The organism is Rhizobium sp. SYY.PMSO (assembly GCF_046840415.1).
Classification (GTDB): domain Bacteria; phylum Pseudomonadota; class Alphaproteobacteria; order Rhizobiales; family Rhizobiaceae; genus Rhizobium.
Genome location: NZ_CP177350.1, coordinates 570,859 through 627,289, shown reverse-complemented (window position 1 = coordinate 627,289; position 56,431 = coordinate 570,859). Strand labels below are relative to the sequence as shown.

General features: G+C 60.9%; 55 protein-coding genes (2 of these 55 running past the window's edge). 15 read left to right on the top strand and 40 right to left on the bottom strand.

What is annotated here, in order from left to right:
• A protein-coding gene (locus ACJJVH_RS21305; RefSeq protein ID WP_113370129.1) for a TadE/TadG family type IV pilus assembly protein crosses the window boundary here: on the top strand, window positions 1-20 show its end. The gene continues 937 nt to the left of window position 1, outside the view; 20 of the gene's 957 nt are visible here — the last part of the coding sequence; its start codon lies off the left edge, out of view; the stop codon is at window positions 18-20.
• Between the two features lie 142 nt (window positions 21-162).
• Here the strand turns inward: ACJJVH_RS21305 and ACJJVH_RS21300 are convergent, their stop codons facing one another.
• The 3 genes from ACJJVH_RS21300 to ACJJVH_RS21290 form a co-directional block, all read right to left on the bottom strand.
• Complete coding sequence (locus ACJJVH_RS21300) at window positions 163-999, bottom strand: bifunctional allantoicase/(S)-ureidoglycine aminohydrolase (RefSeq protein WP_113434147.1); 837 nt, start codon at window positions 997-999, stop codon at window positions 163-165.
• Window positions 1,000-1,084: 85 nt separating this feature from the next.
• Window positions 1,085-1,381 (bottom strand): hypothetical protein, encoded by a 297-nt coding sequence (locus ACJJVH_RS21295; RefSeq protein WP_412066069.1) that lies wholly within the window; start codon window positions 1,379-1,381, stop codon window positions 1,085-1,087.
• Between the two features lie 193 nt (window positions 1,382-1,574).
• Window positions 1,575-2,516, bottom strand: a complete 942-nt coding sequence (locus ACJJVH_RS21290; protein ID WP_412066068.1) for a LysR substrate-binding domain-containing protein — start codon at window positions 2,514-2,516, stop codon at window positions 1,575-1,577.
• Window positions 2,517-2,683: 167 nt separating this feature from the next.
• Between ACJJVH_RS21290 and ACJJVH_RS21285 the strand changes: the two genes are divergently transcribed.
• The 3 genes from ACJJVH_RS21285 to catA all read left to right on the top strand — a co-directional run bounded on the left by ACJJVH_RS21285 (window position 2,684) and on the right by catA (window position 5,189).
• Window positions 2,684-3,865 carry a muconate/chloromuconate family cycloisomerase gene (locus tag ACJJVH_RS21285; protein WP_412066067.1) on the top strand — a complete coding sequence of 394 codons (1,182 nt, stop codon included), beginning with the start codon at window positions 2,684-2,686 and terminating at the stop codon, window positions 3,863-3,865.
• 12 nt (window positions 3,866-3,877) lie between these two features.
• On the top strand, window positions 3,878-4,168 hold the full coding sequence (gene catC, locus ACJJVH_RS21280) for a muconolactone Delta-isomerase (RefSeq protein ID WP_112799370.1): 291 nt from the start codon (window positions 3,878-3,880) through the stop codon (window positions 4,166-4,168).
• An 82-nt stretch (window positions 4,169-4,250) separates the two neighbouring features.
• Window positions 4,251-5,189: a catechol 1,2-dioxygenase gene (catA, locus tag ACJJVH_RS21275; protein ID WP_113357054.1), complete on the top strand. Its 939-nt coding sequence runs from the start codon at window positions 4,251-4,253 to the stop codon at window positions 5,187-5,189.
• Between the two features lie 71 nt (window positions 5,190-5,260).
• Here catA and ACJJVH_RS21270 read toward each other — a convergent pair whose 3' ends face one another.
• From ACJJVH_RS21270 to ACJJVH_RS21235, 8 genes are all read right to left on the bottom strand, one after another.
• Window positions 5,261-6,601, bottom strand: a complete 1,341-nt coding sequence (locus ACJJVH_RS21270; protein ID WP_112799367.1) for an SAM-dependent methyltransferase — start codon at window positions 6,599-6,601, stop codon at window positions 5,261-5,263.
• A gap of 216 nt (window positions 6,602-6,817) precedes the next feature.
• Entirely contained in the window at window positions 6,818-7,522 is a 705-nt protein-coding gene (locus ACJJVH_RS21265) for an ABC transporter ATP-binding protein (protein ID WP_412066066.1), read from the bottom strand.
• Window positions 7,519-8,343, bottom strand: coding sequence for an ABC transporter ATP-binding protein (locus ACJJVH_RS21260; RefSeq protein WP_112799363.1), 825 nt, complete (start codon window positions 8,341-8,343; stop codon window positions 7,519-7,521). Before ACJJVH_RS21260 ends, ACJJVH_RS21265 begins: the two co-directional genes overlap by 4 nt.
• Window positions 8,336-9,193, bottom strand: coding sequence for an ABC transporter permease (locus ACJJVH_RS21255; RefSeq protein WP_412066065.1), 858 nt, complete (start codon window positions 9,191-9,193; stop codon window positions 8,336-8,338). Before ACJJVH_RS21255 ends, ACJJVH_RS21260 begins: the two co-directional genes overlap by 8 nt.
• Window positions 9,190-10,239 (bottom strand): ABC transporter permease, encoded by a 1,050-nt coding sequence (locus tag ACJJVH_RS21250; protein ID WP_412066196.1) that lies wholly within the window; start codon window positions 10,237-10,239, stop codon window positions 9,190-9,192. The genes ACJJVH_RS21255 and ACJJVH_RS21250 overlap by 4 nt, the downstream gene beginning before the upstream one ends.
• Window positions 10,240-10,272: 33 nt before the next feature.
• The gene (locus tag ACJJVH_RS21245) at window positions 10,273-11,859 is read right to left on the bottom strand and encodes an ABC transporter substrate-binding protein (RefSeq protein WP_412066064.1); all 1,587 of its coding nucleotides are present in this window, start codon (window positions 11,857-11,859) and stop codon (window positions 10,273-10,275) included.
• 201 nt (window positions 11,860-12,060) lie between these two features.
• Window positions 12,061-12,540, bottom strand: a complete 480-nt coding sequence (locus tag ACJJVH_RS21240) for an MEKHLA domain-containing protein (protein WP_412066063.1) — start codon at window positions 12,538-12,540, stop codon at window positions 12,061-12,063.
• A gap of 61 nt (window positions 12,541-12,601) precedes the next feature.
• Entirely contained in the window at window positions 12,602-12,895 is a 294-nt protein-coding gene (locus tag ACJJVH_RS21235; protein WP_412066062.1) for a hypothetical protein, read from the bottom strand.
• 642 nt (window positions 12,896-13,537) lie between these two features.
• Between ACJJVH_RS21235 and ACJJVH_RS21230 the strand changes: the two genes are divergently transcribed.
• A protein-coding gene (locus ACJJVH_RS21230; RefSeq protein ID WP_412064054.1) for an IS630 family transposase occupies window positions 13,538-14,486 on the top strand; the annotation gives its coding sequence in 2 pieces (ribosomal slippage) (window positions 13,538-13,873 and window positions 13,875-14,486; 948 coding nt in all).
• A gap of 135 nt (window positions 14,487-14,621) precedes the next feature.
• On the opposite strand, the gene ACJJVH_RS21225 is transcribed toward ACJJVH_RS21230, so the two are convergent.
• The 9 genes from ACJJVH_RS21225 to ACJJVH_RS21185 all read right to left on the bottom strand — a co-directional run bounded on the left by ACJJVH_RS21225 (window position 14,622) and on the right by ACJJVH_RS21185 (window position 24,535).
• Entirely contained in the window at window positions 14,622-15,845 is a 1,224-nt protein-coding gene (locus ACJJVH_RS21225; protein WP_412066061.1) for an ROK family protein, read from the bottom strand.
• A 146-nt stretch (window positions 15,846-15,991) separates the two neighbouring features.
• A complete protein-coding gene (locus tag ACJJVH_RS21220) occupies window positions 15,992-17,566 on the bottom strand; it encodes an FGGY-family carbohydrate kinase (protein ID WP_412066059.1) in 1,575 nt (524 codons plus the stop codon).
• A 61-nt stretch (window positions 17,567-17,627) separates the two neighbouring features.
• Window positions 17,628-18,719: a sn-glycerol-3-phosphate ABC transporter ATP-binding protein UgpC gene (locus ACJJVH_RS21215; protein WP_113434155.1), complete on the bottom strand. Its 1,092-nt coding sequence runs from the start codon at window positions 18,717-18,719 to the stop codon at window positions 17,628-17,630.
• 35 nt (window positions 18,720-18,754) lie between these two features.
• Entirely contained in the window at window positions 18,755-20,248 is a 1,494-nt protein-coding gene (locus ACJJVH_RS21210; protein ID WP_412066058.1) for a glycoside hydrolase family 32 protein, read from the bottom strand.
• Window positions 20,249-20,266: 18 nt separating this feature from the next.
• On the bottom strand, window positions 20,267-21,139 hold the full coding sequence (locus ACJJVH_RS21205; protein ID WP_412066057.1) for a carbohydrate ABC transporter permease: 873 nt from the start codon (window positions 21,137-21,139) through the stop codon (window positions 20,267-20,269).
• Window positions 21,140-21,143: 4 nt separating this feature from the next.
• Window positions 21,144-22,037, bottom strand: a complete 894-nt coding sequence (locus ACJJVH_RS21200) for a carbohydrate ABC transporter permease (protein ID WP_113434379.1) — start codon at window positions 22,035-22,037, stop codon at window positions 21,144-21,146.
• Window positions 22,038-22,147: 110 nt separating this feature from the next.
• On the bottom strand, window positions 22,148-23,461 hold the full coding sequence (locus ACJJVH_RS21195; protein WP_113370143.1) for an ABC transporter substrate-binding protein: 1,314 nt from the start codon (window positions 23,459-23,461) through the stop codon (window positions 22,148-22,150).
• A 138-nt stretch (window positions 23,462-23,599) separates the two neighbouring features.
• Complete coding sequence (locus tag ACJJVH_RS21190; RefSeq protein ID WP_412066056.1) at window positions 23,600-24,256, bottom strand: hypothetical protein; 657 nt, start codon at window positions 24,254-24,256, stop codon at window positions 23,600-23,602.
• Window positions 24,257-24,535, bottom strand: a complete 279-nt coding sequence (locus ACJJVH_RS21185; protein ID WP_412066055.1) for a helicase HerA domain-containing protein — start codon at window positions 24,533-24,535, stop codon at window positions 24,257-24,259.
• Window positions 24,536-25,010: 475 nt separating this feature from the next.
• On the opposite strand from ACJJVH_RS21185, the gene ACJJVH_RS21180 reads away from it, so the two are divergent.
• On the top strand, window positions 25,011-25,466 hold the full coding sequence (locus tag ACJJVH_RS21180) for a hypothetical protein (protein WP_412066054.1): 456 nt from the start codon (window positions 25,011-25,013) through the stop codon (window positions 25,464-25,466).
• Window positions 25,467-25,669: 203 nt separating this feature from the next.
• On the opposite strand, the gene ACJJVH_RS21175 is transcribed toward ACJJVH_RS21180, so the two are convergent.
• The 3 genes from ACJJVH_RS21175 to ACJJVH_RS21165 are packed head-to-tail and all read right to left on the bottom strand — an operon-like array spanning window position 25,670 to window position 27,151.
• On the bottom strand, window positions 25,670-26,269 hold the full coding sequence (locus ACJJVH_RS21175; protein ID WP_412066053.1) for a TetR/AcrR family transcriptional regulator: 600 nt from the start codon (window positions 26,267-26,269) through the stop codon (window positions 25,670-25,672).
• 13 nt (window positions 26,270-26,282) lie between these two features.
• Window positions 26,283-26,708 carry a hypothetical protein gene (locus ACJJVH_RS21170; RefSeq protein ID WP_113434159.1) on the bottom strand — a complete coding sequence of 142 codons (426 nt, stop codon included), beginning with the start codon at window positions 26,706-26,708 and terminating at the stop codon, window positions 26,283-26,285.
• Window positions 26,708-27,151 (bottom strand): hypothetical protein, encoded by a 444-nt coding sequence (locus tag ACJJVH_RS21165; RefSeq protein WP_162760912.1) that lies wholly within the window; start codon window positions 27,149-27,151, stop codon window positions 26,708-26,710. Before ACJJVH_RS21165 ends, ACJJVH_RS21170 begins: the two co-directional genes overlap by 1 nt.
• Before the next feature lie 762 nt (window positions 27,152-27,913).
• On the opposite strand from ACJJVH_RS21165, the gene ACJJVH_RS21160 reads away from it, so the two are divergent.
• Window positions 27,914-28,615 carry a helix-turn-helix transcriptional regulator gene (locus ACJJVH_RS21160; protein WP_412066052.1) on the top strand — a complete coding sequence of 234 codons (702 nt, stop codon included), beginning with the start codon at window positions 27,914-27,916 and terminating at the stop codon, window positions 28,613-28,615.
• Here ACJJVH_RS21160 and ACJJVH_RS21155 read toward each other — a convergent pair.
• The 3 genes from ACJJVH_RS21155 to paaN all read right to left on the bottom strand — a co-directional run bounded on the left by ACJJVH_RS21155 (window position 28,605) and on the right by paaN (window position 33,182).
• The gene (locus tag ACJJVH_RS21155; protein WP_412066051.1) at window positions 28,605-29,261 is read right to left on the bottom strand and encodes an acyl-homoserine-lactone synthase; all 657 of its coding nucleotides are present in this window, start codon (window positions 29,259-29,261) and stop codon (window positions 28,605-28,607) included. The genes ACJJVH_RS21160 and ACJJVH_RS21155 overlap by 11 nt on opposite strands.
• Window positions 29,262-29,389: 128 nt before the next feature.
• Complete coding sequence (locus tag ACJJVH_RS21150) at window positions 29,390-31,453, bottom strand: 3-hydroxyacyl-CoA dehydrogenase NAD-binding domain-containing protein (RefSeq protein ID WP_412066050.1); 2,064 nt, start codon at window positions 31,451-31,453, stop codon at window positions 29,390-29,392.
• Window positions 31,454-31,520: 67 nt separating this feature from the next.
• On the bottom strand, window positions 31,521-33,182 hold the full coding sequence (paaN, locus tag ACJJVH_RS21145; RefSeq protein ID WP_412066049.1) for a phenylacetic acid degradation protein PaaN: 1,662 nt from the start codon (window positions 33,180-33,182) through the stop codon (window positions 31,521-31,523).
• Window positions 33,183-33,281: 99 nt separating this feature from the next.
• On the opposite strand from paaN, the gene paaG reads away from it, so the two are divergent.
• The 4 genes from paaG to ACJJVH_RS21125 all read left to right on the top strand — a co-directional run bounded on the left by paaG (window position 33,282) and on the right by ACJJVH_RS21125 (window position 36,561).
• Window positions 33,282-34,070, top strand: coding sequence for a 2-(1,2-epoxy-1,2-dihydrophenyl)acetyl-CoA isomerase PaaG (gene paaG / locus ACJJVH_RS21140; RefSeq protein WP_113357061.1), 789 nt, complete (start codon window positions 33,282-33,284; stop codon window positions 34,068-34,070).
• Window positions 34,067-34,516, top strand: a complete 450-nt coding sequence (gene paaI, locus ACJJVH_RS21135; protein ID WP_412066048.1) for a hydroxyphenylacetyl-CoA thioesterase PaaI — start codon at window positions 34,067-34,069, stop codon at window positions 34,514-34,516. The genes paaG and paaI overlap by 4 nt, the downstream gene beginning before the upstream one ends.
• 33 nt (window positions 34,517-34,549) lie before the next feature.
• A complete protein-coding gene (paaK, locus tag ACJJVH_RS21130) occupies window positions 34,550-35,860 on the top strand; it encodes a phenylacetate--CoA ligase PaaK (RefSeq protein ID WP_113434164.1) in 1,311 nt (436 codons plus the stop codon).
• 104 nt (window positions 35,861-35,964) lie between these two features.
• Entirely contained in the window at window positions 35,965-36,561 is a 597-nt protein-coding gene (locus ACJJVH_RS21125; protein WP_113370152.1) for a TetR/AcrR family transcriptional regulator, read from the top strand.
• A gap of 9 nt (window positions 36,562-36,570) precedes the next feature.
• On the opposite strand, the gene ACJJVH_RS21120 is transcribed toward ACJJVH_RS21125, so the two are convergent.
• The 11 genes from ACJJVH_RS21120 to ACJJVH_RS21070 all read right to left on the bottom strand — a co-directional run bounded on the left by ACJJVH_RS21120 (window position 36,571) and on the right by ACJJVH_RS21070 (window position 46,130).
• Window positions 36,571-37,185: a transferase hexapeptide repeat family protein gene (locus ACJJVH_RS21120; protein WP_113451621.1), complete on the bottom strand. Its 615-nt coding sequence runs from the start codon at window positions 37,183-37,185 to the stop codon at window positions 36,571-36,573.
• The gene (locus tag ACJJVH_RS21115; RefSeq protein ID WP_113357066.1) at window positions 37,186-37,704 is read right to left on the bottom strand and encodes an acyl-CoA thioesterase; all 519 of its coding nucleotides are present in this window, start codon (window positions 37,702-37,704) and stop codon (window positions 37,186-37,188) included.
• Between the two features lie 4 nt (window positions 37,705-37,708).
• Complete coding sequence (gene paaZ, locus ACJJVH_RS21110) at window positions 37,709-39,766, bottom strand: phenylacetic acid degradation bifunctional protein PaaZ (protein ID WP_412066047.1); 2,058 nt, start codon at window positions 39,764-39,766, stop codon at window positions 37,709-37,711.
• A gap of 68 nt (window positions 39,767-39,834) precedes the next feature.
• On the bottom strand, window positions 39,835-40,590 hold the full coding sequence (locus ACJJVH_RS21105; RefSeq protein WP_412066046.1) for a Phenylacetic acid catabolic protein: 756 nt from the start codon (window positions 40,588-40,590) through the stop codon (window positions 39,835-39,837).
• A gap of 39 nt (window positions 40,591-40,629) precedes the next feature.
• Window positions 40,630-41,706 (bottom strand): 1,2-phenylacetyl-CoA epoxidase subunit PaaE, encoded by a 1,077-nt coding sequence (gene paaE / locus ACJJVH_RS21100; RefSeq protein ID WP_112799335.1) that lies wholly within the window; start codon window positions 41,704-41,706, stop codon window positions 40,630-40,632.
• A 24-nt stretch (window positions 41,707-41,730) separates the two neighbouring features.
• A complete protein-coding gene (gene paaD / locus ACJJVH_RS21095; protein WP_113370155.1) occupies window positions 41,731-42,255 on the bottom strand; it encodes a 1,2-phenylacetyl-CoA epoxidase subunit PaaD in 525 nt (174 codons plus the stop codon).
• A gap of 9 nt (window positions 42,256-42,264) precedes the next feature.
• The gene (paaC, locus tag ACJJVH_RS21090; RefSeq protein WP_412066045.1) at window positions 42,265-43,047 is read right to left on the bottom strand and encodes a 1,2-phenylacetyl-CoA epoxidase subunit PaaC; all 783 of its coding nucleotides are present in this window, start codon (window positions 43,045-43,047) and stop codon (window positions 42,265-42,267) included.
• Window positions 43,047-43,331, bottom strand: a complete 285-nt coding sequence (paaB, locus tag ACJJVH_RS21085) for a 1,2-phenylacetyl-CoA epoxidase subunit PaaB (RefSeq protein ID WP_412066044.1) — start codon at window positions 43,329-43,331, stop codon at window positions 43,047-43,049. Before paaB ends, paaC begins: the two co-directional genes overlap by 1 nt.
• 29 nt (window positions 43,332-43,360) lie before the next feature.
• Window positions 43,361-44,365 (bottom strand): 1,2-phenylacetyl-CoA epoxidase subunit PaaA, encoded by a 1,005-nt coding sequence (paaA, locus tag ACJJVH_RS21080; protein ID WP_412066043.1) that lies wholly within the window; start codon window positions 44,363-44,365, stop codon window positions 43,361-43,363.
• A gap of 298 nt (window positions 44,366-44,663) precedes the next feature.
• A complete protein-coding gene (gene paaX, locus ACJJVH_RS21075) occupies window positions 44,664-45,554 on the bottom strand; it encodes a phenylacetic acid degradation operon negative regulatory protein PaaX (RefSeq protein WP_113400587.1) in 891 nt (296 codons plus the stop codon).
• 96 nt (window positions 45,555-45,650) lie between these two features.
• Window positions 45,651-46,130, bottom strand: a complete 480-nt coding sequence (locus tag ACJJVH_RS21070) for an Lrp/AsnC family transcriptional regulator (protein ID WP_113357072.1) — start codon at window positions 46,128-46,130, stop codon at window positions 45,651-45,653.
• A 118-nt stretch (window positions 46,131-46,248) separates the two neighbouring features.
• Here ACJJVH_RS21070 and ACJJVH_RS21065 point away from each other — a divergent pair, with 118 nt between their 5' ends.
• The 4 genes from ACJJVH_RS21065 to ACJJVH_RS21050 all read left to right on the top strand — a co-directional run bounded on the left by ACJJVH_RS21065 (window position 46,249) and on the right by ACJJVH_RS21050 (window position 52,850).
• Window positions 46,249-48,327, top strand: coding sequence for a transketolase C-terminal domain-containing protein (locus ACJJVH_RS21065; RefSeq protein WP_412066042.1), 2,079 nt, complete (start codon window positions 46,249-46,251; stop codon window positions 48,325-48,327).
• Window positions 48,328-48,329: 2 nt separating this feature from the next.
• Complete coding sequence (locus ACJJVH_RS21060) at window positions 48,330-49,544, top strand: dihydrolipoamide acetyltransferase family protein (protein ID WP_412066041.1); 1,215 nt, start codon at window positions 48,330-48,332, stop codon at window positions 49,542-49,544.
• A 192-nt stretch (window positions 49,545-49,736) separates the two neighbouring features.
• Window positions 49,737-50,927, top strand: coding sequence for an aromatic amino acid transaminase (locus ACJJVH_RS21055; RefSeq protein WP_412066040.1), 1,191 nt, complete (start codon window positions 49,737-49,739; stop codon window positions 50,925-50,927).
• A 597-nt stretch (window positions 50,928-51,524) separates the two neighbouring features.
• Window positions 51,525-52,850, top strand: coding sequence for an MFS transporter (locus ACJJVH_RS21050; protein ID WP_412066039.1), 1,326 nt, complete (start codon window positions 51,525-51,527; stop codon window positions 52,848-52,850).
• A 119-nt stretch (window positions 52,851-52,969) separates the two neighbouring features.
• Here ACJJVH_RS21050 and ACJJVH_RS21045 read toward each other — a convergent pair whose 3' ends face one another.
• The 3 genes from ACJJVH_RS21045 to ACJJVH_RS21035 form a co-directional block, all read right to left on the bottom strand.
• Complete coding sequence (locus tag ACJJVH_RS21045; RefSeq protein ID WP_412066038.1) at window positions 52,970-54,334, bottom strand: amidase; 1,365 nt, start codon at window positions 54,332-54,334, stop codon at window positions 52,970-52,972.
• 258 nt (window positions 54,335-54,592) lie between these two features.
• Window positions 54,593-56,326, bottom strand: coding sequence for a pilus assembly protein TadG-related protein (locus tag ACJJVH_RS21040; protein WP_412066037.1), 1,734 nt, complete (start codon window positions 56,324-56,326; stop codon window positions 54,593-54,595).
• Window positions 56,326-56,431: the final stretch of a TadE/TadG family type IV pilus assembly protein gene (locus ACJJVH_RS21035; RefSeq protein WP_112799318.1), read on the bottom strand. It continues 317 nt past the right edge of the window; the window shows 106 of its 423 coding nt (coding positions 318-423); its start codon lies off the right edge, out of view; the stop codon is at window positions 56,326-56,328. Before ACJJVH_RS21035 ends, ACJJVH_RS21040 begins: the two co-directional genes overlap by 1 nt.

Below are 56,431 nucleotides of genomic sequence, written 5' to 3'. Positions count from 1 at the left end.
CCGTGCGCCTTACGAACTGATACGGAGGTCGACGGTCAGCCGCGCGGAAGCGGCTGTCTGCAACTCGAAACCCTGTGACGCGCGTCGGCCGGCGCCTGGCCAGCCGACGACCGCAAGCGGAACCCGCGCAAAGGCTACGCGGATTCCAGCCACGGCTCGGGCCTAACGGCGCGAACCGAAGGGACGAAGCGCCATATGGCGGTTGACATCCTTGTAGAGCAGGTAGCGGAAGGGGCCGGGGCCGCCGGCATAGCACGCCTGCGGGCAGAAGGCGCGCAGCCACATGAAGTCGCCGGCTTCCACCTCCACCCAATCCTGGTTCAGACGATAGACGGCCTTGCCTTCCAGCACATAGAGACCGTGTTCCATGACATGGGTCTCGGCGAAAGGGATGACGGCGCCGGGCTGGAGCGTAACGATCGTCACATGCATATCGTGCCGTAGATCGGACGGATCCACGAAGCGCGTGGTCGCCCAGCGTCCTTCAGTGCCCGGCATTGCGGCCGGCGTGATATCCTTTTCGTTGAGAACGAGCGGCTCGGGATGAGCCAGGCCCTCCACGGCCTCGTAGGCCTTGCGCAGCCAATGGAAGCGGGCATGCGCGCCCGCGCGGTTGTGAAGGGACCATTTCAGGCCCGGCGGCAGGAAGGCATAGCCGCCCGGTTGAAGAACATTCTTGCCGGAAGGCAGCGTCAGCTCGACTTCGCCATCGACCACGAAGAGCACGCCTTCAGCCTCGGGGTCCAGCTCCGGCCTGTCGCTGCCGCCGCCCGGCGCCACTTCCATGATATATTGCGAAAAGGTCTCTGCGAAGCCGGAAAGCGGCCGGGCGATTACCCAGCAGCGCGTATCGTTCCAGAAGGGCAGATAGCTGGTGACGATATCCTGCATGACCCCCTTCGGGATGACCGCATAGGCTTCCGTGAACACGGCCCGCCCCGTCAGAAGATCGCTTTGCGGCGAATGGCCACCAAGGGAGGAATAGTAATTTCGTTGCATGTCTGAACCCTTCATTCTCATAGATTCGAGAGGCTAAACCGTTCGCCCCCTGATAACTGGATAGCGCCAAAGTCGGAATGCCGCGTTACGTCGCCCCTGCTTCCCCCCATAAACTCACGATCCCGCCGCAGCCGGTATTGGCATGTGGCAACGGTGCCTTGCCCACATGATCAGCAGGATCGACATTCGCGGCAATCCCGATCGGCGCCCGCGCCGCCATGGCATTGCTGTCAGGCAACTCGACGAGCCGTCCGCGGACGGCCGTCACGTCGTCTTCGACAACCGCATTGCATGGTCGAAAACCCATGGTTTCGCCGTGGGCAAGGAAAAGGGTGCAGACAGCTGCCAGGAAAAGCCAGGCCGACAGCGAAAATCTCAACATGCCCCATCCCATCGATGTATCCCCTTCGAATCTAGCAGGGAACTCCGCCTGGGAAAATCAAATATCCGGCTGCGGACCGCCGGGAAAAAGAAAAACACTTTCAGAATTTTGCATGGCAATGCCCGTGCAGCGCATGGCGCCATTTTCCGGCCTGGCGATCGGCACATGCTTTGCCCGATTGTCCGGGCACCGGCTAATCGCCTTGGGGGCGGTTGGGCAGGACATTATGCTCCACGTCCAGCCACGGTGGATTTTCCTGGTACATCTCCTTAATCAGCCGCTTGATGAGGTCGATATAAACCGAGTTGTCGCCGATGCGATGGTTGAGGATCACCGGAGACGTCATCGCCTCCTCCTCTATCAGCCGGTAGTGGACGTCGGATCGCATCTGCCGCGCGGACGAAGGGATGACGCAGACCCCGGCATCGGCCGCCACAAGCCCGAGGGCGGTCTGGATCTCCCGCACTTCATGCACTTCCGCGGGACGGACGTCGTGGCTCTGCAAAAGCCCCAGCACCTGATCGGCGTAGCCGGGCCGCGGCTCCTTCGGGTAGACGATCAGCTTCTGCCCGTGGAGACTTTTGACCGGCAAGGGTGCGGAATCCCCGGCAAGCGCCGTCCCCATGGGCACGGCCGCCACGAGACGCTCCTCGCGCAGGACGGTCCCGACGACATTGGGATCGCTATGACGCAGCCGGCCGAAGCCGACGTCGATGCGACCCTCCTTGAGCGCGGGGATCTGCTGGACCGACACCAGTTCCAGCAGCTGGATATCGAGTTCCGGCGCATGCTGGCGCATCTTGCGGACCAGCGAGGGAATGTCGCCGTAGAGCGTGGATGCGACAAAGCCGATGGAGAAGACGCTGTTCTGGTTGAGGCCGACACGGCGCGTCGCATCCCGCATCTGCTCGACGCGGCCGAGGATCTGCAGAGCCTGCTCGTAGAACAGCCGGCCGGCATCGGTCAGGCGTACGGGACGGCTCTTGCGGATGAGCAGCGAGACTCCGAGCTCCTCCTCCAGAAGCTGGATCTGCCGGCTCAGCGGCGGCTGCGCGATATGCAGCAACTCGGCGGCGCGCGTAAAATTGCGCTCCCGGGCGACGGCGGCGAAATAGCGAAGCTGACGAAGATCCATCTTGCAAATCCCATCGGTAGGCAAACCGCTTGACATCATTCCATGATATATTGCGTTGCACCAAGTCCATAGCCGTTATCATTTTTCTGCCGATCATACCATAAAGGTATCGTTTGAGATGCAAATGGTGTTAGACATGCGTCCCTCGCCCGTCGCACAGTTCAGCCATGAACACGACCTTCGCACCCATTGCGCCGAATACCGCGACCACCCCCGTCATCGACCGGGTTGAAACCCTGCTCGTGGATTTGCCGACCATCCGGCCACACAAGCTCTCCGTCGCGACGATGAACGGCCAGACCCTGATGCTGGTCAAAATTCACTGCAGCGACGGCATTGTCGGCATCGGCGAGGCAACGACGATCGGTGGGCTCTCCTATGGCGGAGAAAGCCCGGAGGGCATGAAGCTCGCGATAGACACCTATTTCCAGCCGGCGATGATCGGGCAGGACGCAACCCGCATCCAGCTCCTGATGGCGCGCATCGGCAAGAGGATCAAGGAAAACCGCTTCGCCAAATGCGCCGTGGAGACGGCGTTGCTCGATGCGCAGGGCAAGCGCCTTGGCCTTCCCGTCAGCGAACTTCTGGGCGGACGTGTGCGCGGCCGGCTGGCGGTGGCGTGGACGCTGGCCTCCGGCGATACGGCGACGGATATCGCCGAGGCGGAGAAGATGCTCGATCTTCGTCGCCACAGGATCTTCAAGCTGAAAATCGGCGCCAGGACGCCGCGTGAGGACGTGGCGCACGTCGCCGCGATCAAACGCGCGCTCGGCGAACGCGGCGCGGTTCGCGTTGACGTCAACATGGCCTGGAGCGAAACCGAAGCGGCCTACGGCATGGCTGCGCTTGCCGATGCGGGCTGTGAGCTGGTGGAACAGCCCGTCGCGTCGGCGGCCGCGCTGACGCGGCTCGTGCGTCGCTTCCCCATCGCCCTCATGGCCGATGAATCCTTGCACGGTCCGGAAACCGCCTTCGAGCTTGCGAAGGTCAGCGGCGCGGATGTCTTCGCAATCAAGATCGAGCAGAGCGGCGGCCTCTTCAATGCCCAGCGCGTCGCGGCGATCGCCGATGCCGCCGGCATCGAACTCTATGGCGGCACCATGCTCGAAGGCGCCGTCGGCACCGCCGCATCGGCCCATGCCTTTTCCACCTTCGCCAACCTGCAATGGGGAACGGAACTCTTCGGGCCGCTGCTGCTGACCGAGGAAATTCTCGCGAACCCGCTGACGTACGACGACTTCGAGCTGAGCGTTCCCGATGGACCGGGCCTCGGCATCGCGCTGGACGACGACCGGGTGAAATTCTTCCTGCGCGACGGACCGCGCAAAACCGTGAGCGTCGCCAGGTAGAGGAGCACGACCATGCTTTTTCACGTTCGAATGGACGTCAGCATCCCCCGCGATCTGCCGCAGGCGGAAGCAAGCGAGATCATCGCCCGGGAAAAGGCCTATTCGCAGGAGCTGCAGCGCAGCGGAAAATGGCGGCACATATGGAGACTTGCCGGTGAATACGCGAATTACAGCATTTTCGATGTGAAGGACAACGAAGAGCTGCACGCGATCCTGACGGGGCTGCCGCTGTTCAAATTCATGACCATCAAAGTCACGCCGCTTTTGCGGCACCCGTCGTCGATACGCGACGACGACACCTGAGGCGACGGCACGCAAGAACCCTTGCTAAGGGCGAGGTTTTCGAAGCGGCTTTCGCAACGATCGGAAAGAGGAGGAGTAAGATATGAGCGTGAGGATTTTTGACAGACCCGACGTGCAGGATTTCCTGAAGGTTCTCAGCGGCCTGACCAATGACGGCGGCAATCCGCGCGTCAAGCAGGTCATCCACCGGCTGATGTCCGACCTGTTCAAGGCCATAGACGATCTCGACGTCACCCCCGACGAATATTGGACCGCTATCGCGTGGCTCAACGAACTCGGCACCGCCGGACAGGCGGGCCTCATCTCGCCCGGCCTCGGGCTCGACCATTTCCTCGACGAGCGGCTCGACGCCATCGACGAGGCGCTTGGCATCAAGAGCGAGACACCGCGCACGATCGAAGGCCCGCTCTATGTGGCCGGAGCGCCGGTGTCACACGGCTTTGCCCGCCTCGACGACGGCACCGATGCCAACGGCCATACGCTCATCATGCACGGCACCGTCTACGGCGCCGACGGCAAGCCGCTGCCCGGCGCATCCGTCGAGGTCTGGCACTGTGATACGCGCGGGTTTTATTCCCATTTCGACCCCACTGGAAAACAGGCGCCGTTCAACATGCGTCGCACGATCATTGCCGACGCCGACGGCTGTTACAAGTTCCAGAGCATCGTGCCGCACGGCTACGGCGTTCCTCCGGGCAGCCCCACCGAAAAGCTCCTGTCGGCCCTTGGGCGTCACGGCCAGCGACCCGCGCATATCCACTTCTTTATCGGTGCGGACAATCATCGCAAGCTGACGACCCAGATCAATATCGCCGGCGATCCGCTCGTGAACGACGATTTCGCCTATGCCACCCGGGATGGTCTCGTTCCGGCCGTCACGGAACGAAGTGACGAGGCGAGCATCAAGGCAAACAATCTCAGCGGCCCGTTTGCGGAGATCGAGTTCGATTTCCATCTGACCGCCCTTGTCAACGGCGTCGACAATCAGGTCAACGAGCAGCGCAAGCGCGCCGCGGCGTAACGGATTGACGCGGTGGCCCGAAGGGGCCGCCGCCTTGCTTCTATTTACAAGGCGGCAGCGGCAGGCAGTCTTCAGAGATTTCTCGAAGACTCGGCGCCGGATTGATTTTGCTGACGGGGCTTGCGCTCGTCATGCAAGGTCAGATCGCGCCTCGCACGCGCGCTCGCGGCCTCGATGGGCTGCGCTTTCCCTTGTTCGGCGACAGCAGCCCGCGCCCGCTCTATATCGACCATGTAGTCGCGCGCCAGCGGAAGAGCGGAGACATCCTTCGTCAGTTGCAGCTGCCAGTTCATGTGGCCCATGCGACGAAACGCGAGTTCGGATCCGATCAGATAGAACTCGAACATCCGGCAGAACCGCTCGTCATAGAGCGTGGCCAACGTGCTTCTGTTCTTCATGAAGCGATCCCGCCACTGCTCGAGCGTCTTGGCATAGTGGAGCCGCAGGATCTCGATGTCGGTCGTCCAAAGGCCGGACTTTTCAACCACGGACATGACCTCGGAGACGGCCGGCGAATAACCGCCGGGGAAGATATATTTCGCAATCCACGGATTGGTGCTGCCCGGCCCGTCGGCCCGGCCGATCGCGTGGATCAGCGCAACGCCATCCTCCTTGAGCACGGCGCGAATCTTGTCGAAGAAGGTCTTGTAGTGGTTGATGCCCACATGTTCGAACATGCCGACCGAGACGATGCGATCGACCGGGCGCGTCCAGGAGCGGTAGTCCAGCAGCTCGAACGTCACCATATGCTCCAGACCCGCGTCCTTCGCACGGGCCTTCGCGGCCAGCAGCTGCTCTTCCGAAAGGGTCAGGCCCGTCACCCGCGCTCCGAATTCCCTGGCCAGATAGAGAGCCATCCCGCCCCATCCGCAGCCGATATCCAGAACCTCCAGGCCGGGGCGATCGAGCATCAGCTTCGATGCGATATGCCGCTTCTTCTTGACCTGCGCCTCTTCGAGCGTCTCGTCGCCGACGGGGAAATAGGCGCAGGAATACTGCCGGTCCTCATCCAGCATCAGCGAATAGAGCCGGGCATCGAGATCGTAGTGATGGGCAACGTTGCGCTTCGAGCGCCCGGCAAAATTCAGCTGATCGAAATTCCGGCGCAGCCAGCGGACCTTGTCCATCAGCTTCTCGAAAGGATGGTGCCCGCCCTCCATCAGGTTCAGGACGAGAAAGTCCATCATTTGAAAGAGATCGCCGGAGGCCGGTTCGACGTCGCCGTCCATATAGGCTTCGCCAAGCGCCAGAGCCGGGTTGAGAAAGAGGCGGCGTTTCGCGCGCTCGGTTTTTATTTTCATCGTCGCCCGCGGCTCCGACCCCGTACCGAAGTCGCGTGTGGAACCATCGGGAAAAGTGACCGTGAGCGTTCCGATTTTGATCAGGCGGGACAAAGCTGCTTCTAGGAACATGACGACTACCTGTTTATCGTTTCCTTGCGGGGGGATCCGCGGCCCGACGGCGACCGGGCATCCCGCGCCGGTATCTTGATATGAAAAGCGTACTACTTAATTCGATAGAATATCCAGATCATTTGCGACATCAAGGTTGCGGCGGCTTGGTGACGACGATACCCGATTCGGTTGCATCGTCATCTCCAAAACCGCTCGACGGCGGAGCTTTGCGCCTTAGCCGTCCTTCGATAAGTCGGCACGATCCATGATCCGCGTAATGACGCCGCCGCCCATGATCGCGGCGCGATCGCACATATGGGCGACGACGCCGGGATCATGGCTCACAAGCACGAACGTCATTCCATGCGCCGCCTTCAAGTCGTTGAGAAGGTTGAGAATCCCCGCCTGCACCGAAACATCGAGGGCCGAGGTCGGCTCGTCGAGCAGCAGCAGCTTCGGGCGCAGCAGCAGCGCGCGCGCAATGGCCACGCGCTGCCGCTGCCCGCCGGAGAGCTGATGCGGATAACGCTGGCTTGTTGCCGCCGGCAGACCGACCTGATCGAGAGCCGTCCACACCTGCGCTTCAACGTCCTTCGCGCCGCGCAAGGACAGGGGCTCGCCGAGAATGCGGGCGATCGTGTGACGCGGATGCAGCGAGGAATAGGGATCCTGAAACACCATCTGGATATTGTCGCGCAGCCGGCCTGAAATCTTCCTGCCCGGCTGGAGCGGCTCGTTGAAAACGGAAATGCCGCCCTGCCAATGGACGTTCAGCCCGCCGATGGCGCGCAGCACCGTGGTCTTGCCGCAGCCGGAAGGGCCGATGAGACCGAATGTCTCGCCGCCCGCCACATCGAAGCTGACGCCGCGCACGGCCGTAAATGTCTTCCTGGCGCCGGAAAAGGTAATGGAGAGATCGGAAACCGAAAGCGCGCTCATGTATCGGCTCCATAAACCGGCAAACGGGTGCCGTAGGTCTTCGCCGACGGCCTTGCCGCCCACAGGGCACGCGTATAGGCGGATTGCGCACCGGCAAGATCGGCCGAAGCCAGCTCCTCCTCGATCCGGCCGCCACGCATGACGATCGCCCGATCGGCAAATTGTGCCATCTGCTGCAAATCGTGGCTGATGAGCAGCAGACCCATGCCGAACTCCTCCGTCAGCGAGCGCAACAACGTCAAGATCTGGCTCTGAAGCTCCCGGTCGAGCGCGGATGTCGGCTCATCGGCAATCAGAAGCTTCGGACGGTTGATCAGCATCGCCGCGATCATCACGCGCTGTCCCATGCCGCCCGACAGTGTGGCAGGATAGCTCGAATAGACCCGCTTGGGATCGGGAAGGCCGACCCTGTGAAGCATGTCGAGCGCGCGCTCGCGCCGCTCGGCGGCCGAAAGGCGCGTATGCAGCAGCAATGTCTCCTCGACCTGCCGCCCGACCTTGTGTGCGGGATTGAGCGAATATTTCGGATCCTGCAGGACGAGGCCGATATCGTTGCCCCGAAGCCTGTTCCAGCCGGAGGATGGCAGGGAGAGAAGGTCTTGGCCTTCGAAGGACAGACGCGCCGCCCGCACCTGCGCATGACGCGGCAGCAATCCCATGATCGCCCGCCCGGTCATCGACTTGCCGGAACCGGATTCGCCGACGAGCGCGACGATCTCGCGATCGACCGAAAAGCCGATGCCGTCGACGACGCGCACCATGTCCGCTGCGGAGGGAAAGGAAACCGACAGGTCCTGAACGGATAGCAGCGGCTCAGCCATGACGCGGGTCCAGTATGTCGCGCAGGCCGTCAGCCAGAAGGTTGAAGGCGAGCGAAGTGATGAGAATGGCAAAGCCGGGCACGGCCGCCACCCACCATTGATCGAAGATGACCTGCGTGCCTTCCGAGACCATAGCCCCCCATTCGGCGGTCGGCGGGCGAACGCCGAGGCCGAGAAAGCCAAGCCCTGCCGCGGCAAGAATGATGCCCGAGAGATCGAGCGCCAGGCGAATGATCGCCGATGGAAGCACCAGGGGCAGCACATGCCCGTAAAGCAGCCGGACACCCCTGATGCCGACCATTTCGGCAGCGGCCAGATAATCGCTCCGGCGCAGCGCTGCCGTCTCCACACGCGCCTGGCGCGCATAGGCGGGCCAGCTCGTCAGGGAGAGCGCCAGCGCGCCGTTGACCAACCCGGGCCCCATGATCGCGACGAAGGCAAAGGCCAGCAGCAGCCTCGGGAAGGACATGACGACATCGGTGACGCGCATCAGGACGCGCTCGGTGAACCCGCCGAAAAAGCCGGCGAGAATGCCGACGACGATACCGAGCGGAGCCATGAGGAGAACGACGAACAGCAACAGGAGCAGGGTCGGGCGCGCGCCGTAGATCATGCGCGACAGCAGATCGCGGCCGAAGCCGTCCGTGCCGAACCAGTGGGCGCCGCTCGGCGGCATCAGCCGGTTGGCCGTCTCCTGCAGATTGGGATCGTATGGCGCAATCAACGGCGCAAGCAGCGCGACGGCAAGGATGAATACGACGACCGCGCTGCCGATGGCCGCGGAGGGAGAGCGCAGGAGACGCCGCAGGAAAGACGCTCCGTCGAGCGGATGCTGAACGATGGCGCTCACCGCTTCCTCCCCGCCTCAAGCCGCGCGACGCCGAGATCGGTCAAGGCATTCAGGAGCACGAAGGATGCGCCGACCACAAGGGTCGCTCCGAGGATCGCCGGCGTGTCGCCGGCAAACATCGCCGTCGTCAGATAGCGGCCGATGCCGGGCCAGGCGAATACGGTTTCGGTGAGCACGGCGCCTTCGAGCAGGCTGGCATAGGAAAGGGCGATCACGATCAGAAGCGTCCCGGATATGTTCGGCATGATATGCGTAAAGACGATGCGGGACAGGCTGGCTCCCTTGGCCCGGGCGGTCGTCACGTATTCCTGACCGAGTTCCGTCAGGATCGAAGCCCGCGTAAGCCGCGAGATGGCCGCGAGCGCGTAAAAGGCAAGCACGGCCGCCGGGAGCGCCAGATGCGCCAGCGCGTCGCGAAACGCCCCTTGCTTGCCGGAGAGCCACGCATCGATCAGCGCAAAGCCGGTAACGGACTTGACGGTATATTGAAAGACCACATCCGCGCGTCCCGGTCCCGGTGCCCAATGCAGCCGCGCATAGAAGAAGAGCAGCATCAGCAGGCCGAGCCAGAAGATCGGCACGGAATAGCCGAAAAGCGAGACAAGCCGCGCTGCGCCGTCGAGCCATGTCCCCTGCCGCATGGCGGCGGCAATGCCCAGCGCCAATCCGATGACGGAGCCCATGATGATCGCCGCCGTCGCAAGCTCGATCGTCGCTGGAAACGTGCGCGCGATATCCTTGGCCACCGGCTGGCCGGTCGAGGTCGACTGGCCGAAGTTCCCCGAGGCGGCTGTTTCGATATAGCGAAGGAACTGCATCGGCAGAGGCTGATCGAGCCCGAGCTCGGCGCGGGCCTGCTCATAAGTCGATTGGCTGGCGTGGTCTCCGACCATCTGCAGCGCGGGGTCGATCGGCGACAGGCGCGTCAGCGCGAAAGTCACCAGCGCCAGCCCGAAGAGCGTCAGCGCAAAAGACCACGCCCACGAAAGAAAAGACCTTACGAAAGACAACTCCCGCCAGGCTGTCTTCTGGCGGGAGTTGGTCATCTCGGCATCGGATTGGCTTGCCGCTTGCGGCACTTACTTCTCCACCTTGTCATAATAGACCTGGTCTGCATTCAGGCCCTGGGCATAGTTCTTCACCTTGTCGCTTAGCACGACCTGATCGTTGCCTTGAAGCATAAAGATGAAGGGAGAGCTTGCCTGGATCTTCTTTTGCAGATCCTGATAGAGGGCGACGCGCTTGGCGGCATCCTGTTCCTTGACGGCGGCGAGCGTCTCGTCGGTGAGCTCGGGGATCACCCAGCCGGCATATTTCGCAGCCGTGTTGGCGGAGTTGTCCTTGTTGATGGCAAAGGCGCTGGCATTGGAGTGAGGATCGAAATAATCCGGGATCCAGTAGCGCAGCGTCATCTCGAACTTGCCGGAGCGGCCGCGGGCATAGATGTCGCTTGCCACGCCCGGCTGAATATCCAGCGTGATGCCGGCCTGCGCAAAGGTCGATTGCAGCGACTGCGCGATCGACAGGAAAGGCTGGTCGTTGAAGACGATGAATTCGACCTTGAACGGCGTCTTGATGCCGGCATCGGCGAGAATCTTCTTCGCCTTCTCGACATCGAGCTTGAAGGGCGTATCCGTCAGCGCGCCGGGGAAGCCGACCGGCAGGAAGGCCTGGTGCACCGTGCTCTGGCCGCGCAGCAGGTTCTTGGCGATGCCGTCATAGTCGACGAGATAGCGGGCCGCCTCCCAGAAGGCCGGATTGCCGAGCGTCGGATTGGCCTTGGTGTTGAGCAGGATATAGTCGGTGCGCGCGGACGGCACCGAGAGAACCTTGACGCCGCTCTTGGTCTTCAGCGCCTCGATCTGGTCGGCCGAAAGGCCGCGTGCGATATCCGCATCGCCCTGCTCGACGAGCAGGCGGCGCGCGCCGACATCGGGGACGTTGCGGATGATGACGCTGTCGAGCTTCGGCTTGTCGGCGGAATTGGCGTTGGCCTGCAGCACCAGCGCCTCGTGCGGCGTATAGGTCGCGATCGTGTAGGCGCCGCTGCCGGCCGAGTTCGTCTTCAGCCAGCCATTGCCGAAATCGCCGTCCTTCGCCTGGGGCTCGACGGTCTTTTCATCGATGACCGAGGCGATCGGCGCAGTCAGCAGCGACAGCGCGAAACCGGAGCCGACATCGGCCGACCAGGTGAGCTTCACATGCTTGTCGTCGACCTTGGTAATGGCGGCATCGACATTGTCGGCCTTCCAGCCCAGTTCGTTGAGAATGAAGGCCGGAGACTTGTTGAGCTTGACGGCACGCGTCAGCGAAAAGATCACGTCTTCGGGGCGCACCGGATTGCCGGAGGAAAACTTGGCGTCGGCAAGCTCGAAGGTCAGGCTGCGGCCATCGCTGCCGGCGGCCCAGGACGCCGCAAGCGCCGGCTCGATCTTCGTGCCGTCTTCGCGGTTCGACTGGACGAGGCGCTGGTAGAGATTGTTGAACGACTGGACCGTCGTGAGTTCGAAGCCTTCGGCCGGATCGAAGCTGACGGCATCGTCGATCGACTGCGCGACCACGAGCACATTCGGCGGCGTTTCCGCCTGGGCGACCGACGTTCCGAACAGAAGTGCCAGACCGAAAGCCGTTCCGAGCAGCCTCGCGCGAGAGGCAATAATTGACATTGGGTGAGCTCCCTTAAGTGCTTTTGCTATATGACGTTCCAGTTATTCGCTGTGCCTGACGCGATCCAACTACCGGCAAGCATTTAACAATCTCCTCGGTAGCATGCAGGCAAAATAGATCCAGCTTTTTGCGATTTCTGCAAAAAAATTTCCCCTGCGATCTTCAGGCATCTCAGAATATCGGCCAAGTCGCGGTTGTCCCTATGCGAGACTGGCATCCTTCCACCTGGAAAACGTCGCCGCCTGACCGCGCAGGCTCCCGTTACGGTCCATAAGCTGCCAGACAATGCCATCCTCGATCCAGAAGCGCCGGCCGGACTTTGCCACTCTCAAGCCGCGATAGTCTGAAATGAAACCGTCACGCGTCACCGCGTCCAGCAGCCGCTGGCGCTCCGCCCGGTCTGGAAGCTCCACCGACAATCGCGAAGGCAGCGTTACGAACTCTTCCCACGGATATTCGAAACAATCCTGAGCAGATTTGTTGGCATAGACGAAGCGGGGATCGGCATCCGTATTGTGGGCAACGACCACGAAAGGCGCGTCGCGATAGAGCCAGCCTGGTCCACCCCCGTGGTCGACAAGTTCTAGACCGACGATGCGGCGGAAGCTGCCCGTCAGGAGTTCGAAAAAGGCTTCATCGACCGACAAATCCACGCGGTTGCTTTCAGGCCCGTCCACCATCGCTTCCCTTCCCGTCCGTTCAAGATCGACCGAAAGGATGTCTATCAAACTGACGTGCGGATCAAAAGCATCGCAACACGCAGATATTGTCGGCGGGGCATTCGACGAGCACCGTGCGCTCCTTCGAGGAGGCGTAGGTGCCGACCCAGCGATTGACGACATGCCGGCCCGGCAGGTCGAACACGCGATCGAACTCATCGAGGATCAGCCGGTCGAAGCGCTCGCTTGCAAACGGCTGCTGCGCATTGCCGTAGACATGACTGTCGCCGACCACAAGCGAGCCATCGGCCGACTGGACGGCGATCAGGTGAACGCCGGCGAAACCCTCGTAACGGGCGAGGCTCATATCCGACATGACGGCCGCCCCGAACCGGCTCGGATGGGCGGGCGAGCGCGTAGCATCTGCAACGTGCAAATCGTCAGCGGGTGCCTGACGATGACGTCGGGGAAGAGCGTCGAGAAATCGTCGCCGGGGCAGACGACCGTTGCCGCCGCCTCGACCGTGCCATAGCTGGTCTCGATCCGTGTCCCGTCAGAACAAGCTTTTTCGTTTTTCCGTGTACTCCGACGGCCGACGCCATTGGCTCTGCCATCATCGCGATTTTGCTGTTCACCACCATGCTTTCTATAGTCGGAGCTGCGATAGTGGGTTTGTGGAGCCTCATTTCTGAGTAAACAGAACAGCGAGACATCGCTGGCCCCTGCCATCGAACCAGATCTAATCAAGGCCAAGCGGGGAAACCGGCTGATCGTCCATCTCTCCTTCGGAAAAGCGCTTGTCGGGAAACGAGTGGATCACATCGACAGCAGTGCAAAAAGGCGGTCGGCTTTCTTGTTTCTCAGACTTTTCGTTGGCGCGGTCAACCCAACCAGAAAGCTGCGCGGTCGTCAGGGTTTATGCCTCTAGAGCGTTTCCGCTTTTATCTGAATCGGAAGGGATTCCGTTTTTGGCTATTTTGTGATTCAAGATTCTGGCTGGAGTGGAGGCCAGCATCGGATGGCTCGACCTATTTCAAATGATCTTCGCAAGCGTGTTGTTGATGCGATCGAGGCCGGCGAGAGCTGCCGGTCGGTGGCGGCGCGGTTCGCTATTGCGGCCTCTTCAGCGGTGAAGTGGTCTCAGCGTTATCGTTCGAGCGGATCTGTTGGGCCGGGGAAGATGGGTGGTCATCGTAAGCGTGCTCTGGAGCCGTACCGGGCGTTTATCGTGGAACGGGTCAACCAGACGCCGCATCTGTCACTGCATGCGTTGAAGGAAGAGTTGGCCGTACGAGGGGTGAAGGTATCCCACGATACCGTATGGCAGTTCCTGCGGCGCGAGGGGTTACGGTTCAAAAAAAACACTGTTCGCCCGTGAGCAGGCGCGCGCCGACATTGCGCGGCGACGACAGCGGTGGCGGTCCTGGCAGACCGGTCTCGATCCAAGGCGATTGGTCTTCATTGATGAAACCTGGATCAAGACCAACATGGCGCCGCTTCGAGGCTGGGGGCCGAAGGGCAAACGCCTACGTAGCTTCGCCCCGCATGGTCATTGGCGCACTCTGACTTTCCTTGGCGCGCTGCGCTGCGATCGGCTCGTGGCACCTTGTGTCTTCGATGGGCCGATCAACGGCCAGTGCTTCCGAGCCTATGTCGAGCAGCTACTCTTACCGATCCTCGAACCCGGAGACATCGTCGTCATGGATAACCTCGGTTCCCACAAGTCGGTCGCCATCCGTCAGATAATCCGCAACGCTGGTGCACGGCTCTGGTATCTGCCGCCCTATTCACCCGACCTCAATCCGATCGAACAGGCCTTCGCCAAAATCAAACACTGGATGCGCCTGGCACAGAAGCGAACCGTCGATGACACCTGGCGTTACATCGGCAATCTCGTCAAAACCATCGAGCCAAGCGAATGCGGCAACTACTTCGCTAATGCTGGATACGCTTCCGTTAAAACCTGAAACGCTCTAAGATCAAAGCCAATGATGCTGCTAACTCCCTGCGCCATATCGATCAGTCAGCATGCCAGATAAGCATTTCGTCCGAAATCGCCTTCTCGATTTCCTCCTGGATTTCTCGAAAAGTTTCAATTGCTCTCACGCAACGCGCGTCGAATCCGTACGTCGTACAAATTGGCGAAGCAGAACGTCCACTTTCCTGGAATTGAACACATCATCAAGAACAAGGTGCGCCGCTCCGAAAAGAGCGCTGTCTTGGTTCGCGTCGGCCAGCACGATCTGCAATTCGCGGGTCGCAAGGGGAAGGCAGCGCTGATAGACAAGCTCACGAATGCCGGAGAGGACATGTTCGCCCGTTGCCGACATGGTTCCGCCGACAACAATCAAGCTCGGATTGAGAATGCTAACGGCATCGGAAGCGACTTCGCCAATTGTGCGCCCAGCCCGTCGCGTCATCATGATTGCTTCGGGAACCCCATTCTCGACCATCGCAACGACGTCTCGGGCGTTTTGAGCGCTGAATCCAAGTTTCGAGAGATCGCGTGCTACCGCCCAGCCTCCCGCTCGCGCTTCAACACAGCCAAGCTTTCCACAACGACATAGCGGGGCGTCTTCAGACAGAAACTGGATATGACCGATGTCGCCTGCCGCACCTTGAGCGCCCCGAAACAACTTTCCGTTGGTAATAATCCCACTGCCGATACCGGTGCCTGCCTTGATGAAGAACATGTCATCGACAGCAGGGAAATTCTGTCGATGCTCGTAGATTGTCATCAGGTTCACGTCGTTCTCGACCAGAATCCAAGTATCAAACCTGCTGTGTAGCCACGACCGGATGTCGAATTCGTCCCAGCCAGGAAGGACCGAAGGTCCAACGACACAGCCACGCTTGAAATCAACCGGGGTCGGCAGGCTCAGCCCGATCCCGACGAGAAATCGGCTCGAAATCGCTGGCTGAGACAAAAGCTGCGAAAATCCGTCAGCAATAGCCATTAGGCTTTTGGTCGGGTCCTTGGGATCTGCCAACGGGATCGTCAGTTGGGCGACCATCGAGGGCTGGAGGTCCATAGCCGCGATGTGAACGTAGGTTTCTCCGATATTCGCGACGAGAATAATGCCGACATTTTCCGAAACGGCGAGAACCCGGGATGGTCGACCGCCGCTCGGGAGGCGTTCTTCTTTTTCCCGCACCAAGCCTGCACCGAGGAGTGCGTTTAGGCGCTGCGTGACCGTCACGCGGGAAAGCCCCGAAGCTTCCAGTAACGATGTTCGCGACGCCGCAGCACCCGTTGCGATCAGCGACAAAATCTCACCTGCGTTTTCCAGATTCGAAATATCGGAGCCCGCTATCGTTTTTGCCATTGGAAAGACACCTGTCAAAATTCGAATGGACGCTTTGGTCCAAGGTAATTCGATAGTTTATCGTCTCTGTCGTAATTCCACGCAATCGATTTGTACGGCAGCTTACCGAACGCCGACTGCCCGCTATGGAGGCTGCAGAAGGCCGATTACGCAACTTCAGCACTGGAAACTATTTCGTTGAGGCCGTGCATTGTTTCTCTTAGAGCTTTCGAATTCGAGGTATCACGATAGAGCTTGTAAAGCTTTTCGTAGGCGCGAACGTTTCGCTCGATTGGCTCATAATGATGGAATTCTTTCGTACCAAAGCGACCGCTCCCCTCTCTATAGTTCTCGACGACACCGCCCGCCACCGCCCCGTGGATCGCCGCGCCTACAGCCGTGGAATTCACTATCGCTGGAACGGCGATCGGTCTGCCAATCACATCACACATGGTCTGCACCAGAGAGGGATTATTCAAGGCGAGGCCACTCGTCATGGTCAACTGCTCGATTTCGATATGCGAATTGGAAAACAGATCGATGATCGATCTCGCACCAAAACAGATCGCGTCCATCAGGGCTCGATAAATGCCGACGCTCGTTGTCTCCATTCCGAGCCCAAGCAAAAGGCCGCTCAAGCGAGAGTCAGCGAACGGCACGCGATTGCCATTCCACCAATCGAGAGCAAGGAGACGATTGTTGCCAACAGGCATGGAGGCGGCGGCTTCATTGTACAACCTGAAGCTTTCGGCCTCAGTCTCCGCGCGAGGGAAGTTCCTGACAAACCACGATAGCGTGTCCCCGAAACTCGCCTGACCAGCCTCATAACACCAGAGATCACGGATGGAGCCGTCTTTTGCCACCCCCTCAATACCCGCTGGAAGCGGCTGATAATGATCACTCAGAAGAAGATAGGCGGCAGATGTCCCTAAGGCTCCGACGAGCGTTCCACCGGAGACACCGCCGACGGCAGGAAGAACGACGTGCGAGTCGATAGCTGCAACAGCGACAACGGCCTCGCCCATGATACCCGTTCGCTCGCGCCACTCAGCCGTCAATGAGCCTGCTGGCGATCCGATAGGAAGTGGTTCTGCCAACCGCGTTTCGAGATTTGGAAGGACATCACCCGGATAGCCGACATTAGCCACATACTGTGCCTTATAGGCGGCAAAGCCGAGGCTGCGGGCTTCATTTCCGGTCAGCCGCCATACAAGCCAGTCACCGCCTTCGATGAACTTATCAGTCTTGGCCCATGTGTCCGGGGCTTCGTCTGCGATCTGCATCGCCTTCGCCAATAACCACTCGCCGGATACCTTGCCACCGAAATTGTCCAGATACCGGCCGCCCCGAACATTGATGTTGTCGGCATACGGCTGCGCCGATCCATGCTTCCACAGTTTGACGTAGGCGTGTGGGTTGCCAGGCCACAGTTCCGAAAGAGCGGTTCCGTCTGCCGTAGAGGGTAGCGGCGAACTCGCGGTAAACCCTATGCCAATCGAAGTGATATTGCGCCCATCGCCCAACTTCGTCAGGATTGTTTCCGCAGCGTTTAGATAATCCGCTGCATCCTGGAGCGCCCAGCCTCGGGGAAGACGCGTTCCATTAGGCAACTGGCGGGTCATTATTCCATTAGAATAGGCGTAGATATGACTTGCGACCTGTTCACCCGTATCTGCATCGACGAGAACCCCTCGTGCAGATTCCGAACCGTAATCCAGGCCGATCAAAAAGGCTTTCGTCATTGCGTTTTGGCATCCCAATAAAAGGCAATTTGGCAGAGTTGCCATTTCCCTCGCGCGACTTTTAGGCCGCGCCCTGCTCAGGCATAGTGTTGACCCGCTTGCCGGTTTCCCGATCGAAGATGTGGACTTTGGCAAGATCGGGATAAAGATGAACCGTCTCGGCGGGATGCAATCCGACCCGATCTCGGAACGTTGCGACAATGTTGGTGTCTGCAGCTTTGAGCATCACCTGAGTGTCCGACCCGGTTGGCTCGACCACCTCGACAATACCCTCGATTCCGTGCTGACCGGCCAGCGAAAAGTGCTCAGGCCGCACGCCGTAGACGAGCTGCCGTCCCTTCATGGCCGCCAAGCTCGCCGGTAGCGTGAGTTCGATACCCTGCTCGCTTCTTAGCACCGGGCCAGACCGGATCGTGACAGTACCTTCAATCAGGTTCATCGCTGGGGACCCGATGAATCCTGCAACGAATAGGTTATCCGGCCGGTCATAGAGGTCGAGCGGCGCACCGATCTGCTCGACCCGGCCCGCGTTCATGACGACGATCTTGTCTGCCATGGTCATCGCTTCGACCTGATCATGCGTGACATACACGGTCGTCGTTTTCAAACGCTGGTGAAGGGCCCGAATTTCCGTACGCATCTGGACACGCAGCTTCGCATCCAGGTTCGACAAGGGCTCGTCGAACAGGAAGACCTTTGGGTCGCGAACGATCGCGCGGCCCATCGCCACACGCTGGCGCTGACCGCCGGAAAGCTCTCTTGGAAAGCGGTCGAGCAACTGGCCGAGCCCGAGAATTCTAGCAGCGTTGTTGACGCGTTCGTTGATTTCAGATTTGGGTCGCTTCATGAGCTTCAACGCAAAGCTCATGTTCTCCTTGACGGTCATATGTGGATAGAGCGCGTAGTTCTGAAAAACCATGGCAATGTCGCGCTCTTTGGCGGGCACGTCATTGATCACGTCGTCGTCTATCGAAATTTCTCCGCCCGAAATCTCTTCGAGCCCGGCGATCATTCGCAGAAGAGTGGATTTGCCGCAGCCTGATGGTCCGACCAGCACCACGAACTCCCCGTCGCGGATATCCACGCTCAGGCGTGGGATAGCCTCGACAGCCCCGTACTTCTTTTGAACATTTGCGATTGCAACGTTTGCCATATTTCCTCCGGTCGTCCTGGCAGCGAGATTGGCCTCTAGCCGCGTGAACTCGTGAACAAATCGTTCGCACGAAGCGTCGAGATTGAGCCTTTGAACTGAACTGCAGATTTGCTCGACCAGATGGATATGTCCGCCGCGCCGTGCATGAGAGGGATGACCTTCGCCGCGCAGGTTTCAGAGTTCAGGAAGATTTCCGCGACGGTGCGGTCGATAAAGAGCCGCAACTCCGTTTTCGTGCCATTTCGATGAACCTTCGCAGTCAGCGTGCCGAGCTGCAGTTCGTCCTGGGAGACCGCGATATCAAGGAGGCTATTGTCGTTGCGAATACGCAGCCCGAATGACTCGTCGGCTGCATGGTCGAAGCTGCACGAAATCTCCAGCGCCTGGACTTCTGCGACCTTTCCGACCGACAGTTCCGTTCGCGCTTCGACCGAACCTTCAATATTGATGGTTTCATCGAGCAAGGCATCGAGTTCCTGAACGGGACGCTGAACCAGCTTGCCGCCTTCGAGCTTGAGTTCTCTCGGCAACGACACGCAGCAATTCCAGCCGATTGTGTCGGTGAATCCGACGAGTGCGCCCCAGCAGACAGCACGGCCGTCACCGTCGAACAACACGTTCGTCGCATAGAAATTCCGGCTGTGGTCAACGACTCCCGAACCTTCGACGGAGAACGTATAGTTCTCCAGGTCGAGTTCGCCGACATAATATTCGACCTCGGCGTGAGGCGACACGAACATCACCCACTTGCCATCGAGCTTGAACAGGTTCGGGCATTCCGCGCTCGGAACCGTAGAGCGAGGATGCGTGAAGATAATGCCCCGATAGACCCACTTGGTGAAGGAGGGATTGGTGGCTTCGTAGAGCGCGACCACCGCTCGGCCTTCGCCATCGGCCTGTTTCTTTCTTCCACCGAGCACCATGAACGTCCGCCCGGCTGCCTTGAAGACGAAGGGATCACGCCATTCACCGATTACCTCGCCGTTATGGACGTCGTAGTCGATCATTGGATTGCTAGGCAGCGGCTTCCAGGACATCAGGTCGGGCGATCCTATAGCCGCCCACTGCTGCGCGGTATCTTCTGGCCGCAGGTCCGGTCCAACGGCCGTGTAGATAGCCATAGGTATGCCCTCATCATTGATGACAGTGCAGCCGAACCAGACGAAGTGCTCGCCCTTATCAATCGACGGATAGACGGCAATCGGCAGATGCTCCCAATGGACGAGGTCGCGGCTGCGGGCATGTCCCCAGACGGTAATGCCGCCCGTCCAATCTTCGCTGTTCGGGTCCCAGACGCGAACTGCGGTCTTATAGACCATGCCAGCGCGGTGCTCGGCGCTATGGGGATTAAGGCTGTACATCATGTGATACCAACCATCGTGGAAGATGATGCCATTTGGGTCGTCCATCCATTGGGAGGGCGCACGAAAATGATAAAGCGGGCGGCTCTTGTCGGTCTCCGCGATGGCGGCGGCAGCCGTGATGGATGCTTCGGCGGTATCGACGAGCTTCTGAAGGTCTTCAGACACAGTAATTCCCTCTCTGGTCTATTTCAGTCCGGTCAGGGCGACGCCCTTGACGAACAGGTCTTGAAGGCAAAGGAACATGACGACGACGGGCAAAAGGCTGAGGCCGACGGTCGCCATCAGAACCGGCCAATTGGTCGAGAAGAGCCCCTGTGCCGTGTAGATGCCGAGCGTCAGGGTTTGGTTTTCATTGCTGCTCAGGAAGATCAGCGGCCGCAGAAAGTCGTTCCAGGTTCCAACGAAGGTGAAGATCGCAAGCGTCGTCAGCGCGGGTTTCGAAAGCGGAAGAAAAATCCTCCAGTAAATGCCCCAGGGACTGCAGCCATCGAGCGTCGCCGCCTCGGCCAACTCCTTGGGGACCCCGATGTAGAACTGGCGCATCAGGAAGATGCCGAAGGGTGATACAACGGTTGGCAGGATGATCGCCCATGGGGAATCGAGGAGACCCATGTTGCGAAGCAGCGCGAAGGTCGGCACGAGCAGGACGTGATAGGGGATCATAATCGAGACGAGGACGATGACGAACAGTGTATCCTTGCCGGGGAATTTGAAGAGCCACGAGAACGCAAAGCCCGCCATCGAGCTGGTGATCAGCGTCCCGATCAACGTAGCGACCGCAATGAAGGCCGTGTTCCAGAGCTGGCTGAGGAATGGCGATCCCTTGAGGACCGTCACATAGTTCTGCCAATCGATCGAGCTGCCGATGAGAGTTGGCGGATATTGAAAGACCTCCCCCGCAGGTTTAAGCGACGTCGCAATCATCCATATGAACGGGACAAGCATGATCACGGCACCAATCGTCAGAACGATGTACGACGCGATGCGGCCGATCCGCTGACCTCTTGCCTTGCTGGAATAGCGATGACGCGGCGCTGCTGTTTGAGCTATTGCCATGAAATCAATCTCCCTTCGAGCGATTGAAGCGGAATTGCACGAGGGTGAGGATGAGAACGAGCAGCGTCAGGGCCCAGCCAAGCGCCGAGGCATATCCCATTTTGTAGAACTGGAAGCCGTTCTGGTAGATGTAGTGAACCAGCACTGACGAGCTGCGATTGGGTCCGCCCCCGGTCATAACCATGACCTGGTCGAACACCTGGAACGAATTGATGATCGTGATGACGGTAACAAAGAGCGTCGTCGGCCGCAGCGATGGTAACGTGATGTACCAGAGCTTCTGGACCGAGTTTGCTCCGTCGAGTTCGGCAGCTTCATAGTAGGAGGTCGAGATTCCTTGAAGCCCCGCGAGGAAGAGCATCATGTTGAATCCGATGTTTTTCCAAACGCTCGTAATCATGACCGCTGGCATCGCCCAGTTTTCACTGGTGATCCACTTCGGGCCGTGAATGCCGAACAGCGAGAGGAACCAGTTGATGAGCCCGAAATCAGCGTTGTACATCCACTGCCAAACCATCGACATCGCAACCATCGACGAGATGACGGGCAGGAAGTAGGCAGCGCGGAAGAAGCGGACGCCCGCAATATTCTGGTTGAGAGCGATAGCCAGGAGAAGCGGGATAACAAGCAGAACCGGGACGGTCACGATGGTAAAATAAACCGTATTCCAGAAGACCCTGATCGCCGTGGGATCGGTGACAAGCCTGTCATAATTGGCAAGCCCGGCCCATTTCGGAGCGGTATTCAGGTTCCAGTTCGTGAAGCTCAGTGCCAGCGAAGCAACAGCCGGGTAGAGCGTGAAGACGCAAAATCCGATCAGTGCGGGCGCGAGAAAGACGAATGGCCAGAAATAGGTGCGCTGCGTGAGCGTTCTACGTCGGACTGGCCGCACACGCATCGTCATTGCAACGCTGCTGTCTGCCGCCTTGTAGGCTTCGATACCCATGGCAATCTCTTCTGATCTGGAGAGAGATGGGCGGCGGCGTTCGCCGCTGCCCATCGGACCGCTCATTCCTGCTGCATGGCGTCATTGACGCGCTGCTGCATCTCCGGGAGGACCTGATCGAGCGGGCGATTGGAATAGAAGTAGGACTGAAGCTCGTCCGACATGATGTTATAGACTTCGTCGGCATGTGTGATTTGGTCGAACCAGCGCAGACCACTCGTCGTCCAAAGCGTTTTCATGTCGATCCACCCCTTGGGATAGACCTTCGGGTCATACCATTCCTTCAGCTTGTCGGGCTCGTACATGGAAAGGCGGTTCGGCATCCAGAGGCCACTCTTGTAGATCGGCGTTGCGAACTTCATCGAGGTCAGGAAGCTGACCAGCTCAACAGCTTCTTTCGGGTGCTTGGTGCCGGACCAGACGGAATCGATGTTGCACGAACTCATCGGCGTGAATGTACCGTTCATCTTCGGCGGCAAACCGGCACCGAGTTCGAGCTTCGATGCGGCCAGCTCCTGCAGACCCCAAGAGCCCATGAAGAGCGTCGCGACGCGACCGGTAAGAAGGAGCTGAGTCGGCGAATTGGTGGTGTCGAGGCCAATTGACGAGGGATCAGGAGCAATGCCGGATGTGCGTAGCGCCTTGATCTTTTCCAGCGCGTCCTTGGTTTCGGGCGAATCCATACCGACGGCCTTGGTGAAGTCGTCGTTGAACCATTTCGCGCCGTTCGAGGCGACCATTTCCTGCGTCGTATAGAGGTTCATGCCCTCTTCGAAGTTTGCCGTGCCGTACTGGATTGTCTTGCCGTTTTCGACCTTCGTCAGCTTCTTCATGTTCGTGACGAACTGATCCCAGGTCCACTGTTCGTCGGGCTTCGTCGGCGGATATGGAACGCCAGCTTCGTCGAAGAGCTTCTTGTTGTAGTAGAGAACGGGGCCGACCGTGCAGACGTCGACGCCGTAGATATGCGTCTTACCGTCGACAGTGACCTGCATCTTCTTCTGCGAGCTGGCGATGAAGTCCTTCATGTCCCAGTATTGCGAGAACTGGTCACTCAGATCGAGAAGCTGGCCGTTGTTGATGAAGTCGCGCTGGTAATCCGGGTTCAGATAGAAGACATCCGGCGCGGTGCCTGCGGCCATCATCGTGCGCAGCTTCGCATGGTGCTGCGCAAACGGGGCTGTCACGTATTTGACGTCGACATTTGGATGGGCCTTCTTGAAGTCTTCCAGACCCGTCCTGATGCTGGCAGATTCCAGTGGGCTGGCTTCCCAACTCATGAACGTCAACTCGATCTTGTCTTCGGCATGCGACCGTTGTGACGCCAATACAAGCGGCAAAGCGATTGCCGTTGCTGCGAACAGCTTGAATGTCATGATTTTCCTCCCGCGATCCCAACCGCGCTTTGACAGCTGTCCTCCACATGACAGCCAGAGAGGTTTATCGAGTTATGTATGCATATGTCAATAGTTCTGTATATATTTAGACATAATAAGCAGATAATTGGACCGCTGCTACCATATATAACGCCGGATTTTGGTATAATACGCCGATATCAGGGCCTCAAATCGGGAAATGGAAAGATAAGTTTTGTTGCCTGACGACGCGTATTTACTCACGCTCGTCACAGAGCCTGCACTTGATATTGATATGCCGTCGAACAGCATAGAAAGGTAAGACGCAGCTAGAGTATGAACTCCGTCTACCGCGTCCTCCACGACGCCAACGAGAATCTGGCCCCCAGCCTCAGAATTGGCAAACGCAAAAATGAAATCGAACCGCGAATTGGATATTTTCGATCTTATCCGACGTTCAAATTTATCGATGCTACCGTCGGCATAAGGGCCTTTATTGATCTTGCCGCGTTCCGGCGCAGCGAACTCGTGCAAAGCCTTGCAGTAGTGCTCCAGCTGACTTTCGACGTCATCGAAGGTCTTCGTGGTCGTGTCTTTAAACTTAACATGCAGGGAGTTTTCAGCATCTTTGGTTTCGCGAATAAGATTACGAAACGCATTCGCGACATGCTGTATGTCGTACCGAAGTGGACTGTCGAAATTGACTTTCTCGACATCCGGATTTGCGATCTTCTTTGCAATGGTGACGACAGAACGCAGCAGTGATTCCTGATTGTAATTATTGTTGTCGCCTGATTCTAGGAACATGTCCTCCATCTAGTACTCATTCAGGAGCCAGTAGGACAGAACAAGTTCATCAACGGTGATGACGTCCGCTTTCGGGAACGCTGAGGCATATTCGGAATGGAGGTCAAATATTAAGATGTGGGAGTTATTGAGCCCTTGATACTCACCGGTCTTCGCCGATACAGCCCGCTGAAGGACCGACGACACACTCGACGATTTACCTGAGCCGGACGCGCCGACGACAGCAACATGTTTGTTGAAAAATCGGTCGCCGTGGACGGGAACCTTGATGTCTCGCTGTCTGGTCAACGAAGAGAAGCAAGACTGCCAAACGTGAACTCAACATCGACACCCGGCTTATGCGACAGATCCTGATTGAACAAGGAATCGTAGACACTTCAAAGATAGTTCTCGAAGACAAGGACATCTTGATCCCAGCAGATGAGGTGGTAAAACTTACTTCCGCTCTCGATGATGGTGTCACGTCAAAGAAGCGCTAGGCGTTGCAGAGACCACCGTCAGGCGGCTCATAAGGGAGGGTGTCATCAAACCGCTCTATGGAGCAGTAAAGGCAACGAAGGCAAAATTTTCGCGAACTGCGACCGACGCCACGCTCCAAGCTCTCGTTTCCAACTTGGTCGAAAGCGATGACGAAACGGGCCTTGTTTCGCTTGTCGATGCTTCTCGCCTGGCAGCACGATCGGTGGCGAACCTAATTACAGCACTCCTGGCAGGCCACCTGACAATCCGATCCCTGACTTCTCGGAAAGATCGGACCGGATTGATGCGCCTGCTACTTGATCCGGTCGAAGTCCGTGAGGAGTTCAGCCGAGCGAACGGTATCAAGCAACAAGAATTCAACGATAGATTTCGGCTTCATCACCCCGAGGGTTCACAGTTCTTCTATTCAAAGTTCTTCGTCCAGGCACGAGAACGTAGTCCTACAAGTCAGCGTGAATTTGATGTCGTCACAAGAGACTCTTTTGAATTATTTCAGCAGGAACATGTCTCACTGGCCTCGCTTGCGAAGGGTCGAGGCCGCACGATTGATGTGAAGAACGCCCTCGATCAGGCTAGCATTTTACCGGTCTGGGAGCTTAAGGGCAGACGAACGTTGACGTTTTACAGGCGATGTGACGCTGAGAAGTTTCTCCAATCTCGCCTGAATTTAAAGAACATCAGAAATCTAGGCCCCGGCATTCGTTTGTCGGGGCTTTTTTTGCATTCAACAAGGCCATAAACTTTGAGTGCGTGTCGCATGTGACTAGGCAATCGTGCCATTTTGACGGTGTAATAATAAACGTAAGCTTGAAAACGCTGGGTTTTTTGATGAAACCGTGACTCTTCTCAGCAGGCTGCTCACCACCTGCAAGCGGCTTTGGTAGCCGGCTTCTCAGGAGCGCTTGGGCGTTTTCCGGCAATGAAGCGCCCTGCTGCGTCAGCCTAGACGCTTATGGATCGCCGACAGAAATCGGTAACGGCATGAACCAGTTTCTGCCGGTCGACCAGAGACCCGTCGATCAGGCTGTCATCCACGGCGCTATGCATGGCATTGAACAGCATGACGGCCGTGAGCCGGGCATCGGTGAACGAAAATGCGCCGGCGGCCTGCCCTTCGACGATAAAGGATGAAAGACGGCTGACGACGGGATTGGCGCGTTTCATATCCCGCTTCGTGGGTTGAAACTGATGAAATACCAGATCGTGGAGCGCGACCTCGTCGAGATAGGCAAGGACGCAGGCTTCCATCCACACGTCGAGCCGTTGCATCCAGCTGTCGGAAGCCGCGGCCCTGACGGCTGCCTCGATTCTTTCGCAGAACCGCTCGACGAAACGGCCCTGCAGAGCCGCGAGCACATCGTCCTTGGTCTGAAAGTACAGATAGAAGGTGCCCTTGGCGACATCGGCGGCATCGACGATCTCCGCAACGCTGGTCGCAGCGAAGCCTTTCTCCAGAAACAGACGCTGCGCGGCATCCATCAACTCCTCGCGGCGGATTTCCCGCGGCTTGGTGCGCGGGCGCGGGCGGTCTGCAATGGTCACGGTCTTTCCTTGTTCATAGGTTGTCGATGACAAGGCCCGCCGGCGCAAGAATGCATCTGCACAACCAATCCGCCGCGCGCGGGCCCTTGTCGAAGATTTGTAGCGGCATATCCAGCGAAAGACGAGCGAGACTTTGCCTCGTGATGCCCGCCGTCGCCGTCGGAACGACGACGGCGACACCGAGAAGGAACCGGTGAAGAGCATCCCGGGCAGCCTCTATCCGTCGCGCCACCATGGCGAACCCGGCGATATCGCCTTGAAAGGCGGGTCCGCAGGCCGCGATCAGCAAAAGTGCGAACGGCTTTTCGCGCGTAAGCCAATGCTCGATCGAATCGAGGCCCGATCTCACGCCATCCGCATCCAGCCCGGCCTCCGCGACCAGAATGGCAAGCGGCCAGTGCGTCTCGTCGTATTCCGGCAGCAGCGGTTCGAGTACCATCACGGCGCACCGCTCAAAGCCGCCAGGCTTCGCAGCACAGGCGCCATATTCAGCGACCTCCCCTGCTTCGCGGAAAGGGAAGCAAGCCACATCGTCGCCTCGTTCACGTCATCGAACATTTGCGCGGGAACCCCGAACAGCTTTTCGGCATTCATCCGGCTCATCTCCTCCAGGGCCTGCGTCGGCACGACGGTCGCCATGCCGATCACAAGCCGCTTGATGCGCGCGGCATTGGATTGAAGCCAGGCTTTCGCCTCCTTTGCACTTCCCTCGGGGCGCTTGAGCGCATCGACATCGGCGAAAACCCGCAGGGTCGCAAAAGGCTCATCGCGATCCAGCCACGATGTCCAGTCGGAAAGGAAAGCCAGATGCTCTTCGGGCGAAGCCCCGCCGCGAGCGACGGAAAGCACCAGCGGCCATTGGGTAAGATCGTGACGGATCATGATGGGATTTCTCTTTCTATGCAGCGAGATGAAGACAGATGCCCCCGCACCCCACGCCTTCCAGCTCATGAATATGGATGGTCACGCGAATATCTCCCGAGGGCGGTAACGACAGTGTGCGATTTTATGACTGACCGTCGGTCATTTGTAAAGAGAATAGCTGAACACACCGGATATCGCTGGCGCCGTCCTCCAATCCGGCCCGGTCGTGCAGCCGCGACTAGGGCGGCAGGCTGCATGGTTCGAGGATATTTCGAATCACTTGATGTACCGGATCGGCCGATGCAACGCGCAGGCCGTATGAGGCTATTTCGACACACGACCGAAGCCAGCGTGATCGGAAATACGCTCGCTACGCCCCCGCGATGGACTGCGTTGCGAGGGCGATGCCGAGAAAAGTTCCGAACGACACCCCCGGTTGTCAATTGCCGCCTTATTCGATCGCTTGATAGTTGCGATGATGCACTGAGGGCGGATATAGTGAGAGGATAGACCGACGAGCTTGACCTTCCGCGTGTACCCAGAAACCCGTCGACACAACCCAGACATGATTGGCAGCGACTGTATTTTCGACAATTTTAGAAAGCCGAACATGAGTTCGAATGATTGGCTTCCAGAGAGCTGCATGTGTAGCCGGAAGCTTCCCGAGCAGCATTCGGCAACGGAAATGAGCTGTCATCGTGCCGCTCCTGGCTCCAGCGTCGCCTTCACCTCAGCTTCCATGGTGCGTCTATGTTGACCGGATCGCGTCAATCTCATTGTTTGGCTGAAATCGCCCAGGCAAATACGGCCGACGAGCTGCGTCGGTTTCTGTTCAAGTTCTGCTCTCTGTACGGTCTTGCCAATGCGGTCTTTCATGTGACGCAGATCGCGGCGGTTTCACAGCAGAATCCTCTTATCCTGCTGACCTATCCGTCGGAATGGGTGGAGACATATATTGCTCACGATTACTTCTCGATAGATCCCGTCGTCCAGGCGGGGCGAAGTGGCTTCCTGCCGTACGACTGGTCGTCTCTCGACTTGAAGTCGCCGCAAAGCGCCTCCTTCTTCCGCGAGGCTGAAAGCTTCGATGTCGGCCGCTATGGCCTGACGCTGGTCGTTCGGGGTCCGCATGGAGAGCGATCGCTGTTTACCGTCACGTCCAATCTGAAGGGCGGCGACTGGGAACGGCTGCGAAACAGCATCATAGGCGACCTGCAGGTGATCGCCTATTATCTGCATGAGCAGTCGATGATCGTATCCGGCCTGCGGGAACAAGGCACCGGCCGCAGGCTCTCGAATCGGGAAACCCAGTGCCTCGAGCTGCTGGCGCAGGGCATGCTTCCGAAGCAGATCACATCCAGGCTCGGTATTTCCGAAAGCGCGGTGCGCCTCTATCTCAGCTCAAGCCGCCGCAAGCTTCATGTCAGCACCACGAACCAGGCCATCGCCAAGGCGATCTCGCTCGAGCTTATCAAAAGCTGAACTGAATATTGGCGGACGATGAAGACGCGAACTGCAAGGAAGGGCTTCTGTCGTCCTTGCGCATTGCCTTCAGCCGCTGCTCCAGACGACGATCGGTTTCCTCGCTCACCTCCCAAAGGCCGACATACAGATTGCCGATCTCCGGGCGCGAGCGTGCAAGCGGCGCCGGCGACCAGCCGATCCTTCTATAAACTCCGATCATCGATACGTCATAGACGCCCATGATATGCTCGATGCCCGATTTCAGGCTCAGGCGGCAAAGGCCGGAGAGCAGTTCGACGGCAGCAGTTTGTGACGAGGCATGCCCTGCTTCGCCCAGGGGATGAACGCAAAATCGCGTGCATTCCCAGATAGAGGGGCTGCAAATATCGAGATCCTCATTGAAAAAGTGCTGGAACTCGCTTGAGAGCATCGTCTCGCTCGTCGTCGGCAACAGGCGCAGCGAGCCGGTGAGCATGTCGCCTTCTTCCTTCACCGCCAGATAGATGGGGTCGTGCTCGTCATCGAAGCGGTCTATTTCCAACCCGCCTTCGACGGTGACGTCCCATCCCATGCGATCCCGGAAAACGAGCGCGCGCGCGCGAAACATCTGGGTAAAATACGAGGACGCGGTCTCGCGGTCTCGTCGCGTCAATATCTGCAGCATCGGACTCTCCAAGGTTCTGCGATTAACAAATCACCTTGGAGCCGGGCTTCAATATATCGATTCCGCCAGATTGCGCCGCCTGCGACAACCTTTAAAATCGAGGGGCACGGAGCAGAGTCCGGGCGGAATTATGGCCCGCCGGGCGGCGTGAAGCCGTTATCTTCCGCCGCGCGGCGCAGGGCCGCGCATGGCGGTTCGGCAAGACCCGACGCGGAAAGCCGGTCCAGTACGGCAACGACTTCGGCAAGGCCGCGGGCTTGCGCATAATGCATCGGGCCGCCGCGCCAGCGCGGGAAGCCGTAGCCATGGATCTTGACGAGATCGATATCGGCGGCGCGAACGGCAATGCCCTCATCGAGGATCAGCGCCGCCTCGTTCACCATCGGCAGGACGATGGCATCGGCGATCGCTGCGTCGTCCCAGGTCTTCTGCGGCCGGCCGGCGGCCTCTTCGGCGATAATGGCGGCCACGACATCGGACGGCTGCGGCGTGCGTTCGCCGGGCCGATAGTCATACCAACCGGCATTTGCTTTCTGTCCGAAACGCCCGACAGCGCAAAGCCGGTCGGCAACGGGCGCAAACGGCGTCTCGCCGCGCTCGCGCGCCGCCTTGCGCTGGAAGGCGGCGATATCGAGGCCGCCGAGATCCTGCGCTTCGAAAGGGCCCATCGGCAAGCCGAAAGCGCGCATGGCAGCATCGACGGCGGCAGGCGTCGCGCCGGAAAGCAACAACCGCTCCGCCTGCGCCCGCGCAACCTTGAGAATGCGGTTGCCGATGAAGCCATCGCAAATGCCGGCCCGAACGGGAATTTTTCCGAGCAGGCGGGCAAGCGCAAAGCCCGCCGCCAGCACATCCGGCGCCGTCGCCCGCGCCGGCACGATTTCCAGAAGCTTCATCACATGAGCGGGGCTGAAGAAATGCAGGCCCAGGAAGCGTTCGGGCCGCGCAAGACCCTCACCGATCTCGTCGGGGTCGAGATAGGATGTATTGGTGGCCAGCACCGCATCCGCACGGCAGACCTCCGACAGCTTGGCGAAGACGGCGCGCTTGACGGCGAGATCCTCGAAGACCGCCTCGATGACGAGATCGGTATCGGCGAGCAAGCCATAATCGTCGGTGCCGACGACGCCGGCCAACCGCTCGGCCGCGACATCGGGGGAAATACGCCCCCGCTTTACGGAGGCATCGAAGATCTGGCTGATATTGGCAAGACCCCGCTCGACGGCGGCTTCATCGCGTTCGACGAGAACCACCGGCAGGCCGGCATCCCGCAAGGCCGCGGCAATGCCCGCCCCCATCGTGCCGCCCCCGACGACGGCGGCGGACCGAACAGCGCGCGGCGCCACGCCGGCAAGCTCCGGCGGCCGAGGTGCAGCCCGCTCGGCGAAGAAGACATGACGCAAGGCGGCCGCCTGCGCGGAGCCGCGCAGGTCCAGAAACGTCTCCCGCTCGAAGGCCATTGCGGTCGAAAAATCCGCCTCGGTTGCCCTGCGGACGCAAGCGAGCGCGCGAAGGGGAGCAATCTCCCGCCTCGCCTTGGCTGCGACGACTTTTTCCGCACGCTCCCAGAAATCATCCTCGACAGGGACGACGGCGCGTTCCGAAATCGGCTGCGGTCCCGGCTTATCGGCAGCCTCCCGTGCGAACGCAATGGCAGCCTGCAACAAGTCGCCCTCGACAACCGCATCGACGAGACCCATCGCCGCCGCCTTTGCTGCATCGACCGAACTGCCGCTCGTCACCAGGTCGACGGCAGCCACGGCACCGATCAGCCGCGGCAGACGAACCGTGCCGCCGGCGCCGGGAATGAGGCCGAGCTTCACCTCCGGCAGGCCAAGGCTTGCCGACGCGACAGCGACACGATAGGCGCAACCGAGAGCCACTTCGAGGCCGCCGCCAAGCGCGCTGCCATGAATCGCCGCCACCCATGGCTTGCTTGCACCCTCGATGCCGGCGACGACATCGGGAAGGTGCGGAGGGACTGGCGGCTTGCCGAATTCGCTGACATCGGCCCCGGCAATGAAGGTGCGCCCGGCACAGATAAGAACGGCCGCGCTTACGCTCGTATCCGCATCGATCGCGGAAACCGCCTCGACCAGCCCCTGGCGCAACGCCTGCGAAAGCGCATTGACGGGAGGATTGTCGATGGTGACGACGGCGATTGCGCCTTCATGCGTAATGGTGACGGTCATGATTTCCCAATCCTCGATAGGCGATATCGTTCACGATCAATGTCGGCGTCCGGAATTTCCGCGCCTCTCATGCCGCAACGGGGCGACGCCACATGACGACACGAAACCGGCTGGCGACGAAGGCCGCGTCCGTCAGGCTGGCATTCCCCGCCGGGTTCGCACCGGTAACGTGGAAATCGCTGAACGCCGCGCTCTGGTTCACATAGATGCCACCGGTCAGATTGACCGAAAGATTGACGCCGGCCGCGGCAAAGCGGTCCGCCGTGGCCAGGATGCTCGTCTCGTCGGTGTCGTAAAGCGCCGCGGTGATCGCGCCCTTTCGTTCGGCCAGAGCGGCCGCGCGATTGACCCCGTCAGCCGCATTGTCGACCGCGACGATGAAGGCAATCGGTCCGAAGCGCTCCTCGCCATAGGCGGCCTCGTCGGCGGCATCGACGGCAAGGATGAGAGGTGTCGCCGTGCGCGCCTCGGCCAAACCTTCGATTGGCGCGGATTCGCGCACGATGCGGCCAAGCGGCCTGGCCTCGGCCACGCGGACAAGCGATGCCGGATTGGCGATTGCGCCGCAGATGCCGGCTGCACGCGCCGGGTCGGACAACAGGCCATCGACGGCCGCGGCAATGCCGGCAGCGACCTCGTCGAAGCTCTTGTGGCCTTCATCCGTATCGATGCCGGAACGCGGCACGAAGATATCCTGCGGCGCGGTGCACATCTGGCCGCTATAGAGCGACAGCGAAAAGGCGATGTTGGCGCACATGCCGGTAAAATTATCGGTCGCGCCGATGACGATCGAATTGACGCCAGCCTCTTCCGTATAGACATCGGCATTGCCGGCATGGGCGCGCACCCAGTCGCCGAAGCTGCCGGAGCCGGTGTAATCGACGATGGCGATGGCCGGATGCCGGACCAGCTCTTTCGTGATTTCCGAGCCTTGCGCGTCGGCCGCAAGCAGCGCGGCATTGGCATCGAAGCCTTCCTCGGCCAACACCTGCCTGATGATCTCGACCGTCAGGGCAAGCGGCAGGATCGCCGCCGGATGCGGCTTGACGATGACGGTGTTGCCGGTGGCGAGGCTGGCGAACAAGCCCGGATAACTGTTCCAGGTGGGAAAGGTATTGCAACCGATCACGAGCGAAATCCCGCGCGGGACGATGCGCCAATGCTTTTCCAGCACGATCGGCTCGCTCTTGCCCTGCGGCTTGGTCCAGATGGCTCCGGCCGGCGTGCGGGACATCTCCGCATAGGCGCAGGCGACGGCTTCGAGGCCGCGATCCTGCGCATGCGGGCCGCCGGCTTGGAAAGCCATGGCAAAGCCCTGCCCCGTGGTATGCATGACCGCATTCGCCATTTCAAAGCTGCGGGCATTGAGGCGGGCGAGAATTTCCAAGCAGATGCCGGTGCGCGCCTCGATAGATGCCGATGCCCACTGCCGCGCGGCAGCCTGCGACGCCGAAACAAGCGCCTCGGCGGATGCCGCGGGATAGCGGATGCCAAGCGGCGGCCCATAGGGCGAGACTTCCGCGCCGGCCCAGTGCTGCGCCGGATGCCGGGCCATCTCGAAAGGCTTGGCAAGCCTCGCCTCATACGCGGCAAGCCCGTCGTCCCTGGCGGTTTCGCCATAGATCTTGCCGCTGGGGATTTCGGGATAGGCCGACCAATAATCGCGTTTTGCGGCCGCATCCAGAGCCGCCTGCAGCGTTGAACGATGGCGCTCGAAAAGTGCTGTCATCTTTGTTCCTCCCGATCGTTGCTTTTATAATTGACTGACCGGTCGGTTTATGCAAGAGTTTTTTTGCGGTCGCCATTGGAAGGGCGACGGGGAGGAAATATGTCCGATTCCGATACTGTTCTGTCGGCACTTGCCGATGGCGTTTTGCGCCTCACACTCAATCGACCCGACAAACTCAATTCCTTCAACGAGGAAATGCACCTTGCGCTGCGCGCCGGTTTCGAGCGTGCGCACAGGGATGCGGATGTACGGGCCATTCTCTTGACGGGAGCCGGCCGCGGCTTTTCTGCCGGCCAGGACCTCGGCGACCGCGACCCGCGCAAGGGCACGCCGGATCTCGGCCATACGATCGACACCTTCTACAACCCGCTGCTGCGCCTCATCCGCAACCTCGAAAAGCCCGTCGTCTGCGCGGTCAACGGTGTCGCCGCCGGCGCCGGCGCCAATATCGCATTTGCCTGCGACATCACGCTTGCGGCCCGTTCGGCACGCTTCATCCAGGCCTTCGCGAAAATCGGGCTCGTGCCGGATTCGGGCGGCACCTGGAATCTGCCGCGGCTTGTCGGCGAGGCCCGCGCCAAGGCGCTGGCGCTGACGGCCGAGCCTCTGGATGCGGAAACGGCAGCCAATTGGGGCCTGATCTGGCGCGCGATCGATGACGACAAGCTGATGGACGAGGCGCAGGCCCTCGCCGCGCGGCTCGCCGCCGGCCCGACCAAAGGCCTCGGCCTGACAAAGCGCGCCATTCAGGCGGCGGCAACCAATTCGCTCGACGAGCAACTCGATCTCGAACGGGACTTGCAGCGCGAGGCCGGCCGCAGCGCCGACTACGCAGAGGGCGTCACCGCCTTCCTCGAAAAGCGCAAGCCGGAGTTCAAGGGGAAATGAGCACAGCAGATATCCTTTCCCCGCAGGCGCTTGCCGAAGCCTGCGCAAAAGCCATGTGGGACGACGACAACGCCACCCGCCATCTCCGCATGGAACTCGTTTCCATCGCCCCCGGCGAGGCGACCCTGTCGATGGTCGTTACCGAGGCCATGACGAACGGCCACGGCACCTGCCATGGCGGCTACATCTTCACCCTGGCCGACTCGGCCTTCGCATTCGCCTGCAATACCTACAACCAGCGTACCGTCGCCCAGCACTGTTCGGTGACCTACATCGCGCCGGCTTTCAAGGGCGACCGGCTGAAGGCGACGGCACGGGAGGTATCGCGCCGGGGACGAGGCGGCATCTACGACATCGCAATCACCAATCAGGAGGGCGAGCAGATCGCGGAATTCCGCGGCCACTCGCGCACGGTCAAGGGCACGCTTCTGCCGCACCAGGATTGAAGCCGGCACCACGCATTCTCGGAGGAGACGTTCATGGAAGACCTTTCACCCCGCACCGGCGAGCTTGAGGCCATCGAAAGAGCCTCGCGCGACGAAATTTCCGGTCTGCAGCTCGAGCGCATGAAATGGTCGCTCACCCATGCCTACGAGAATTCCCCCTTCTACCGGCAGCGCTTCGACGAGGCCGGCGTACATCCTTCCGACCTCAAGACACTGTCGGATCTTGCCAGATTTCCCTTCACGACGAAGAAGGATCTCCGCGACACCTATCCGTTCGGCATGTTCGCCGTGCCGCGCGAAAAGCTCGCCCGCATTCATGCCTCCTCGGGCACGACCGGCAAGCCGACGGTCGTCGGCTATACGAGCAAGGACATCGACACCTGGGCGACGGTCGTTGCCCGTTCGATCCGTGCCGCCGGCGGACGCGCCGGCGATATCGTGCATGTCGCCTATGGCTACGGCCTGTTCACCGGCGGGCTGGGCGCGCATTATGGCGCGGAGAAGCTCGGCTGCACGGTCGTTCCGATCTCGGGCGGCATGACGGAACGGCAGGTGACGCTGATGCAGGATTTCAAGCCGCGCATCATCATGGTCACACCCTCCTACATGCTGTCGATCCTGGACGAATTCCGCCGCCAGGGCCTCGATCCGCGCGAAAGCTCGCTCGCGGTCGGCATCTTCGGGGCCGAGCCATGGACCAATGCCATGCGCGAGGAAATCGAGCACTCGTTCGACATGCACGCCGTCGATATTTACGGCCTGTCGGAGGTCATGGGCCCGGGCGTGGCCAGCGAATGCGTCGAGAGCAAAGACGGGCTGCATATATGGGAAGACCATTTCTATCCGGAGATCATCGATCCCGTCACCGGCGCGGTCCTGCCTGACGGCGAGATCGGCGAACTGGTCTTCACCACCCTGACCAAGGAAGGCCTGCCGATCATCCGCTACCGCACGCGCGACCTGACGCGGCTTCTGCCCGGCACGGCACGCTCCATGCGCCGCATGGAAAAAGTGACCGGCCGCTCCGACGACATGATGATCCTGCGCGGCGTCAACGTCTTCCCGACGCAGATCGAGGAGCAGATCCTGAAATGTCGCGGGCTCGCGCCGCACTTCCAGATCGAGCTGACGCGCTCCGGCCGCATGGACAACATGACCGTCCATGTGGAGTGCACGCTGGAGGCGGCGGATGAAACGGCGCGAAGCGTTTCGGCCAAGGAACTCACCCACCACATCAAGAGCGTGGTCGGCGTGACGACGAAAATCACCGTTCATCCGCCGGGCGGCGTCGCGCGATCAGAGGGCAAGGCTAAACGCGTGGTCGACAACCGTCCGAAAGAATGATTGGCCATCCGACGGGATAGTCTGGCAAGGATTTGACGGTATATAGGAAATGCCGGCCGCACTACGCGGCCGCCACCGACGGGGAATGAGCAGAGCAGGACCACATGGCACGCACGCGCGCAGTTGATTTCGAAGAAAAGCAGCGTGGTATCTTGGCGAGCGCGGCAGCGGTATTCGCCGAGGTGGGCATGGAGAAAGCATCCATGTCGATGATCGCGTCGCACAGCAATGTCTCGAAAGCCCTGCTCTATCACTACTATCCCGGCAAGGACGCGCTGATCTTCGATATCGTGCAGACGCACCTCACGGAGCTGGAAAGCGCGATCGAAGCGGCGGACCGCACCGATGTAACGCCGCAGGAGCGGCTGCGCCTGCTGGTGAAAGCCGTGCTGAAGAACTATGAGGGCGCCGACAACGAGCACAAAGTCCAGCTCAACGGCACGCATGCGCTGTCGCAGGAGCAGCTTTCGGAATTGCGGATGATCGAACGGCGGATCGTCAAGCGCTTCTCCGGCATCATCGAAGACCTCAACCCGGATCTCAACAAGAGCAAGCCGTTGCTGATGCCGGTCACCATGTCGCTCTTCGGCATGATGAACTGGGTCTATATGTGGTTCCGGCCCGACGGGCCGATCACCCGAGACGACTATGCCGATATTGCAACCACGCTCATCCTTGAGGGAATCAAGGCCGTCCGTTGAGGCTACCGGTCAGTCGCCGAGCTTCATCCTTTCGAGGATAAGCGGATCGTATTCCGGCGCGCGGATACGTCGCCGGTCCGCCTCGGGTGCCGCCAGCGGCTCGACGGCCATCAGCTTTTCTTTCGCCTCCAGCGCCAGGCGCTGATAGATGGCGGTGCCCTGACGCTTCCAGGCGATCTCTTCCGCCGTGAGTTCGCGGATCACGCGCGCCGGCGAGCCGACCGCAAGGCTGTTTGCCGGGATTTCGGCGCCGGCCTTGACGAACGCCATGGCGGCCACGATGGCGTTCTCGCCGATGACAGCTTCGTCCATGATGACGGCATTCATGCCGACCATGGCATTGGCGCCGATCTTGCAGCCATGCAGCACCGCGCCATGGCCGATATGGCCCGCTTCGCCGATCACAACCTCCAGATTCGGAAAACTATGAACGACGCAGGTCTCCTGCACGTTCGAGCCGCGCTCGAGCACGATGCGCCCGAAATCGCCCCGCAGCACGGCACCCGGCCCGACATAACAGCCCGGCCCGACGATGACGTCGCCGATGACGGTTGCCGCAGGATGCACGAAGGCGGCGGGATCGATGACCGGTATCACTCCGTCATAGGAGTAGATCTGCGCCATTTAATCATCTCCCGATCTGTCCACGTCGCGTCCGGTGGCCGCAACCGATTCCAGCCTCTCGGCAAATTCGCGGCGCAAGGTCCGGCGAAGCCGGGCGGCCTTGTGCCGGCGGATATCGACCGGCGTTACCGGCACCAGTTCGGGAACGCGGACCGGCCGGCCGGCCTCATCGACGGCAACCATGGTGAAATAACAGGAATTGGTGTGGCGGCGCTGGCCTGAACGGATGTTCTCCGCCTCCACGCGGATGCCGACTTCCATGGAGGTGCGCCCGGTATCGTTGATCGAGGCGCGGAAAGTCACCAGCTCGCCGACATTGATCGACTCCTTGAACAGCACCTGATCGACCGACAGCGTCACCGCATATTGCTTGGAATAACGCGACGCACAGGAGAACGCGACGCGATCGAGCAGGTTCAGAAGGGCTCCGCCATGCACCTTGCCGCTGAAATTCGCCATATCCGGCGTCATCAGCACGGTCATTTCCAGGCGATGCGGGTCTTGCTCGATTGTTGTCATGCGCTCACTCTCTCGTTTTTGCCACCATCGTCAGAACGTCATATTGCGCGACGACGGCATCCAGCTGGTTCGTTACCTTGCAATCCCAGCGCACCTCGCCATGCTCGGCATTGGTGCGGGGATTGATCTCCTTGCAGGTCAACTGCACCTGGAGCGTATCACCCGGATTGACCGGTGTCAGGAAGCGCAGGTTGTCGACGCCGTAATTCGCGAGCACCGGACCGGGAGCCGGATCGACGAACAGGCCGGCGGCGAAAGAAACGATGAGATAGCCATGCGCCACACGGCCGTCGAAGAACGGATTGGCCTTGGCGGCCTCCTCATCCATATGGGCATAGAAGGTATCGCCGGTGAAGCTCGCAAAATGCTCGATATCGTCGAGCGTTACCGTGCGTTTGGCGGTGACGAGCTGATCGCCGATCTTCAGCTCGGCAAGCGATTTGCGGAAAGGATGCTCGCTGTCGGTGCGAGCGCCGGCACCATCCATCCAGCGCCCGGTGACGGCCGACAGCAGGCGCGGCGTGCCCTGCACGGCGGTCCGCTGCATGTAATGCTTGACGCCGCGGATACCGCCCAGTTCCTCGCCGCCGCCGGCGCGGCCGGGACCGCCGTGAACAAGGCCGGGCAAAGGCGAGCCGTGGCCGGTCGAGCTCTTGGCGCTGGCGCGGTTGCCGATCATGACGCGACCGTGGAACGGCGCGAGACCGAGAACCACGTCCTCGGCAAAACGCGGATCGTTGGTGAAAACAGAGGCGACAAGGCTGCCCTTGCCTCGCCGCGCCAGATCGATGGCCTCCTCTGCGGTATCATAGGGCATGACGGTGCTGACCGGGCCAAAAGCCTCGACATCGTGAACGGCATGCGCGGAACCCGGCTTGTCGCAATAAAGCAGTACGGGATTGAGAAAGGCACCGGCGTCCACATCGCCCGACATGACGCTCGGATTGTCGGGATCGCCACCGACGATCTCGGCGTCAACCGCAAGATCGCGAATGCGCGCCCGCACCTCCTCGCGCTGATCGAGGCTTGCGAGTGGCCCCATTCGAACCGTCTCGTCGGCCGGATTTCCGACCACCGTCTTGCCGAGACGGTCGTTCAAGGCTGCAATCAGCGCGTCGCCATAAGCCCGGGGCGCGATTACGCGGCGGATTGCGGTGCATTTCTGACCGGCCTTGACGGTCATCTCGCGCGCCACCTCCTTGACGAAGAGGTCGAATTCCTCGGTGCCGGGGCCAGCATCGAGGCCGAGGACGGCTGCGTTGAGACTGTCGGCCTCCATGGTGAAGCGCACGGAATTTTCGACGATGGCCTTGTGCGTCTTCAAACGCAGGCCGGTTGCGGCGGAACCGGTGAAGGTCACGACGTCCTGGCTCTCGACATGATCGAGAAGATCGCCCACCGAGCCGCAAACCAGCTGCAGCGCGCCTTCCGGCAGAAGGCCGGTCTCGATGATGCGGCGAACCATGAGTTCGGTCAGATAAGCCGTCTGGCTCGCCGGCTTGACGATGGCCGGGACGCCGGCCAGCAAGGTCGGCGCGACCTTTTCCAGCATGCCCCAGCAGGGAAAGTTGAAAGCGTTGATATGAACGGCGACGCCCTGCAGCGGGGTCAGGATATGCTGTGCCGAAAAGCTCTGATCCTTGGAGAGCTGCTCCACATCGCCATCGAGCAGGACGCGGGCATTGGGCAGCTCGCGCCGCCCCTTGGAGGCGTAGGACAGCAGGGTTCCGATACCGCCCTCGATATCGACCCAGCTATCGGCGCGCGTGGCGCCCGTCGCGGTCGAAAGCGCGTAGAATTCTTCCTTTCTCTCGAGCAGCGCCTGGCCAAGCGCCTTCAGCATCGCGGCACGCTCATGGAACGACATGCGCCGCAGCGCCGAGCCACCCTTGTCTCGCCCATGCGCCAATGCCTGCTTGAAATCGATGCCCGAGGAATCGATGAAAGCGACAGGCCCGCCGGTCGATGCATCAAGCAGCGGCACGCCTTCCTTGGCGCCGGCGACCCAAGTGCCTCCGACATAGCTTTCAAGCCGGCGCGGCTGGCTTGCCATGATGTTCATCGGTATTTCCTTCCTTCATTTTCTCGGCAATCCCGAACGGAAAATCGCTACGCGTGTTTCCAGGGTGCTTAAATCAATCCGAGCGCAGACAGCTGCGCATCGGCATCGGCCTGCCATTCGGCAAGCAGGGTTTCGTTGGGCGTATGGCGCAGGCCGAAGCGCGACAGTGTCTCGAAGCGGGCCGAGCCGGCATGGCCGAAGCTTGCCGCGACGCGGGGATACCAGTAGGCGACCGAAGTCCGCGCCTTCGCCCGTGCCTCTTCGTCGGCGACGATGCGCGCGAGGCCGGCGGCGCCCAGCTCCGCATGCCGCTTTTCGCGCGGCAGAATTGCGCGGAAGGTTTCCGCCAGCGGCTGATAGGAGACATGCGTCTGCTCTCTCACCTGCACGACGCTGGCGGTGCCCATCAGCACGTTCATGACGACCGCATCCACCCAGCCTTCGAGCGGATAGTGGAAAACGGAAAGCCGCATGTCGCCGCCCTGTCTGACGGCGCCGATATCGGCTTCGCGGGAGAGCCGCGCCGCCCAGGGATGATGCACGGCATAGCGGCCGCCATCGACACCGAAGGTCTCCATGATCTTCAGGACCTGGCCGGCATGATCGGTCTTTTCCAGAACGATGCGCGCGGCGGAAATGCGCTCCTGAATGCCAGGAGCTTCGTTGATGATATCTGCGAAGCCGGCAGAACCGGCGAGCTCGCTGTCCACGAAACTCGCCATCAGCCGCAGCAGCTCGCCGCGATAGCGGGGCGTCACGTTGGCGGGCGAGGAGAGCACCCCGCCCGCCCCCAAATATTGCTCGATCGACATCGTCTCGGACATCCCATTCCTCCCTTCGGTGCGGCTTGAGAGCCGAAAACGCTATTGGTCGTAGCTGACGACGATACGGTCGGTGAGCGGATAGCACTGGCAGGTCAGCACATAGCCCTGGCGCACCTCGTAATCCTCCAGCGCGTGGTTGACCTCCATCTCCACCTCGCCTTCCAGAACCTTGGCGCGGCAGGTCGAACAGACGCCCGCCTTGCAGGCATAGGGTACGTCCATCGCGTTTTCGAGGGCGGCATCGAGCAGGCATTGGCCGTGCTTGGGGAACTTGAAGGTGCGCGTCGCGCCGTCGAGCGTCACGGTCGCCTCGCAACTCGTGCCCTGATCGGCGGCCGCGGCGTTTTCCACCTTTCGGCGGGCGCGACCCGGCTGCGAGGAGGCGAAGAGCTCGAACTTGATCTGGTCGTCGCGCATGCCATGTTCGCGTAGCGCCGCGGCGATCGCCAACATCATCGGCTCGGGACCGCAGATGAAGGCGGTCGCGACCGACGTCAGGTCGATCCAGCTCCTGAAGAGCGCCTTGCATTTTTCCGCGTCGATCCGGCCTGTGAAAAGATCGATCTCCTGCGCCTCGCTTTCGAGCACATGCAGCACCGACAGGCGGCCGAGATAAAGGTTCTTCAGATCCTCCAGCTCTTCGCGGAACATGATCGAGCTGATCTGCCTGTTGGCATAGACGAGCGTGAAGACGGAGCGCGGCTCGCGCGCCAACACGGTCTTGATGATCGACAGGACAGGCGTAATGCCACTGCCTCCGGCAAAGCCGAGATAATGCCGTGCCACATCCGGCTCAAGCGCCGTGAAGAAGGCGCCCATCGGCGGCATGGCTTCCAGCGTGTCGCCGGCCTTCAGATTTTCATTGACCCAGGTCGAGAAGCAGCCGCCGTCCACACGCTTGATGCCGACCTTCAAGACACCTTCATCCTTGCCGGCGCAGATCGAATAGGAGCGGCGCAGCTCCTCGTCATCAAACTTGCGGCGAAAGGTCAGATACTGGCCCTGCGTGAAATCGAAGACGGCCCGATCCTCTGCGGACGGCGCAAGCGTGACGACGACCGCATCGCGCGTCTCGCGGCGCACATCGGTAACGGTCAGGGGATGGAAACGTGCCATGGATGCGGACCTCGTCCTGTTGGGTCAAATGCACTTGAAATAATCGAAGGGTTCCAGGCAGTCGGTGCAGCGATAGCTCGCCTTGCAGGGCGTCGAACCGAACTGACTGATCTTTTCCGTAGCTGCCGATCCGCAGCGCGGACAGGCGATAGCAAGATTGGAGCGGCCGGAAAGCCGGTCGATGCGTTTCATCAAGACGCCATCCGGAGCCGTGCCATCGATCGGTGGCGCGATGCCGTAGGCGCGCAGCTTCTCGCGGCCCTCGGCGCTGATCCAGTCCGTCGTCCAGGCCGGCGACAACCGGCGCTCGAGGCGCACCCGGTCGAGGCCTTTTTCGGCCAGTGCCCGCTCGATGTCGAGATTGATTACCGCCGTGGCGGGACAACCCGAATAGGTCGGCGTCACCGTCACGACAAGCGTATCCTCTTGCCAGCCGACGTCGCGGATGATGCCGAGATCGGTGAGCGAGATTACCGGAATCTCCGGGTCCGGCACCTCCGACAGCCAGTGCCAGACCTCGTCGACCGAAGGATGAAGCGCGGTCGCCATCTCCGCCTCCTACCAGGTCGCGCCCGGGTAGGCACGCTGCAGGAACTGCATCTCGGCGAGGATATAGCCGAGATGCTCCGTATGAACGCCACGCCGTCCGCCCTTGTGCATGTAGCCGTCGGCGGGGCGCTTCAGTGTCGCTTCGGCGAGCGCGTCGGAAACGATCTCGTCCCAGCCGGCTTTCAGGCTTTGCGGTTCCGGGATCATGCCGGCCTGCGCCAGCGCCACATCGCAGGCATCGCCGACAAACATTTCGCCGGTGAACGGCCAGAGTTCGTCCAAGGCTTCCTGCATGCGACGATGGCTTTCGGCCGTGCCGTCGCCGAGGCGAATGATCAGGTCGCGGCTGCGATCGAGATGATAGGAGACTTCCTTGAAGGCCTTTTCCGCGATCTCAGCGATGCGCGGATCGGTCGAGCCTTTCAACGCCTTCAGCAAGAGACAGTGCCAGGCGTCGAAGAGAAATTGCCGCATCAGCGTCTTGCCGAAATCGCCGTTGGGGCGCTCGATGAGCAGAATGTTGCGAAACTCGAAACCGTCTCGCAGATAGGCGAGATCGTCCGCCGAGCGGCCCTTGCCTTCCACCTCGCCCGCCAGACCGAGCCAGAGCTGCGTCTGGCCGATGAGGTCGAGCGCGGTATTGGCAAGAGCAATGTCCTCTTCCAGCGCCGGGGAGTGGCCGCACCATTCCGAGACACGATGTCCAAGGATCAGCGCATTGTCGCCGATGCGCAGCAGGAACTCGAAAAGGGCGGCGCGATCGACCGCCGGCTCAAGTGCAGCGGCCGCCATCACATATGCCCCACTTCGGCCGGAATGTCGAAGAAGGTCGGGTGACGATAGACCTTCGAATTGGACGGGTCGAAAAGCGGGCCTTTTTCCGAAGGGGCGCTTGCGGTGATATCGGACGAACGCACCACCCAGATGCTGACGCCCTCGTTGCGGCGGGTATAGACATCGCGGGCATTGTTGATCGCCATTTCGGCATCGGGTGCATGCAAGCTGCCGACATGACGATGGTTGAGACCGTGCTGACCACGGATGAAGACTTCCCAAAGAGGCCATTCGCTGGACATGTTTCTCACTCCTGACTATTCAGGCCGTCCTATTCGGCGGCGATCTTTGCAGCGGCGCGGCACCCGGCCGCTTTCTCTGCATGGGCGGTCAAGCCGTCGCGGAACCACGCGCCGTCGTCCCAGGCCTGCTTACGGGCATTGAGGCGCTCGGCATTGCAAGGACCGTTGCCGGCGATTACGTTGAAGAACTCTTCCCAGTCCGGCTCGCCGAAATCGTAGCCGCCCTTTTCCTCGTTCCACTTCAGGTCCGGATCGGGAACGGTCAGCCCAAGATACTCGGCCTGCGGCACGGTCTGGTCGACGAATTTCTGGCGCAGTTCGTCATTGGAATTCTGCTTGATCTTCCAGGCCATCGACTGGGCCGAATGCACGGAGGCATCGTCCGAGGGGCCGAACATCATCAGCGAGGGCCACCACCAGCGATTCAGCGCATCCTGCACCATGGCCTTCTGGGCGGCCGTGCCCTTCACCATCTTCATCAGGACATCGAAGCCCTGGCGCTGGTGGAAGCTTTCTTCCTTGCAGATGCGGATCATGGCCCGCGAATAGGGGCCGTAGGAACAGCGCTGCAGCGGAACCTGGTTCATGATCGCCGCGCCATCGACCAGCCAGCCGATCGCGCCGATATCGGCCCAGGTCAGCGTCGGATAGTTGAAGATCGAGGAATACTTGGCCTTGCCGGAATGCAGCTGCTCGTACATTTCGTCGCGGCTGATGCCGAGCGTCTCGGCGGCACAGTAGAGATAGAGGCCGTGGCCGGCTTCGTCCTGCACCTTGGCGAGCAGGATCGCCTTGCGCTCCAGCGTCGGGGCGCGGGTGATCCAGTTGCCCTCGGGAAGCTGGCCGACGATTTCGGAATGGGCGTGCTGGCTGATCTGACGTATCAGCGTCTTGCGGTAGCCTTCCGGCATCCACTCCTTCGGCTCGATCTTCTGGCCGGCGTCGACGCGTTCCTGAAAGGCGCGCTCCTGCGGCTCCATCTCGTCGAGGGAGCGGATGCGGGCGCTATCGGTTTTCACCATCTGGGCATACATTGATCTTTCCTCCGTCTTCGCGCGTTCGACGCGCTCGAGAATGATCGCAGGCTTGCAATCGCCTTGAAACGCTCGGCCACGCCGCCGCGTCACGACATCAGCAGTATAAGCCTGTTTCCCGTTCTCCTCCACGAAACACCAATCCGGCGGCAAACACATTAACCGACCGATCGGTCACTGTATTAGCACGCGACATGTCACAATTCAAATGATTTTTTGGAAAATTCTGTGACATTTGGGGTCGCAAACAGACGCCGGACAATGAATGTCTCGCTATGTCACTGGGCGAATTGATCTTTCAGCGGGATTTGAGGCGGTCGAACCGATGCTGGCTTGCCGGAGTCGCTTCCTGAAGCTTGCCCGCCTCGTTCACGAAACGGCGGCCGACATAGCCATCGGCCTTCTTCGACAGCAGCAGATAGAGATCGGCAAACAGATGCCGGGCTTTCTCACCCGGCCAATTATCCGGCAAGGCCGATTTTGGAAGATGCGGCTCGCGCAGCATGATCAGGCGGTACTGGTGAACAAGCAGCAGCCGCGCGATCAGGCAATCGAAGGAGGAAAGGGTAGCGCAATCCCCGACGCGATCCCAAAACGAGCCGAAGCGCACCGTGAAGTCGCGATAAGCCTCCGCGAAGCGGGGCAGGTTCCAGGCCTCTTCCGCAAACTCCCGCAAGGCGCCGTTATCCGTCGCAAGCTGGGCATCGAAGACGACGACACGCCCCGGCAAAGGCGGCGCGGGGTGCGTTCCGACCGCCAGACGCGGGCTCAGCCTGGCAAAGCCATCCCGCTCGAGGCCCTGCATGACCTCTTCCGGAGAAGGGCCGTTGATCAGGACGAACTGCCAGCGCACGGCAGGCTCCGGTCCATAGAACAGGCTGGCGGCCTCGGCGAATTCGGCCTGAGCGGCATCCGTCAGCCGGTAGTAGCTGCGGCGCCCTTCCCGCTCTCCCACAAGCTGGCCGGCCGAGACCAATCGCGAAACCGCGGTGCGCACCAGCGTTTCGGTGATGCCAACGCTTTTGCACGTCTCGATCAGGTTGCCGATCCAGACAACACCGCCGCGCGGCTCGACGACGTCGCCGTAGATCGTGACGATGAAACTCGCCGCCTTGATGGGCAGGTCGACAAGGAGCGCCGTGACCGCTTCGTTCAAGTCATGTCCGAGTTTGACGTTATCAGCCGACAATCCAGCTCCGCTCCGCATCTGCAAACCTGCAGGTCTCTTAGCGTGAGACGCCAGCGATGTTCAAGGCAACAGCTTCCTGGCGGTGGCAACGGATCGCTATCGCGGCGCGTTCGTCGGCAATGCGGTCGTGTATTTGACGCATTTTAGCGAGAAGTGCGACGACGAGCTCAACACGGCTTCATGCGTCAGGATACCGCGCATCAGGAGCTCCTCATATTCCCGAACGTCGGCAACGACGGCGCGGATGAGATAATCCCACTCTCCCGACATGGAATAACATTGAAGAACCTCGCGATAGCTCGCGATGAACTGCTCGAAATCGCGTCGCGTCGCGGGATCGTGAGTCTTCATCTTGACCTGACAGAAGACATTCAGACCCTTGCCGATCCTGTCAGGATCGACAAGGCGGACCGTTCTGCCGAGCACGCCTGCGCTTTCCAGCGCCTTTATTCTTCGCCAGCACGAAGCGGGCGACGCGCCGACCTTTTCGGCGAGCGCCGCCTGGCTGATGTCTCCCTCTTCCTGCAGCACCCGAAGGATCGCTCTGTCGACATGATCAAGATCGAAATTTTCCATTGAAAAATCCGTCAATCATGAAACCATCCATTCAAATACTATGATGAAAGCCGAGAAATTGAAAGGAATGGAGCGGTCGTTTGAATTAGAATCGTGGGGCCACATGCAGGAGGATCACATGGCCCAGCCAGCCGTCAGAAAGCATGAGCGGACCTTGCCGGACGAGCGCATCGACTGGCGCAAAGCGGCCTATCTCATCCACCTTTCCCGAGCTCTCGACGAAATGGAGGAGACGCGCCTCGTTCCCGAAAAGAAGGTTCTCTATCAATTCTCCGCGCGCGGCCACGACATGGCGCAGATCCTTCTGGGAATGCAGCTGACGGGCTGGCACGATGCCACATGCGGCTATTATCGCTCGCGGCCGCTGCTGCTTTCCCTCGGCGTCGACCCGGTCGATGCCCTCGGCTCGGCCATGGGCCGGGCGGGCGGCTACTCCGGCGGCCGGGACATCGGCGTCGTCTTCAACTATCCCAATCTTTCGGGCGCCTCGGCTCTTCCCATGTGCGGCGGCGTTGGCGCCCAATACACGCCGACCGCCGGCTGGGCGCAGGCGATGAAATATTATGCCACCGCTTTGGGACGACAGGATTACGCAAGGGATATCGGCGTCGCGCTCGGCGGCGACGGCTCCGTTGCCTCGAACGGCTTCTGGGCGGCGCTGAGTGCGGCAACGACACAGGCATTGCCGATGCTGTTCTATATCGAGGACAACGGCTTCGGCATTTCCGTTCCGTCGACGGCGCAGACACCGGGCGGGAACATCGCGGCCAACCTCGCAAGCTGGGGAAATCTTACGATTTTCGATGGCGACGGCTGCGATCCCGCCGAAACCGCGCGCCTCGCGCAGGATGCGGTCTCCTTCGTTCGCGATGAACGCAAGCCCGCTCTCCTTCGCCTGACGGTTCCCCGCCTCGAAGGCCACAGCTTTCAGGATACGCAGACCTACAAGAGCGAGGAAACGGTGAGACGCGAATGGGAGCGCGATCCGCTGCCGCGCCTGAAGGATTTCCTCGTGCCCGCCGTGATGACGACGGAGGAATGGCGGGCTTGCGAAAGCCAGGCGCGCGAAATGGCCGAAAGTGCCCGGGCGGCGGCCGAGGACCGGCCGGTCTCCGAGCCCTCATCCATCACCGGCCATGTATTCTTCGACGGCGACATGCAGACGATGGGCGGCCAGCATCCCGCCGGATATGTGCCGCCGGCAATGACGGCTGAACCGGAGACCGCCGGCCCGCGCATCAACATGGTCACCGCTATCCGCAGAACGCTCGAACACGAGATGTCGCTCAACGAGCGCGTCGTGATCTTCGGCGAGGATATCGGTCCGAAAGGCGGCGTGCATGCCGTCACCCTCGGTCTGCAGGAAAAATTCGGCAAAGAGCGGGTTTTCGATACCTCTTTATCCGAGGAGGGCATCATCGGCCGCGCGGTCGGCATGGCGCTGGCCGGGCTCGTCCCGATCCCCGAAATCCAGTTCCGGAAATATGCGGAACCCGCGACCGAACAGCTGAACGACTGCGGCACCATCCGCTGGCGGACCAACAACCGCTTCGCCGCTCCCGTCGTGGTGCGCATGCCCGGCGGCTTCTTCAAATGCGGCGATCCCTGGCACAGCCAGACCAATGAAGTGGCCTTCGTCCACCAGCCCGGCTGGAAGGTCGCCGTGCCCTCGAATGCGGAAGATGCCGTCGGCCTGCTGCGCACCTCGATCCGCGGCAACGATCCGGTCATCTTCTTCGAGCACAGGGCAATGCTCGATCACGCATGGGCACGCCGCTCCTATCCCGGCGACGATTTCGCGCTGCCCTTCGGCAAGGCGAAGCTGACGCGGACCGGCAACGACATCACCATCGTCACCTGGGGCGCCATGGTGCCTCGGTGCGAGGAGGCCGCCGACGGTATCTCCGCCGACGTCATCGACCTTCGCACGCTGATGCCCTGGGATCGGGAAACGGTGCTTGCGTCGGTTGCAAAGACGCATCGCTGCCTCATCGTTCACGAGGATCTCGAGACCGGCGGATTTGGAGCCGAAATTGCCGCCGTGATCGCGGACAAGGCATTCACGGACCTCGATGCCCCCGTCTCCCGCCTGACCATGCCGGATATTCCAAGCCCTCACAACCCCGCCCTTCTCGACTGGGCCGTGCCGTCCACGGAACGGATCGCCAGGCGCATTTCCGAAATCCTGGAGTTCTGAAGATGACGAACACCGTCGAGATCACGGCTCCGACCGAACAGGAAGGCACGAAAGCGGTCGTCCGGAACTGGCTGAAGCAGATCGGCGACCATGTGAAAGAAGGCGATGCGCTGGTCGAACTGGAAACCGACAAGGTCACGCAGGAGATAGCGGCACCTTGCGACGGCATATTGAGCGAAATCGCCATGGAGGACGGCGACGACACAGCGCCGGGAGCGATTTTGGGACGCATGATTGCCCTTGCTCCCAACGTTGCGGCCGAAGCCTCCTCCGCCCCCTCGGAGAAACAGCCGACCCAGTCCGCGCCCGCCGCGACTTCCAGCTATTACTCGCCTGCCGTTCGCAAGGCGGCCGCGGAACACGGGATCGATCCGGCCACCCTGAAGGGCAGCGGCAGAGATGGACGGGTCACTCGCGCCGATATGGATCGCGCCTTCGAGACCGGCAAATCGTATCCATCGACATCCGTCTCGCGGCAGCCGGCGGCCGGCCAGCCTTTCCCGGCAATCCCGGCCGATGGCAAATCGCGGACCATACCGCATTCGGCCATGCGGCTCGCCATCGCAAAGCACATGGCCCAATCCCTGGCGACGGCGCCTCAGGTCACGGCGGTTTTCGAGGCGGACTTCACCGCGATCATGCGCCATCGCACCGGCCACAGGGGCCGCCTGCAGGCCGAAGGCGTGAACCTGTCCTATACCGCCTATTTCGTGGCGGCGTCCGTCGCGGCCATGAAGGTCGTACCGGAGGTAAACAGCCAGTGGCACGATGACGGCCTTGAAATATTCGAGGACATCGACATCGGCATCGGGGTCGCATTGGGCGATCGGGGTCTGGTCGCTCCGGTAATCCGGCAGGCCCAGCATCTTTCGCTCGAGAACATAGCCGCCCGACTTCAGGATCTGACGAACAGGGCACGTTCCAACACCCTCAGGGCCGACGAGCTGAAGGGTGGAACGTTCACCATCTCCAACCATGGCGTTTCCGGGTCGCTGCTGGCATCTCCGATCATCATCAACCAGCCGCAGTCGGCCATTCTCGGCATCGGCAAACTGGAAAAGCGGGTCGTGGTCAGGGAGGTCGATGGCGTCGATACGATCCAGATCCGCCCAATGGCCTATGTATCGCTGACGATCGACCATCGCTCGCTGGACGGCCACCAGACGAACGCGTGGCTGAGCGAATTCGTGCGCGTCCTGCAGAACTGGCCTCAATGAACGGGGAGGAAGCACCTCGGCGCTCCAGCGGCCGGCACCAAGGGCCTTGCCGATGCTTGCCATGCCCATCCCCGGGCAATAAAGCGGAAAGGGAGGCGGCGGCGGGCGGCATCGGAAGAAGTCCAATCCGCGCCTGAATGGCGGAACCCGAGCGAAACGGCTCGTCGCGGACAGACATGATGGGAGGAAGCAATGAACAAGACGGCGCTTTTCGATAGCCTGGCGGCGCAGAAGCCGGACCAGTTGCTGGAACTGATAGCGAAGTTCGCGGCCGATCCGAGGTCGGGAAAGGTCGATCTCGGGGTCGGCGTCTATCGCGATGAAACCGGCCGCACTCCCGTCATGAAAGCCGTCAAGGCCGCCGAGCACTATCTTTGGGAAACCCAGGACTCCAAATCCTATATCGGCCCGGAGGGTGACCCCGCTTTCCTGCGGGCGCTGGCGCTCGAAGTCTTCGGCGAGCGCCACGGCGGGAAGCCGGTTGCCGGAATTCAGACGCCCGGCGGCACTGGCGCCCTACGCCTGGCCGCAGAGCTGCTCGCCCTCGACAAGCGGCGCAAAATCTGGATCGGCACGCCGACATGGGTCAACCATCAGGCGATCTTTGCCGCAGTCGGCCTCCAGATCGGAACGTATCGCTTCTTCGACATCGGCACACAAACCGCCCTTGTCGACGAAATGCTGACGACCTTGCAAAATGCAGCGCCAGGCGATGCGGTGCTGCTGCAGGCAAGTTGCCATAATCCGACCGGCGCGGGGCTATCGCAGCAGAACTGGCAAGATATTGCCGAGATCATCGCCGACAAGGGACTGGTCCCGCTGTTCGACAACGCCTATCAGGGACTCGGACATGGTCTGGTCGAAGATGCGGCCGGCATGATGAGCGTCATCGAGGCGGTCGGCGAGGCCATGGTTGCCGTCTCCTGCTCCAAGTCGTTTTCGCTGTATCGGGAGCGAACCGGCGCTGTATATCTATTCGGAGACCTGCAGGCATCGTTGAACAAGGGCGTCGGCAACCTGGCAAGCTATGCCCGCACGAGCTACTCCATGCCGCCGGCGCACGGCGCTGCCATCGTCGCGGCAATCCTTGAGGATCCGTCACGTCGCCAGGTCTGGGTGGAAGAACTCAACGAAATGCGCATCCGCATAACGGAAATCCGCCGGGCGGCGGCCGAAGCGTTCGGCCGGTTCCGGCCGGAGCTTGCCAACATCGGCTCCCAGGAAGGCATGTTCTCCCTCCTTCCGATCTCTCCGGAAAATGCGCGCCGGCTGCGAGCCGAACACGGCATCTACATGCCCGATTCCGGAAGAATCAATGTGGCCGGCATGCGTGTCGAGGATGTCGCGTCCGTCGCCGAACGGATTGGCCCCTGCCTCGCTTGAATGCGTGCAGGTGCGGTGAAGCGTCGTAAGCAATCGCCTGACCGCTCGACGGCCGTCGCGCCACCGGCCGACGCTCCCGCGCTGCAGGCTGTTCGGCACGCGGCCTCGTTTCCATAGCCGATCAGCGGCCCTGTTCGAACGGCGGATCGCAATGCGGAAATTTCTCGTCGGATGCCGCGATACAGCTGGCGGCGCCGGCCGGGATTCCGGAGCGATGCCAGGAAACGTGCGCAGCGGTTTTCCGTTCGGAATGGCGTAAAAACAAAAGGATGGAGCGTTTTCGCGATCCGAGGAAAGGCGGAGGCTCTCCAGGCCAACCGGGATCGATCCTTCGCGACAACGCACTTCATTTCATTTGCAGCGCCTACCACCGAGCCGGTTCCGGGCCGGAAGGAGCCGTCATGACGTCGGCTCCATTTCCGCCGTTTGCCCCTATTGACCTTTTCATACATAAATATAATCTGCGTATATGGAAGAAGGCGACCGGCTTTTTGGCGGTCGTCGTGACAATGTCCGGATGCATATCCGGTTTGAGGACGGAGGCGGCCCTGCGCGCGATGCTCTCGCGCCATGCCGATGCCTTTCGGGAGGAGTAATATGACAGACGACAATCCAGTGCTGCAGAGCGCCGTGCGCAAGGCGACCATTCGCCTTCTGCCCTTCCTTGGCTTGATGCTGATCTTGAATTTTCTCGACCGATCCAACGTCGGCTTCGCCAAGACGGCCTATCAGGCCGATACCGGCATTTCGGACGCGGCCTATGCCTTGGGTGCCGGCATTCTCTATCTCGGCTACGCCACCTTCGAAGTCCCGAGCAACCTGATCATGCAGCGCGTCGGCGCACGCCTCTGGCTGAGCCGGATCATGATTACTTGGGGCATCGTCTCGGCCTGCATGGTCTTCGCCCACACGCCGACGAGCTATTACATCGTCCGTTTCCTGCTCGGCGTCTGCGAGGCCGGCTTCTATCCCGGCGTCCTGCTTTACCTGACTTATTGGTTCCCCGCCAAGCAAAGGGCACGGGCAACCGGCCTTTTCTATCTCGGCGTTCCCTTGTCGCTGGTCATCGGCGCACCGCTTTCCGGCTGGCTTCTCACGCATCACGACGTCTTCGGCCTTGCCAACTGGCAATGGATGTTTGCCGTCGAAGGACTGGCGGCTACGGTCGTCGGCATATTGGCCCTCTTCTTCCTCACAAGCCGTCCCGGCGAAGCGAAATGGCTGACGGCCGACGAGAAGAGCGCGCTGAACGCCGTCATCGAGGCGGAGGAGCGCGGCAAGCTTTCCGAGGTCAAGCATTCCGTCTTCAGCGTGCTGAAGGACTGGCGCGTTCTGGCCTTCATCGGCATCTATCTGTTCATCCAGATCGGCGTCGGCCCGATCACCTTCTACCTGCCGGCACGATTGGCTCAGGCGCTGGGCGGAGGCGTCAACACCTGGGTCGGCGTGCTGCTCGGCCTGCCCTGGCTCTGCGCGCTTTTCGCGACGCGCTTCTTTACCGTCTATGCCGACAAGCACGACAACCATCGGATTGTCTGCATCGCCATGCTGGCGGTCGGCACCCTCGCCCTTGGAACGATCGGCCTGACGATGAACCCCTGGGTCATGGTCATTGCCGCCTGCATCGCGGTTCCCGGATTAGCCTCTTCTCAGCCAGTATTCTGGAGCCTGCCGACGCGCTATCTGGGTGGCGTCGGCGCGGCCAGCGGCATCGCCTTCATCGTCTCGCTCGGCAATCTTGGCAGCTTCGCCTCGCCGCAGATCAAGGCCTATGTCGACGCCGCGACGGGCAATGGCGATATCGGCTTCTACATCCTTGCCGGCTGCTGCTTCCTGTCGGTGGTACTGCTCGTGGCACTCGGCTCGCACCGCCGCTGGATCGTCGACGCCGAACCTGCGGCCGGCGTCAGCCGCACGCATTGAACGGGCAAACAGCCTGCGGTCCCCACCCTGGTCTTGAACGAGACGGGTGGGGACGGAACGAAAAATCACGGCGCGCTTAGCCGTCCGGAATCGCGTACAAACAAAGAAAAAGAGCCGGGCTAACCGGCGACGATCTCCTCGAGCGCCAGGGCAGCCCCCAGCAGGCGCTCGTCGTGGTTTTTCGGAGCCGACAGCAGAAAGCCCACCGGCATGCCGGCCTCCCCGGTGCCGCAAGGTAACGACACTCCGCACCAATCGAGGAAGTTGCCGATCAAGGTATTGCGCAATGTCCTGCCGTTGATCTTCACGAACAGCTCGTCGTCGGCCTCCAGCGGCGCGAGCGCAGGCGCGACATGGGCGACCGTCGGGTAGGCGACGAATTCGTTCGGCCCGAGCGCCGCGGCAACCTCGCCGATCAACTGCTCGCGTACCTTGAGTATTTCCAGATAGCCCACCAGCGTCGTCCTCTCGCCCAGGCGCGTGCGCGCAACGACGCGCCGGTCCATGGCGTTGGCCTCCGGGCCGGCCAGTCGCCGGTGATGCAGCGCGAAAGCCTCGGCGGTGACGAGCGGCCCATATTCGGCCATCACCTGAAAGAGCCGATCGAAGGCCGGAAAGGCTGCGCGCCGTATCTTGACGCCGACCGCGCTCAACCGGGAAAGTGTCGCCTCGAACGCCGCAACGACGCCATCCTCGGCATCGTCCATGACGACATTCGTCGGCACGACGACGGAAAGCCCGGCGGGTTCGGCACGCGCGGCCTCGGGGGAGAAACGTCCCCGCATCGCGGCATCGACCCATATGGCATCCTGGACGCTGCGGCATAACGGGCCAAGCGAATCGAGGCTGCCTGCCAGCGGAAAGACCCCGGCCATGCCGTAGCGGCCGCGGCTCGCCTTGTAGCCGACAAGCCCGTTGAAGGCGGATGGTATGCGCACGGAGCCGCCCGTATCGGTGCCGATCGACACCGGCACGAGACCTGCCGCGACGGCGACAGCGGAGCCGGACGACGAACCGCCCGGAATTCGCGCGACATCCGAGGCCAGGGGATTGAGCGGCGTGCCGTAATGCGGGTTGAGGCCGAGGCCAGAAAAGGCGAACTCGCTCATATTGACCCGGCCGACGGCAATCATGCCCGCTGCTTTCAGCGCCTTGACGACATCGGCATCATCCCGAGCCGGTTCGGCGTCCGCAAGCACGATCGACCCTGCCGTCGTCGGCAGGCCGGCAATGGCGAAGAGATCCTTCCAGGCGACGGGAATGCCATCCAGCAGCCCGCGCGAACGCCCCTCCCGCAGCCGTTTCGACGAGGCGGCGGCCTCTTCTTTCGCACGCGTCTCCAGCACCCGCGTAAAGATCGCCTGATCCCCGTAAGCCCGGATCGCATCCAGGCTCTCCTCGGCCAGCGCAACCGGATCGAGACTTCCGGATTGGATCAGCACCGATAACTGTGCGATCGACTTGCCGAGATGTGTCTGTGTCATGGGCTCTGCTCTCTCCTCTGCCGCCGGCACGCTGCATCCAGCAGCGGACAAGACAATTGTGCTCATCCATCGTCCTAGAGCAAGTCCGGGAAAATTGCATAGCGGTTTTCCGTTCGGAATTGCGCAGCAACAAACGGATAGAGCATCTTCGCGCTTCGAGGAAAAGCGAAACCGCTCTGCTACAAACGGCAATGCAATGACGGTGTGGAAAAGGCGAAGCGTCGTGAGCGCATGAAAGCCATAGGATCGTTCAGGTCGTTATTGCACCAGAACGGGCTGCGTGCATCTTGCATCTGTCACCGATATGTCGGCCTGGCCGACGCCGACGCCAAGAAAGCCGAGCAGATTGTATAGAAGCTGATCGACGGGCGCAGTCACGAGCGACAGTGTGTCGGCGACGGCCGACAGGACGCCTTGCGGCGTTCCAATGGTCAAAACGAGCAATTGGATGCTGATATTGGCATTTTTCAGCAGCGACTGCACGGTGGAGGTCAGGATATCCTTGGTGGACACCGTCTTGATCGTGCCTGCGGAAATCTCCGAAGGCTGAAAGGTCAGCCGTGTCGGGCTCATATTGGCGATGTCGACCTGCGACCCCGCAGTCACTTTCAGAAGCAGGGAGTCGATGATCGCTGCCGGCGTAACGCGCGGCTCCGAACCGAAGTTCACGAAGGCCGAGGTGTCGACGTCCCCCAAGGCGATCTCGGCCACGCCGGGCACGGCATCGATGCCGACGACGGCATTCGGCATGGAGCCGCCCACGCAGGTAATCGAGGCGAGCTTGGCCTCCGCCGGGGCGATCTCGACATAGAGCGGCACCCTGAGCTTCAGGCCCGCGATCAGCGACAAGCCGTTGACCGCGACTTCGATGGCCGCGCGCACTTGCGGCGTGCGGACGATGGTGCCCGGCGCGCCCACGGCCGCCGCGGGCGTCTGCTGGGCCATCTCTCCGATCGCCAAGGTCATCTTTGCGCTCGCGACACCGGGCAGCGTGGCTCCGAGATCGAGGGCAATCTGCCGTTTCTGGTTGGCGGCCATCGCCGTCGCGGAAATCAGATTCATCACACTGATACTCGAGGTGAGGTTCGGCGCGGTGCCGACGATATCCGAGCCCAATGGCCCGAGATTGAGAATATCCTGCAGCTTCACGGTCAACTTCGTGGTGCCGAGCGTCTTGCCCAGATTGTTGACGATGGTGACGACACCCGTCGACAGATTGGTCGACTTGCCGAGCGCGCCGAGGATCTTGTCGTAGGTGACGTCCGTCGCCAAAAGCTGATCGTAGCTTACGCCCGTGAGCTTGAGGTCGGTTGCCAGCAGGTTCAGGAAGCTCAGGAGATTGACATTCGCGCCGATGAGCGACTGATAGTCCGCGACCTTGAGGGAGACCTGCGTACCGAGCAATGACCCGAGAAGCTGGTTCAGAACGCCGCCGTTGAGGCTCGCCAGCCGCGATCCGATCGAAAACGCAGCCAGACGGTCGCTGGACGCAGTGCCCGTCGCGCTCAGGGTCGGCGGCGAGGCGAAGGCCGAAGCGAAAGGCATCACCGCCTTCTGGGTGAGCGTGACCTTGACGGAATCATACGGAGCGGTTCCGGTAGAAAACCGATTTGCGGGCGCGATCGCGGTATCGGCCGTGTAGGTTCCCAATGCGAGATCGGCCAGAGTCTCATATTGACCGGAGTTTGCGACCGCCGCGGTGATCTGCCCGTTGGCCGTCAGGTAGCCGCTGCTGGCGGCGACGGCGGCAGTGGTGCCGTTGCTCTGGAGGTTGTTCAGAAGCGCGGTCTGGGCATTGGCGATATCCGAAGCGGCGGCGATCGCGCCGATGTCGCTGAGTTGCTGCAGGCGCCGCTGCTGCAGCGTCATCATGCCGTAATCGATGCCGAGGCCGAGGCAGTAAAGAATGAGAGGCGAGACAAGCGCGGTCGTGACGGCGACATTTCCTCGCCGATTCCGCAAGAAGGCGACCCGTTCGAGGAATCCCGCCATCAAAGACCTCCCAGCCGGATGGTCGAATAGCGGCGAATGGTCTGGTCCGGCATTGCGAAGGTATAGAGGTTCCAGATCGGAAGATCGGAAGCATCATAGGCGGCG

Coding starts and splice junctions, on each gene's coding strand:
- ACJJVH_RS21190 (WP_412066056.1), bottom strand. CDS start 24,256: ATGGAGGACATGTTCCTAGAATCAGGCGACAACAATAATTACAATCAG.
- ACJJVH_RS21270 (WP_112799367.1), bottom strand. CDS start 6,601: ATGTTCCTAGAAGCAGCTTTGTCCCGCCTGATCAAAATCGGAACGCTC.
- ACJJVH_RS21250 (WP_412066196.1), bottom strand. CDS start 10,239: ATGACCAACTCCCGCCAGAAGACAGCCTGGCGGGAGTTGTCTTTCGTA.
- paaI (WP_412066048.1), top strand. CDS start 34,067: ATGAGCACAGCAGATATCCTTTCCCCGCAGGCGCTTGCCGAAGCCTGC.
- ACJJVH_RS21285 (WP_412066067.1), top strand. CDS start 2,684: ATGAACACGACCTTCGCACCCATTGCGCCGAATACCGCGACCACCCCC.
- ACJJVH_RS21150 (WP_412066050.1), bottom strand. CDS start 31,453: ATGACCGTCACCATTACGCATGAAGGCGCAATCGCCGTCGTCACCATC.
- ACJJVH_RS21290 (WP_412066068.1), bottom strand. CDS start 2,516: ATGGATCTTCGTCAGCTTCGCTATTTCGCCGCCGTCGCCCGGGAGCGC.
- paaK (WP_113434164.1), top strand. CDS start 34,550: ATGGAAGACCTTTCACCCCGCACCGGCGAGCTTGAGGCCATCGAAAGA.
- paaA (WP_412066043.1), bottom strand. CDS start 44,365: ATGTATGCCCAGATGGTGAAAACCGATAGCGCCCGCATCCGCTCCCTC.
- paaC (WP_412066045.1), bottom strand. CDS start 43,047: ATGGCGGCCGCTGCACTTGAGCCGGCGGTCGATCGCGCCGCCCTTTTC.
- paaB (WP_412066044.1), bottom strand. CDS start 43,331: ATGTCCAGCGAATGGCCTCTTTGGGAAGTCTTCATCCGTGGTCAGCAC.
- ACJJVH_RS21265 (WP_412066066.1), bottom strand. CDS start 7,522: ATGAGCGCGCTTTCGGTTTCCGATCTCTCCATTACCTTTTCCGGCGCC.
- ACJJVH_RS21105 (WP_412066046.1), bottom strand. CDS start 40,590: ATGTCCGAGACGATGTCGATCGAGCAATATTTGGGGGCGGGCGGGGTG.
- paaZ (WP_412066047.1), bottom strand. CDS start 39,766: ATGAACATCATGGCAAGCCAGCCGCGCCGGCTTGAAAGCTATGTCGGA.
- ACJJVH_RS21070 (WP_113357072.1), bottom strand. CDS start 46,130: ATGGAAAATTTCGATCTTGATCATGTCGACAGAGCGATCCTTCGGGTG.
- paaD (WP_113370155.1), bottom strand. CDS start 42,255: ATGGCGACCGCGCTTCATCCTTCGGTCGACGAGGTCTGGCACTGGCTG.
- ACJJVH_RS21295 (WP_412066069.1), bottom strand. CDS start 1,381: ATGTTGAGATTTTCGCTGTCGGCCTGGCTTTTCCTGGCAGCTGTCTGC.
- ACJJVH_RS21050 (WP_412066039.1), top strand. CDS start 51,525: ATGACAGACGACAATCCAGTGCTGCAGAGCGCCGTGCGCAAGGCGACC.
- paaG (WP_113357061.1), top strand. CDS start 33,282: ATGTCCGATTCCGATACTGTTCTGTCGGCACTTGCCGATGGCGTTTTG.
- ACJJVH_RS21235 (WP_412066062.1), bottom strand. CDS start 12,895: ATGTCGGATATGAGCCTCGCCCGTTACGAGGGTTTCGCCGGCGTTCAC.
- ACJJVH_RS21165 (WP_162760912.1), bottom strand. CDS start 27,151: ATGATCCGTCACGATCTTACCCAATGGCCGCTGGTGCTTTCCGTCGCT.
- ACJJVH_RS21170 (WP_113434159.1), bottom strand. CDS start 26,708: ATGGTACTCGAACCGCTGCTGCCGGAATACGACGAGACGCACTGGCCG.
- ACJJVH_RS21195 (WP_113370143.1), bottom strand. CDS start 23,461: ATGACATTCAAGCTGTTCGCAGCAACGGCAATCGCTTTGCCGCTTGTA.
- ACJJVH_RS21200 (WP_113434379.1), bottom strand. CDS start 22,037: ATGCGTGTGCGGCCAGTCCGACGTAGAACGCTCACGCAGCGCACCTAT.
- ACJJVH_RS21155 (WP_412066051.1), bottom strand. CDS start 29,261: ATGCTGCAGATATTGACGCGACGAGACCGCGAGACCGCGTCCTCGTAT.
- ACJJVH_RS21045 (WP_412066038.1), bottom strand. CDS start 54,334: ATGACACAGACACATCTCGGCAAGTCGATCGCACAGTTATCGGTGCTG.
- ACJJVH_RS21240 (WP_412066063.1), bottom strand. CDS start 12,540: ATGGTGGACGGGCCTGAAAGCAACCGCGTGGATTTGTCGGTCGATGAA.
- ACJJVH_RS21125 (WP_113370152.1), top strand. CDS start 35,965: ATGGCACGCACGCGCGCAGTTGATTTCGAAGAAAAGCAGCGTGGTATC.
- paaN (WP_412066049.1), bottom strand. CDS start 33,182: ATGACAGCACTTTTCGAGCGCCATCGTTCAACGCTGCAGGCGGCTCTG.
- paaE (WP_112799335.1), bottom strand. CDS start 41,706: ATGGCACGTTTCCATCCCCTGACCGTTACCGATGTGCGCCGCGAGACG.
- ACJJVH_RS21115 (WP_113357066.1), bottom strand. CDS start 37,704: ATGACAACAATCGAGCAAGACCCGCATCGCCTGGAAATGACCGTGCTG.
- catA (WP_113357054.1), top strand. CDS start 4,251: ATGAGCGTGAGGATTTTTGACAGACCCGACGTGCAGGATTTCCTGAAG.
- ACJJVH_RS21220 (WP_412066059.1), bottom strand. CDS start 17,566: ATGACGAAAGCCTTTTTGATCGGCCTGGATTACGGTTCGGAATCTGCA.
- ACJJVH_RS21060 (WP_412066041.1), top strand. CDS start 48,330: ATGACGAACACCGTCGAGATCACGGCTCCGACCGAACAGGAAGGCACG.
- ACJJVH_RS21205 (WP_412066057.1), bottom strand. CDS start 21,139: ATGGCAATAGCTCAAACAGCAGCGCCGCGTCATCGCTATTCCAGCAAG.
- ACJJVH_RS21180 (WP_412066054.1), top strand. CDS start 25,011: ATGCGCCTGCTACTTGATCCGGTCGAAGTCCGTGAGGAGTTCAGCCGA.
- ACJJVH_RS21065 (WP_412066042.1), top strand. CDS start 46,249: ATGGCCCAGCCAGCCGTCAGAAAGCATGAGCGGACCTTGCCGGACGAG.
- ACJJVH_RS21260 (WP_112799363.1), bottom strand. CDS start 8,343: ATGGCTGAGCCGCTGCTATCCGTTCAGGACCTGTCGGTTTCCTTTCCC.
- ACJJVH_RS21215 (WP_113434155.1), bottom strand. CDS start 18,719: ATGGCAAACGTTGCAATCGCAAATGTTCAAAAGAAGTACGGGGCTGTC.
- ACJJVH_RS21055 (WP_412066040.1), top strand. CDS start 49,737: ATGAACAAGACGGCGCTTTTCGATAGCCTGGCGGCGCAGAAGCCGGAC.
- ACJJVH_RS21245 (WP_412066064.1), bottom strand. CDS start 11,859: ATGTCAATTATTGCCTCTCGCGCGAGGCTGCTCGGAACGGCTTTCGGT.
- ACJJVH_RS21225 (WP_412066061.1), bottom strand. CDS start 15,845: ATGGCAAAAACGATAGCGGGCTCCGATATTTCGAATCTGGAAAACGCA.
- ACJJVH_RS21040 (WP_412066037.1), bottom strand. CDS start 56,326: ATGGCGGGATTCCTCGAACGGGTCGCCTTCTTGCGGAATCGGCGAGGA.
- ACJJVH_RS21120 (WP_113451621.1), bottom strand. CDS start 37,185: ATGGCGCAGATCTACTCCTATGACGGAGTGATACCGGTCATCGATCCC.
- ACJJVH_RS21300 (WP_113434147.1), bottom strand. CDS start 999: ATGCAACGAAATTACTATTCCTCCCTTGGTGGCCATTCGCCGCAAAGC.
- catC (WP_112799370.1), top strand. CDS start 3,878: ATGCTTTTTCACGTTCGAATGGACGTCAGCATCCCCCGCGATCTGCCG.